The 55,156-nt window shown below is 72.0% G+C and carries 53 protein-coding genes (2 of these 53 only partly in view); 24 read left to right on the plus strand and 29 right to left on the minus strand.

Going from position 1 to position 55,156, the window contains the following annotated elements:
* Positions 1–128, plus strand: the 3' end of a protein-coding gene (locus ACIQ5Y_RS18825; protein ID WP_403881168.1) for an HAD-IIA family hydrolase. The gene continues 652 nt to the left of window position 1, outside the view; the window shows 128 of its 780 coding nt (coding positions 653–780); the start codon falls outside the window, past its left edge; its stop codon occupies positions 126–128.
* A 66-nt stretch (positions 129–194) separates the two neighbouring features.
* Here ACIQ5Y_RS18825 and ACIQ5Y_RS18830 read toward each other — a convergent pair whose 3' ends face one another.
* The 10 genes from ACIQ5Y_RS18830 to ACIQ5Y_RS18875 form a co-directional block, all read right to left on the minus strand.
* On the minus strand, positions 195–1,733 hold the full coding sequence (locus tag ACIQ5Y_RS18830) for an alkaline phosphatase family protein (protein WP_403881171.1): 1,539 nt from the start codon (positions 1,731–1,733) through the stop codon (positions 195–197).
* Between the two features lie 148 nt (positions 1,734–1,881).
* Positions 1,882–2,964, minus strand: a complete 1,083-nt coding sequence (locus tag ACIQ5Y_RS18835; protein WP_403881174.1) for a 2-aminoethylphosphonate ABC transporter substrate-binding protein — start codon at positions 2,962–2,964, stop codon at positions 1,882–1,884.
* Positions 2,965–3,077: 113 nt separating this feature from the next.
* Complete coding sequence (locus ACIQ5Y_RS18840) at positions 3,078–3,875, minus strand: ABC transporter permease (RefSeq protein WP_403881177.1); 798 nt, start codon at positions 3,873–3,875, stop codon at positions 3,078–3,080.
* Entirely contained in the window at positions 3,862–4,905 is a 1,044-nt protein-coding gene (locus tag ACIQ5Y_RS18845; protein ID WP_403881180.1) for a 2-aminoethylphosphonate ABC transporter permease subunit, read from the minus strand. Before ACIQ5Y_RS18845 ends, ACIQ5Y_RS18840 begins: the two co-directional genes overlap by 14 nt.
* Positions 4,898–5,947, minus strand: a complete 1,050-nt coding sequence (locus ACIQ5Y_RS18850; protein WP_403881183.1) for an ABC transporter ATP-binding protein — start codon at positions 5,945–5,947, stop codon at positions 4,898–4,900. Before ACIQ5Y_RS18850 ends, ACIQ5Y_RS18845 begins: the two co-directional genes overlap by 8 nt.
* Complete coding sequence (locus ACIQ5Y_RS18855; RefSeq protein ID WP_403881186.1) at positions 5,944–6,678, minus strand: phosphonatase-like hydrolase; 735 nt, start codon at positions 6,676–6,678, stop codon at positions 5,944–5,946. The genes ACIQ5Y_RS18850 and ACIQ5Y_RS18855 overlap by 4 nt, the downstream gene beginning before the upstream one ends.
* 5 nt (positions 6,679–6,683) lie before the next feature.
* A complete protein-coding gene (locus tag ACIQ5Y_RS18860; protein ID WP_403881189.1) occupies positions 6,684–7,805 on the minus strand; it encodes a TIGR03364 family FAD-dependent oxidoreductase in 1,122 nt (373 codons plus the stop codon).
* Between the two features lie 159 nt (positions 7,806–7,964).
* Positions 7,965–8,729: a GntR family transcriptional regulator gene (locus ACIQ5Y_RS18865; protein WP_403881192.1), complete on the minus strand. Its 765-nt coding sequence runs from the start codon at positions 8,727–8,729 to the stop codon at positions 7,965–7,967.
* A 182-nt stretch (positions 8,730–8,911) separates the two neighbouring features.
* Positions 8,912–9,715 carry a hypothetical protein gene (locus tag ACIQ5Y_RS18870; RefSeq protein WP_403881195.1) on the minus strand — a complete coding sequence of 268 codons (804 nt, stop codon included), beginning with the start codon at positions 9,713–9,715 and terminating at the stop codon, positions 8,912–8,914.
* A 549-nt stretch (positions 9,716–10,264) separates the two neighbouring features.
* The gene (locus ACIQ5Y_RS18875; protein ID WP_403881198.1) at positions 10,265–11,350 is read right to left on the minus strand and encodes an ROK family protein; all 1,086 of its coding nucleotides are present in this window, start codon (positions 11,348–11,350) and stop codon (positions 10,265–10,267) included.
* A gap of 55 nt (positions 11,351–11,405) precedes the next feature.
* On the opposite strand from ACIQ5Y_RS18875, the gene ACIQ5Y_RS18880 reads away from it, so the two are divergent.
* Positions 11,406–12,479, plus strand: coding sequence for a Gfo/Idh/MocA family oxidoreductase (locus ACIQ5Y_RS18880; RefSeq protein ID WP_403881201.1), 1,074 nt, complete (start codon positions 11,406–11,408; stop codon positions 12,477–12,479).
* A gap of 96 nt (positions 12,480–12,575) precedes the next feature.
* On the opposite strand, the gene ACIQ5Y_RS18885 is transcribed toward ACIQ5Y_RS18880, so the two are convergent.
* From ACIQ5Y_RS18885 to ACIQ5Y_RS18900, 4 genes are all read right to left on the minus strand, one after another.
* Positions 12,576–13,433: a fumarylacetoacetate hydrolase family protein gene (locus tag ACIQ5Y_RS18885; protein ID WP_403881203.1), complete on the minus strand. Its 858-nt coding sequence runs from the start codon at positions 13,431–13,433 to the stop codon at positions 12,576–12,578.
* A 122-nt stretch (positions 13,434–13,555) separates the two neighbouring features.
* Entirely contained in the window at positions 13,556–14,260 is a 705-nt protein-coding gene (locus tag ACIQ5Y_RS18890) for a YidC/Oxa1 family membrane protein insertase (RefSeq protein ID WP_403881206.1), read from the minus strand.
* 106 nt (positions 14,261–14,366) lie between these two features.
* Entirely contained in the window at positions 14,367–14,720 is a 354-nt protein-coding gene (locus ACIQ5Y_RS18895) for a DUF6412 domain-containing protein (protein WP_403881209.1), read from the minus strand.
* A gap of 100 nt (positions 14,721–14,820) precedes the next feature.
* On the minus strand, positions 14,821–15,603 hold the full coding sequence (locus ACIQ5Y_RS18900; protein ID WP_403881478.1) for a class E sortase: 783 nt from the start codon (positions 15,601–15,603) through the stop codon (positions 14,821–14,823).
* Positions 15,604–15,692: 89 nt separating this feature from the next.
* Here ACIQ5Y_RS18900 and ACIQ5Y_RS18905 point away from each other — a divergent pair, with 89 nt between their 5' ends.
* The 5 genes from ACIQ5Y_RS18905 to ACIQ5Y_RS18925 all read left to right on the plus strand — a co-directional run bounded on the left by ACIQ5Y_RS18905 (position 15,693) and on the right by ACIQ5Y_RS18925 (position 23,877).
* Positions 15,693–16,697 carry a tetratricopeptide repeat protein gene (locus ACIQ5Y_RS18905; RefSeq protein ID WP_403881211.1) on the plus strand — a complete coding sequence of 335 codons (1,005 nt, stop codon included), beginning with the start codon at positions 15,693–15,695 and terminating at the stop codon, positions 16,695–16,697.
* Positions 16,698–16,796: 99 nt separating this feature from the next.
* Positions 16,797–18,329 carry an ATP-binding protein gene (locus ACIQ5Y_RS18910; protein WP_403881214.1) on the plus strand — a complete coding sequence of 511 codons (1,533 nt, stop codon included), beginning with the start codon at positions 16,797–16,799 and terminating at the stop codon, positions 18,327–18,329.
* A complete protein-coding gene (locus ACIQ5Y_RS18915; protein WP_403881217.1) occupies positions 18,322–19,302 on the plus strand; it encodes a PD-(D/E)XK motif protein in 981 nt (326 codons plus the stop codon). Before ACIQ5Y_RS18910 ends, ACIQ5Y_RS18915 begins: the two co-directional genes overlap by 8 nt.
* A 17-nt stretch (positions 19,303–19,319) precedes the next feature.
* Entirely contained in the window at positions 19,320–22,277 is a 2,958-nt protein-coding gene (locus ACIQ5Y_RS18920; RefSeq protein ID WP_403881220.1) for a Z1 domain-containing protein, read from the plus strand.
* 322 nt (positions 22,278–22,599) lie between these two features.
* On the plus strand, positions 22,600–23,877 hold the full coding sequence (locus tag ACIQ5Y_RS18925; protein ID WP_403881223.1) for a DNA cytosine methyltransferase: 1,278 nt from the start codon (positions 22,600–22,602) through the stop codon (positions 23,875–23,877).
* Between the two features lie 22 nt (positions 23,878–23,899).
* Here ACIQ5Y_RS18925 and ACIQ5Y_RS18930 read toward each other — a convergent pair whose 3' ends face one another.
* From ACIQ5Y_RS18930 to ACIQ5Y_RS18955, 6 genes are all read right to left on the minus strand, one after another.
* Positions 23,900–24,850, minus strand: a complete 951-nt coding sequence (locus ACIQ5Y_RS18930; protein ID WP_403881226.1) for a DUF6339 family protein — start codon at positions 24,848–24,850, stop codon at positions 23,900–23,902.
* Positions 24,847–25,830: a hypothetical protein gene (locus tag ACIQ5Y_RS18935; protein ID WP_403881229.1), complete on the minus strand. Its 984-nt coding sequence runs from the start codon at positions 25,828–25,830 to the stop codon at positions 24,847–24,849. The genes ACIQ5Y_RS18930 and ACIQ5Y_RS18935 overlap by 4 nt, the downstream gene beginning before the upstream one ends.
* On the minus strand, positions 25,827–27,926 hold the full coding sequence (locus tag ACIQ5Y_RS18940; RefSeq protein ID WP_403881232.1) for a helix-turn-helix domain-containing protein: 2,100 nt from the start codon (positions 27,924–27,926) through the stop codon (positions 25,827–25,829). Before ACIQ5Y_RS18940 ends, ACIQ5Y_RS18935 begins: the two co-directional genes overlap by 4 nt.
* 81 nt (positions 27,927–28,007) lie before the next feature.
* Complete coding sequence (locus ACIQ5Y_RS18945) at positions 28,008–28,469, minus strand: very short patch repair endonuclease (protein ID WP_403881235.1); 462 nt, start codon at positions 28,467–28,469, stop codon at positions 28,008–28,010.
* Positions 28,470–28,503: 34 nt separating this feature from the next.
* On the minus strand, positions 28,504–29,493 hold the full coding sequence (locus ACIQ5Y_RS18950) for a hypothetical protein (protein WP_403881237.1): 990 nt from the start codon (positions 29,491–29,493) through the stop codon (positions 28,504–28,506).
* A gap of 35 nt (positions 29,494–29,528) precedes the next feature.
* The gene (locus ACIQ5Y_RS18955) at positions 29,529–30,065 is read right to left on the minus strand and encodes a GNAT family N-acetyltransferase (RefSeq protein WP_403881239.1); all 537 of its coding nucleotides are present in this window, start codon (positions 30,063–30,065) and stop codon (positions 29,529–29,531) included.
* Positions 30,066–30,254: 189 nt separating this feature from the next.
* On the opposite strand from ACIQ5Y_RS18955, the gene ACIQ5Y_RS18960 reads away from it, so the two are divergent.
* Both ACIQ5Y_RS18960 and ACIQ5Y_RS18965 read left to right on the plus strand, forming a co-directional pair.
* Entirely contained in the window at positions 30,255–30,434 is a 180-nt protein-coding gene (locus tag ACIQ5Y_RS18960) for a hypothetical protein (protein ID WP_403881242.1), read from the plus strand.
* A gap of 45 nt (positions 30,435–30,479) precedes the next feature.
* A complete protein-coding gene (locus tag ACIQ5Y_RS18965) occupies positions 30,480–30,779 on the plus strand; it encodes a hypothetical protein (RefSeq protein WP_403881245.1) in 300 nt (99 codons plus the stop codon).
* 18 nt (positions 30,780–30,797) lie between these two features.
* Here ACIQ5Y_RS18965 and ACIQ5Y_RS18970 read toward each other — a convergent pair whose 3' ends face one another.
* Together ACIQ5Y_RS18970 and ACIQ5Y_RS18975 are read right to left on the minus strand one after the other, a co-directional pair.
* Positions 30,798–32,165 carry a DUF445 domain-containing protein gene (locus ACIQ5Y_RS18970; RefSeq protein ID WP_403881247.1) on the minus strand — a complete coding sequence of 456 codons (1,368 nt, stop codon included), beginning with the start codon at positions 32,163–32,165 and terminating at the stop codon, positions 30,798–30,800.
* 741 nt (positions 32,166–32,906) lie between these two features.
* Positions 32,907–33,560 (minus strand): response regulator, encoded by a 654-nt coding sequence (locus tag ACIQ5Y_RS18975; protein ID WP_403881250.1) that lies wholly within the window; start codon positions 33,558–33,560, stop codon positions 32,907–32,909.
* A 218-nt stretch (positions 33,561–33,778) separates the two neighbouring features.
* Between ACIQ5Y_RS18975 and ACIQ5Y_RS18980 the strand changes: the two genes are divergently transcribed.
* From ACIQ5Y_RS18980 to ACIQ5Y_RS18995, 4 genes are all read left to right on the plus strand, one after another.
* Complete coding sequence (locus ACIQ5Y_RS18980; RefSeq protein ID WP_403881253.1) at positions 33,779–34,861, plus strand: transglycosylase family protein; 1,083 nt, start codon at positions 33,779–33,781, stop codon at positions 34,859–34,861.
* 88 nt (positions 34,862–34,949) lie between these two features.
* Positions 34,950–36,155 (plus strand): sensor histidine kinase, encoded by a 1,206-nt coding sequence (locus tag ACIQ5Y_RS18985; RefSeq protein ID WP_403881256.1) that lies wholly within the window; start codon positions 34,950–34,952, stop codon positions 36,153–36,155.
* Between the two features lie 124 nt (positions 36,156–36,279).
* Complete coding sequence (locus ACIQ5Y_RS18990) at positions 36,280–36,483, plus strand: cold-shock protein (protein ID WP_079425878.1); 204 nt, start codon at positions 36,280–36,282, stop codon at positions 36,481–36,483.
* A gap of 101 nt (positions 36,484–36,584) precedes the next feature.
* Entirely contained in the window at positions 36,585–38,267 is a 1,683-nt protein-coding gene (locus tag ACIQ5Y_RS18995) for a DEAD/DEAH box helicase (RefSeq protein WP_403881260.1), read from the plus strand.
* A 72-nt stretch (positions 38,268–38,339) separates the two neighbouring features.
* Here the strand turns inward: ACIQ5Y_RS18995 and ACIQ5Y_RS19000 are convergent, their stop codons facing one another.
* Genes ACIQ5Y_RS19000 through ACIQ5Y_RS19020 form a run of 5 tightly spaced genes read right to left on the minus strand, consistent with a single transcriptional unit; the run spans position 38,340 to position 42,715 of the window.
* Complete coding sequence (locus tag ACIQ5Y_RS19000; protein ID WP_403881262.1) at positions 38,340–39,275, minus strand: tyrosine-protein phosphatase; 936 nt, start codon at positions 39,273–39,275, stop codon at positions 38,340–38,342.
* A 30-nt stretch (positions 39,276–39,305) separates the two neighbouring features.
* Positions 39,306–40,379: an NAD(P)H-dependent flavin oxidoreductase gene (locus tag ACIQ5Y_RS19005; RefSeq protein ID WP_403881265.1), complete on the minus strand. Its 1,074-nt coding sequence runs from the start codon at positions 40,377–40,379 to the stop codon at positions 39,306–39,308.
* Positions 40,380–40,383: 4 nt separating this feature from the next.
* A complete protein-coding gene (locus tag ACIQ5Y_RS19010) occupies positions 40,384–41,115 on the minus strand; it encodes a CoA-transferase subunit beta (RefSeq protein WP_403881268.1) in 732 nt (243 codons plus the stop codon).
* Positions 41,112–41,963: a CoA transferase subunit A gene (locus ACIQ5Y_RS19015; RefSeq protein ID WP_403881271.1), complete on the minus strand. Its 852-nt coding sequence runs from the start codon at positions 41,961–41,963 to the stop codon at positions 41,112–41,114. The genes ACIQ5Y_RS19010 and ACIQ5Y_RS19015 overlap by 4 nt, the downstream gene beginning before the upstream one ends.
* Entirely contained in the window at positions 41,960–42,715 is a 756-nt protein-coding gene (locus tag ACIQ5Y_RS19020) for an enoyl-CoA hydratase family protein (protein WP_403881274.1), read from the minus strand. Before ACIQ5Y_RS19020 ends, ACIQ5Y_RS19015 begins: the two co-directional genes overlap by 4 nt.
* Before the next feature lie 56 nt (positions 42,716–42,771).
* Here ACIQ5Y_RS19020 and ACIQ5Y_RS19025 point away from each other — a divergent pair, with 56 nt between their 5' ends.
* Complete coding sequence (locus ACIQ5Y_RS19025; protein ID WP_403881277.1) at positions 42,772–43,536, plus strand: SDR family oxidoreductase; 765 nt, start codon at positions 42,772–42,774, stop codon at positions 43,534–43,536.
* 1 nt (position 43,537) lies between these two features.
* The gene (locus tag ACIQ5Y_RS19030) at positions 43,538–44,455 is read left to right on the plus strand and encodes an SDR family oxidoreductase (protein ID WP_403881279.1); all 918 of its coding nucleotides are present in this window, start codon (positions 43,538–43,540) and stop codon (positions 44,453–44,455) included.
* Positions 44,456–45,100: 645 nt separating this feature from the next.
* Here the strand turns inward: ACIQ5Y_RS19030 and ACIQ5Y_RS19035 are convergent.
* A complete protein-coding gene (locus tag ACIQ5Y_RS19035) occupies positions 45,101–45,577 on the minus strand; it encodes a MarR family winged helix-turn-helix transcriptional regulator (RefSeq protein ID WP_403881282.1) in 477 nt (158 codons plus the stop codon).
* Between the two features lie 108 nt (positions 45,578–45,685).
* On the opposite strand from ACIQ5Y_RS19035, the gene ACIQ5Y_RS19040 reads away from it, so the two are divergent.
* The 7 genes from ACIQ5Y_RS19040 (at position 45,686) to ACIQ5Y_RS19070 (ending at position 52,582) form a co-directional block, all read left to right on the plus strand.
* A complete protein-coding gene (locus tag ACIQ5Y_RS19040) occupies positions 45,686–47,116 on the plus strand; it encodes an MFS transporter (RefSeq protein WP_403881285.1) in 1,431 nt (476 codons plus the stop codon).
* 155 nt (positions 47,117–47,271) lie between these two features.
* Positions 47,272–48,057, plus strand: a complete 786-nt coding sequence (locus ACIQ5Y_RS19045; RefSeq protein ID WP_403881288.1) for a 2-keto-4-pentenoate hydratase — start codon at positions 47,272–47,274, stop codon at positions 48,055–48,057.
* 15 nt (positions 48,058–48,072) lie between these two features.
* Positions 48,073–48,972 carry an acetaldehyde dehydrogenase (acetylating) gene (locus ACIQ5Y_RS19050; RefSeq protein WP_403881291.1) on the plus strand — a complete coding sequence of 300 codons (900 nt, stop codon included), beginning with the start codon at positions 48,073–48,075 and terminating at the stop codon, positions 48,970–48,972.
* Positions 48,969–50,000: a 4-hydroxy-2-oxovalerate aldolase gene (gene dmpG, locus ACIQ5Y_RS19055; RefSeq protein ID WP_403881294.1), complete on the plus strand. Its 1,032-nt coding sequence runs from the start codon at positions 48,969–48,971 to the stop codon at positions 49,998–50,000. The genes ACIQ5Y_RS19050 and dmpG overlap by 4 nt, the downstream gene beginning before the upstream one ends.
* 191 nt (positions 50,001–50,191) lie before the next feature.
* Entirely contained in the window at positions 50,192–51,331 is a 1,140-nt protein-coding gene (locus ACIQ5Y_RS19060) for a Rieske 2Fe-2S domain-containing protein (RefSeq protein ID WP_403881297.1), read from the plus strand.
* Positions 51,331–51,561, plus strand: coding sequence for a hypothetical protein (locus ACIQ5Y_RS19065; protein ID WP_403881300.1), 231 nt, complete (start codon positions 51,331–51,333; stop codon positions 51,559–51,561). The genes ACIQ5Y_RS19060 and ACIQ5Y_RS19065 overlap by 1 nt, the downstream gene beginning before the upstream one ends.
* The gene (locus ACIQ5Y_RS19070; protein WP_403881303.1) at positions 51,554–52,582 is read left to right on the plus strand and encodes a 2Fe-2S iron-sulfur cluster-binding protein; all 1,029 of its coding nucleotides are present in this window, start codon (positions 51,554–51,556) and stop codon (positions 52,580–52,582) included. The genes ACIQ5Y_RS19065 and ACIQ5Y_RS19070 overlap by 8 nt, the downstream gene beginning before the upstream one ends.
* 97 nt (positions 52,583–52,679) lie before the next feature.
* Here the strand turns inward: ACIQ5Y_RS19070 and ACIQ5Y_RS19075 are convergent, their stop codons facing one another.
* Positions 52,680–53,549, minus strand: a complete 870-nt coding sequence (locus ACIQ5Y_RS19075) for an IclR family transcriptional regulator (RefSeq protein WP_403881305.1) — start codon at positions 53,547–53,549, stop codon at positions 52,680–52,682.
* 276 nt (positions 53,550–53,825) lie between these two features.
* Between ACIQ5Y_RS19075 and hsaA the strand changes: the two genes are divergently transcribed.
* Both hsaA and hsaD read left to right on the plus strand, forming a co-directional pair.
* On the plus strand, positions 53,826–54,995 hold the full coding sequence (hsaA, locus tag ACIQ5Y_RS19080) for a 3-hydroxy-9,10-secoandrosta-1,3,5(10)-triene-9,17-dione monooxygenase oxygenase subunit (protein WP_403881308.1): 1,170 nt from the start codon (positions 53,826–53,828) through the stop codon (positions 54,993–54,995).
* Positions 54,995–55,156, plus strand: partial view of a 4,5:9,10-diseco-3-hydroxy-5,9,17-trioxoandrosta-1(10),2-diene-4-oate hydrolase gene (hsaD, locus tag ACIQ5Y_RS19085; RefSeq protein ID WP_403881311.1) — the start only. It continues 687 nt past the right edge of the window; the window shows 162 of its 849 coding nt (coding positions 1–162); its start codon is at positions 54,995–54,997; its stop codon lies off the right edge, out of view. Before hsaA ends, hsaD begins: the two co-directional genes overlap by 1 nt.

The following is a 55,156-nucleotide window of genomic DNA, read 5'->3' on the forward strand; positions in this document are numbered from 1 at the left end:
GACTGGAAGCAGGGATGGAGACGTTCCTCGTCCTCACCGGGCTGACCGCCCCGGAGGACATCGACAAGTTCCCGTACCGCCCGACGCACGTGAAGGACTCCATCGCGAACCTGGTCGATCTGATCTGACCACGCGGTCCCCGCAGTCCGGGCCGTGGACGACGATGGCGTCCACGGCCCGGACAGGCAGGTCGGCTAGCCCAGGCGGACGTTGTCGACGGTCCAGTACCAGTTGTTGCTGCCCGCGTAGCGGAAGCGGACCTGGACGTCGGTGGCGCCCGCCGGGATCTGGAGCGCGATCGACTCCGACTTGGCGACGGCGTCGGCGGTGTAGCTCTTGACGACCGTCGGCGTACCGCCGTTGTACGAGACGAGGACCTGGGCGGTCTGCCCGGCCTCGTGGCGGTAGTGCGTCTGGAAGGTCAGGTTGCGCGTGGTGCCGCCGGTGACCGCCCACTTGGGGGTGATCAGGGTGGAGTCGTAGCTTCCGGTGTGGCTCTTGTCGTCCCACTCGTCGGAGTCGGCGACCGCGAAGACGTCACGGGAGCGGACGTTCAGCTCGCGCCACTGGTCGCGCTGGGCCTGGCTCCAGAACTCGTCGGTCGCGAAGGCCCAGCCGGCCCACTCGGTGACACCGCCCGTGCCCATCTTGGAGTTGTCGACGGCCCAGCCCGCCGGCGGAGTGTGCGTGAAGCCCTTGGTGCCCGCCGGGATGCCCGTCTCGTCCACGCGCGCCTGGAGGTTGGGGCGCAGGGTGTCGAAGGGGTCGTCGTCCGGGGAGTCCAGCGGGACGCCGTCCAGCCCGGTGGTGGGGACGCCGACCTGCTGGAGCGCGGTCGCCGCCACGTCCACGAGCCTGACGTCGTCGCGGACCGAACCGGCCGGGATGCCCGCGCCCTTGGCGATGACGAAGGTGCCGCGCTCCTGGATGGAGGAGCCGCCGTGGCCGCCGGCGTCGGTGTGGCCGTGGTCGGTGGTGACCAGGATCTTCCAGTTCTCCTGGCCGTAGGTGGGGCGGTTCTGGACGGCGGTGAGGACCTGGCCGATCAGCGTGTCGACGCGGGCGATGGTGTCGAGGTACTGCTGGCTGGCGGCGCCGTAGGCGTGTCCGGCGTGGTCGATCTCGCCGAAGTAGACGAAGGCGGCGTCCGGGTTCTGGCCCTGCAGTTCGGCGGCGGCGGCCGCGGCGATCTTCGGGTCCTCGCTGCCGTAACCGTCGCGGTCGCCCTTGAGGTTCAGGCGCTTGTCGACCTTGGCGGAGAAGATCGGGCCGTTCTGGTCGGTGGAGGTGATGGGCTCCCAGTCGGCGGCCGCGTACGTGTTGAGCGCCGGCTTGGCGTTCTCGATGCGGGTCAGGAAGTCCGGGTAGGCCGTGTAGTTCTTGCCGGTGAAGGAGTTGTCCTTCACTCCGTGCTTGTCGGGCCATACGCCGGTGGCGATGGTGGACCAGCCGGGGCCCGAGGAGGTGGCGGCCATCGGGTTCGCGTACAGGGTGCTCTTGGCGGTCATGCCCTGGGCCATCAGGCCCTTCAGGTTCGGGGCGTTGGCGGCCTTGACTCGGTCGAGGACCGTGCCGTCGATGCCGATGACGAGGACCTTGTCGGTGCTGCCGGCCGCGCCGGCGGTGGTGGCGTTGACGGTGTGCACGCCGAGGGCGGTGGCGAGCAGGGCCGTGGCGGTGGCGGCCACGGCGAGGCTGCGGGTGCGGGTGCGTCCGGGCAGGACAGTGGACACGTACTCCTCCTGGGAGCAAGTGAGCGGCGGAAGGTGCGGGACCTTGCGGGGGACGTGCGTACGGGCCCGGACCGAAGGGTGCGGCTTCGGTCCAGACCCGTTATGCAAGCGTCACTCTCCCGGTCGTGGGTGACCGGGAAGTGACCGGTTAGCTTCCGGTCGCCGACTTCCACGCGTCGACGTAGGCGGAGAGGTTCTTGTCGATGTCGGCCCAGTCCGGCTCGAAGACCTCGACGCCCGTCATGATCTTGGTGAGTTCGATGGCGTTCGCGTCGGTCGGCTTGACGTCGGTGCGCGCGGGGAAGCCGCCGCCGACCTCGCTGACCAGCTTCTGGGCGTCCTCGCTGAGGAGGAAGTCGAGGAGCTTCTTGCCGTTCTCGGTGTGCGGGGCCTTGTCGACCAGGCCGGCCGCGTAGGGCAGGGCGAAGGTGGTCGGCTTGCCGCCGTCCTTCGCGGGGAACCAGATGCCCAGGTTCGGCATGGACCTGGACTGCGCGTAGTTCATCTGGACGTCGCCGTTGGCGACGAGCAGCTCGCCCTTGTCTGTCTTCGGCGCGAGCTTGCTGGTGGAGGAGGACGGGCCGACGTTGTTGGCCTGGAGCTTCTTCAGGTACTCGTTCGCCGGCTCCTTGCCGCCGAAGTCGTGCATCGCCTTGATGAGCACGGCGGTGCCGTCGCCCGCGACACCGGGGGTGGAGTACTGGAGCTTGCCCTTGTACTTGGCGTCGAGCAGCTCCTCCCAGGTCTTGGGGGCCTGGGGCAGCTCCTTCTTGTTGTAGATGAACCCGAAGTAGTTGTTGACGACCGAGGTCCACTTGCCGTCGGCGGCCTTGTCCCCGCCGTTGACCTTGTCGGAGCCCTGGGGCTTGTAGGACTGCAGCAGGCCCTTGCCGTCGGCCTGCTGGATGAAGGGCGGCAGGGTGACGATGACGTCGGCCTGGGTGTTGGTCTTCTCGCGGGCGGCGCGCGCCACGAGCTCGCCGGAGCCGCCCTCGACGAGCTTGACCTCGATGCCGGTCTTCTTGGTGAAGTCGGCGAAGACCTTGTCGTACCAGCCGTCGCCCTTCTCGCTCTTGAGGCCGTCGGCGCTGTAGACGGTGACGACCTTCTCGCCGCCGCCCTTGCCGGAGTCGGCGGTGGTGGAGGCGCCGCCGCAGGCGGTGAGGGAGACGGCGAGGGCGAGGCCGGCGGTGACGGCGGAGGCGGTACGGAGCAGGAGCTTGCTGGGCATGGAACTTCCTCACGGGGAAAGGGAGTCAGCGGGGAATCAGCAGGGGACTGAGCGGGGGGTGGCGAGCAGGGTGGTGGGGCGGGGATCGCGCACCGGTCGGCGGCGGTGACCGGTCAGCGGTACGAGGCCTTGGTGCGGATCCGGGAGACCGCCAGCAGGACGATCAGCGTGGCGGCCATGAGGACCACGGCGACGGCGGAGCCGCTGTAGAGCGATCCGCGGTCGGTGGCCGTGAAGATCCGGACCGGAAGGGGCATCCAGTCCGGCGGGTAGAGCATCATCGTGGCGCTCAGCTCGCCCATGGACAGGGCGAAGCAGAGCCCCGCGGCCGCCGTGAGCGACGGCAGCAGGAGCGGGAGTTTGACCCGCCACAGCACGTACGAGGGGCGGGCGCCCAGGGAGGCCGCCGCCTGCTCGTAGGCCGGGTCGAGACGAACGATGGCGGCCGAAACCGACTGGTGGGCGAACGCCGTGACAAGAATGGTGTGCGCCAGGATGACGATGGAGGCGGTCCCGTTGAGCAGCACGGGGGGCCGGCTGAAGGCCACGAGTACGGCGAGGCCGACGACCACGGACGGCACGGCGACGGGCAGCATGAACAGCGCGTCCAGGGCGCGCTTCCCGCGCTTCTTCAGCGCGGCGCCCGCCAGCGCGGCCCAGGTGCCGACGGTGAGCGCGAGCAGACTCGCGACCACGGCGGTGACCAGGCTGGTGGTCAGGGCCTGGAGGGATTCGCCCTGTACGGCGGAGGCGTAGTTCGCGGTGGTCGCGCCGGAGGGGAAGGCCCCGGACCAGCGGGTGGCGAAGGAGGCCGCGACCACGACGAGCAGGGGCAGGGCGAAGAGCGGCAGGAAGAGGAGACCGAACAGGCCCCAGGCGGCCCAGCGGCCGGTCTTGCTATGCACCAGCACGCTTGCTCACCACCCGGTAGAGGCCGAACAGGCCGACGGAGATCGCGATGTTGACGACGGCGACCACGCAGGCGGCCGAGTAGTCGGATTCGAGGATGGCCTTGCCGTAGATCAGCATCGGGAGGGTCGTGACGTCCTTGGCCCCGGTGAACAGGACGATCCCGAACTCGTTGAGGCACATGACCAGGACGAGGCTGCCGCCGGCGGCGAGGGCCGGGAGGGCCTCGGGGAGGATCACCTTCCGGACGATCCGGGCGGGGCGGGCGCCGAGGCTCGACGCGACCTCCAGCTGGGCGGTGTCCAGCTGGGAGAAGGCGGCGAGCAGCGGGCGCATCACGAAGGGCGTGAAGTAGGTGATCTCCGCGAGGAGGACGCCCCAGGGGGTGGAGAGGAAGTGGAACGGCCCTTCGGCGGCGCCGGTGAGGTCGGTCCAGACCCCGTTCGCCATGCCGACGGTGCCGTAGATGAAGAGCAGCGCGAGGGTGATGAGGAAGGAGGGGAAGGAGAGGAAGACGTCGATGAACTTCGCGACGCCGCGGGCTCCGGGGAAGGGCACGAACGCGATGATCAGCGCGAGAGTGAACCCGAGGAGGAGACAGCCGACGGTGGCGCCGACGGCGAGCCAGACAGTGGTTCCGAGCGCCTCGCGGAAGGAGGCGGAGGCGAAGACGGAACCGTACGCGTCGAAGGCCCCGCCCCCGCTCGAAGGGGTGAACGACTGCTGGACCACCAGTCCGAGCGGGTACAGGAACACCAGCGCGAGCGCGACGACGGGCGGCACGGCCCATACGCCGCGCGGCAGTCGGCGTGTCCCCTGCGGGCGGCCCTCCCTTGCGGGGCTTCCCCCACCCCGCCCCTTCCCGAAACCGTGGGCTCCGCCCCCAGACCCGCGGTCCTCGAACGCCGGACGGGCTGGAGAATCCGGCCCCGCCGGCGATTGAGGCGCGGGGTCCGGGGCGGAGACCCGTGCCTCCCCCGAGGGGGCCTGGGCCGGGACGGCGGCCGCCGCGCGGCGGGTCGACTCAGCCATCGGTCACCCCTGCGGCGAGCAGCACCGCATCGCGCGGTTCGAAGTGGAGCGTGACCCGGTCCCCCAACGCCGGGGTCTCCCGCAGTTCGGGGAGGTCCGCCTTCACGCGGTGGCCGTCGACGTCCACGTACAGGCGGTGCGTGGAGCCCCGCCACTGGACCTCGGCGATCGTGCCGCTCAGCGCGTTCGGGCCGTCGCCGAGTCCGAGCAGGTGCGGCCGTACGCACAGGGTGGCCGTGGAGCCCGGCAGGGCGCGGCCGGCGTCGAGGGCCAGGGAGCGCCCGGCGAACACCGCGCCGCCCTCCGCGACCGTGACCGGCAGCAGGTTCGCGTTGCCGACGAACGACGCCGTGAACTCGGTGCGCGGGGACCGGTACAGCTCCTGCGGGGTCCCGCAGTCCTGGAGCCGGGCCTTGTCCATGACGGCGATCCGGTCGGCCAGGGTGAGCGCCTCCACCTGGTCGTGCGTGACGTACAGGATGGACACCTCCGGCAACTCGCGGTGCAGCCGGGCCAGTTCCGTGAGCATTCCGGAGCGCAGCTGCGCGTCGAGGGCCGACAGGGGCTCGTCCAGGAGGAGGACCCCGGGGCGGATGGCCAGCGCCCGCGCGATGGCCACGCGCTGCTGCTGCCCGCCGGACAGTTCGCGGGGGTAGCGCTTGGCGTAGGCCGCCATGCCCGTGAGCTCCAGGGCCTCGGCCACCCGCCCGGGGATCTCCGCCTTGGGCGCCTTCTGCGCCTTCAGGCCGAAGGCGACGTTGTCCTCGACGCGCATGTGCGGGAAGAGCGCGTACTGCTGGACGACCATGCCGATGCCCCGCTTGTGCGGCGGGAGCGCGGTGACGTCCTGGCCACCGATGAGCACGCGGCCCGCGACGGGCCGGACGAATCCGGCGACCGCGCGCAGCGCCGTGGTCTTGCCCGAGCCGGAGGGGCCGAGCAGGGCCATGACCTCGCCGGGTTCGACGGTGAGGTCGAGTGAGTCCAGGACGGTGTTGCCGCCGTACGCGACGCTGACCCCGTCGAAACGTATGCCGCTCACGCCGACTCCGTCACGGACGCGGCGGGTGCCATGGGCGCCATGGATGCAAGGAGTCCCGGGAGTTCTGCGATGGAGCCGAGCACGTGGGTCGCGCCGTGTCCGGCCAGGGCCTCGCGCTCGTGGGCGCCGGTGAGGACGCCGGCGACGGTGCCCGCGCCGGCGCGGGTGCCGCTGAGCATGTCGTAGGCGGTGTCGCCCGCGGTCACGATCTCGCGTACGTCGTCCACGGCGCCGGTCCGCAGGAAGGCGGCGAGCACCATGTCCGGGTACGGGCGACCGCGGCCGCCCGCGTCCGCCGGGCACAGGGTGAGGTCGGCGAGGCCCTGCCAGCCGAGCGCGTCGATGATGGCGTCCTGGGTGACGCGGGCGAAGCCGGTGGTCAGGACCACGGTGCGGCCCTCGGCGCGGAGCTGCTCGATCGCGGCGCGGGCGCCGGGGATCTCGGAGATCAGGCCGGCGTCGACGAGTTCCCCGTACGCCTGCTCGAAGGCGGAGTTGGCGCGCTGCGCGAGTTCCTCCGTACCGAAGAGGTGGCGGAAGACGGAGATCTTCGACTCGCCCATGGTGTCGCGGACGTACTGGAGCTTGCCGGCGTGGTCGGCGCTGCCCGGCTCGACTCCGAGGTGGCCGGCGGCCCGCTCGAAGGCGCGCTCGACGAGGCCGCCGTCGGCGACGGTGGTGCCGGCCATGTCGAGGACGACGAGCCTGCTGCTGTTGTGTTCGGTGGTCATGCGGCTCACCAGCCCAGTTCGTTCGCGGTGGTCTCGGCTATGGCGGGCGAGCAGGTCATGCCGCGGCCGCCGGGCCCGGTCACCAGCCAGACGCCGTCGGCCACCTGTTGGCGGTGGACGACGCGGGTGGTGTCGGTGCACTGCGCGTACACGCCCGCCCAGCGGCGCCGGATCTTCGGCAGCGGGCGGCCCAGGAAGGATTCGACGACCCCGACGAGGTGCTCGTACGGGTCTTCGAGGGTGTCGAAGGCGAAGGGGTGCTCGTACTCGTGGGTGTCGCCGATGGTCAGCCCGCCGTCGAGGCGCTGGACCATGAGCAGCTGCATCTTGTGCGCCGCGGCGACCGGCGCCTGGCGCTGCTCGGCGTTGAGCAGGTCGAGGGCCTCGCTCTGGTACGCGGGGTAGTAGCGGAAGCTGTCGGCGTCCGCGACGGAGGTGGTCAGCGGCTCGCCGAGCGGGGCGGTCTGCATCATCTGGAGCCGGACGCGGCGCACGGGCAGCTCGGGGGCCAGTTCGCGGACCAGGCCGGACAGCCAGGCTCCGGTGGCGAGGACGACCACGTCGCCGCGGTGGACGTCACCGTGGTCGTCGCGGACGGCGCCCGTGCCGACGACCTCGCGGACCTCGCGCCCGGGGAGGAAGGTGTAGCGGCCGGTGGCCGTCAGGGCCGCCCGCAGGTGCGGCTGAGCGGTGCGCGGCTCGACGGCCGCGTCCCGCTCGCACCACAGGGCGGCGTCGAACGCGCCGCGCAGGGCCGGGTTGATCCGCCGGGCCTCCTCGGCGCCGACCAGCTTGTAGCCGCGGGCGGCGGCGTCGGGGCGGGCCAGGGCCGCCTCGGCGACGGCGTACTCGCGCTCGCCGCGGACGGGGGTGAGGGAGCCGATGGCACGGAAGCCCAGGCCGGGCACCTCCGCGCCGATGCTCTCCCAGAGTTCACGGGCCCGCAGGGCGGTGTCGAGCTCCTCGCCCCCGGCCCGGCCACTGACCCAGATTTGGCCGAAATTGCGCAGGGACGCGCCGCGGGCCTCGGCCTCTCGCTCGATCTGGACGACCTCGTGGCCGCGTTGGACTGCTTGCCAGGCGTGCATGGTGCCGACCACGCCGCCTCCGACGACTATGACTCTCACGCCGACCAAAGTGGCCGCGCCCCGTGACGGAGGGGGATCCGAAGGGCAACGCGTCGGTGAACAGCCCCCCAAGCTTGGCCTAGACCCGTTACCTTCTCGTGATCGAACTGCGCCCGGGCTACGCCCCTCATCACCCCCTATGCACCGTTTTCCAGCCCACTACTCGGGGCGCAGGCGGGTCGTGAAGCTGAACCGGTCGCCACGGTAGAGCGAACGGACCCGCTCCAGCGGCCGGCCGTCCGTATCCCGCGAGAAACGGTGGATGAGCAGCATCGGGAGCGCGGGCGGGGTGCCGATCAGCAGGGCCTCGCGGGGGGTCGCGAGGACCGTCTCCAGCTTCTCGTCGGCGTCGCCGAAGGAGATCCCGAGGCTGTCGCGCAGATACCCGTAGAAGGAGGAGTCGGGCTGGAAATCGCTGTCCAGGCGGGGTGCGCGGGCCACCCGGATGTACGTGCTCTCCAGGCCGACGCGCTCGTCGTCCGCGAGCAGCACTCGCTCCAGGTGCCAGACGGGCTCACCGGCTTCGGCGCCGATGCCGGGGGTGAGGTCGGGCGGGCAGGGGAACCGCTCCAGGCCGATGAGGTGACGCCCCGGGCGCCGGCCCTGTCGCCGTACGCCCTCGGTGTAACTCGCCAGCGACAGCGGTTGCTCCAGCTTCGGCCCGGCGACGACGGTCCCGCGGCCGGAGCGGCGCAGCCGGCCCTCCAGCAGCAGCTCGCGCAGGGCCTGTCGGACGGTCTCGCGGGACACCTCGTAGCGCTCGGCGAGATCACGCTCGGTGGGCAGCAGGCCGCCCTCGCCGAGCTCGTCGAGCAGTCCGGCGATCCGGGCCTTGACGGCGTAGTACTTGGGGATGCGGCCGTGCTCGGGGATACCGGAGCGCACGGGTGAGCCGGGGCGGTGCGGCGGGTTCTGTTCTTCCACGGTGGGACTCTATGCGGGACGGATGTCCCGGCTGCGGGTACGGGGGTTCGGCGGGGGACGGGGTTCAGGGGGCGCGGTTCAGGGGGCGCGGTTCAGACGGGCGCGGTTCAGGGGACGCGGTTCAGACGGGCGCGGGACAGGGCGCGGTTCAAGGCGCGGGTTCGGCTCGTGGCTCGTGAGGTTCAGCGGGTCGGGTTGCGCAGTCGGCGGGCCCCGAGGACGAGCCCGCCGCCGGCGACGAGGGCGACGGCACCGCCCGCCCCGTAGACCCCGTACGCCGGGCCGCGATGGCCGGTGCCGGTGTGCGCGAGGGAGCCCGCCGCGCCGAGGTCACCGTCGTCGCCACCGTCGCCTCCGTCGCCGCCTCCGTCGCCGTCCGGGCCCTCGACGGAGAACCGGTAGCCGCCCGCCTCCCCGACCCAGTCGCCGTCGTCGCCCTTCCGCTGGACGAGGGCGGCGTCGGCGACGACCTCACCGGTGGGGGCGTCCGGGGCGAAGGCGAGGGAGACCTTGACGGTCAGGGTCCCGCCCGGGCCGACGGTGAACCCGGAGAACGCGTCGCCGCCGTCGAACACGGCGATGATCTCGTCGCGGTCGGTCCGCTCCAGGCTGACCGGGAAGGGGCCGCCGGGCGCGTCGAAGTCCATGCGCATGTGCGCGGGGCGCAGGGCGCGGGTCTTGTCCGTGAAGACGACGACGGGGTGGATGGCCGTGCACTGGGAGTTCGTGGTGTTCGTCAGGTCCAGGTACCAGCTCTGCGCCCCGCCACCGGTCCGGTACACGGCCGGCCCGCCGCGGATCCGCGCCCCGATGGGGAACGCGGCGCTCTTCCCGTCGCCGCAGGTGGCAAGCGCACGCGAGGGGAGCGCGGGCGCGGGACGGGGACCGCCGCCGGTGCCGATGTCCGCGCCGGCGGTGGGTGCGGTGGCGACCATGGCGGCGCAGAGAACGGCGGTGAGGGCCAGGGCTTTGCGCAGTCGCCGCATGGAAGACCTTCGCTGCTCGCCGGACGGGACAATGGTCGGACCAGCAGACAATCACCCCGACCCAGGCCGCACCCTGCCATGCGGGCCCACCCTCCCGCCGCAGCCGCGCCTGCCCCGCCCCGCTTTACCCCCAAACGGCCCACGGCTCGCCCGACGCCCGGGGACCAGGGCCCCGGCCCTTCCAGCCCGTCCGGCGTTTGAGGCGCGGGGTCCGGGGCGGAGCCCCCGGGTCTTTTCAGCCCGTCCGGCGTTTGAGGCGCGGGGTCCGGGGCGGAGCCCCGGGGAACGGTGGAAGGGCGGGTAGGGGACGGCTCCGCGCAGCGGCACCCCCGGGGGCGGCCCGCACGCGAGGGGCCGTCGGGGCCGGGCGCGCGCCGGGGCACCTCCTCGGGCGTCGAACGTGCAGAGGCAGCGGACATGCACAACCCGGTTGCGTTCGACGCCCTGCGGGGGCGCCCCACCGCACACCCGACCCCGCCGGCGCGGCGGTGCGGGGCGCGAGGTACGGGGTACGGGTACGCCCAGGGCCGGGCCGGAGCCCCGGCAGGGTCACCCCGCCCGCCCGAAGAACGGCGCCAGCACCAGCTCCGCCGCCCCCTCCGCCACCCCCGCCACGGCCACCCCCACCACCGGCGGGGCCGGGTTCAGCGCCCGCGCCGCAAGCACCCCGCGGACTCCGGCCACGAACACCTCCGGGGCCGCCTCGACCACCCGCCCGCCCAGCAGCACCCGGTCCACGTCCAGCAGCGCCACCAGGTTCGCCGCGCCCTCCCCCAGGATCCGCGCGGCCTCGACCAGGTCCCCGCGGGCCACCGCGTCCAGGCACAGCACCTCCGCGCACCCGCGCCCCCCGCACCGGCACGGCGGACCGTCCAGCTGGAGCACCTGGTGCCCGAACTCCCCCGCCGCCGACCTGCCCCCGCGATAGACCCCGCCGCCCAGCCACAGCCCCGCGCCGAGCCCGCTCCCGAGGTGCAGGTACGCGGCCCCGCCTCCCGCCCCGGCCGGCACGGCCCCGGCGGCGCCCGCGTTGGTGTCCTTGTCCACCCGCACCGGCGCCCCGGCCCCCAGACGCTCCTGAAGGGCCTCCCGCAGCGGGTACCCCTCCCACTCGGGGAACCCCGTCACCCGCCCCATCACCCCGCGCACGGAATCCAGCGGCCCCGGCGCGGCCACCCCCACCCCCAGCGGCGCGGGCCCCGCCGGTCCACGGACCCGCGCGCAGGCCCGTACGACTTCCTCCACCACCGCGTCCGGTCCGGCCCCGAAGTCCAGCGGGGCGCGGCTCTCGGCGAGGAGCCCGCCCGCGAGGTCCACCCGTACCGCCCGCAGCTCGTCGCGGTCGATCTGCACTCCGACCGCGCACCGCGCCTCCCGCGCCAGGCGGAGCAGGGTCCGCGGCTTGCCGCCGGTGGACGCCGCGCGGCCGGCCTCCACGACGAGTCCGTCCGCCGCCAGCCGCGCCGTGATCTTGCTGACGGCCTGCGGGGTGAGCCCCGTACGCGCGGCGAGCTCGGCCCGGTCGAGCCCCTCGCGGCCGGCGCCGCGCAGCAGATCCAGCAGCAGGGCCTCGTTGTGCCCGCGCACCCCCGGCAGGTTCACCCCGCCACGCCCGTCCCCGCTACCCCTGTTCACCCGGCCATTCTCCACCCTCCTTGCACTTCGGCAACACTGTTGCCAAAGTGGTCCCATGAGCACCGCACCCCTCCGCGTCGGCGTCATCGGCTACGGACTCGCCGGTTCCGTCTTCCACGCCCCACTCGTGGCCGCCACCGACGGGCTCGTCCTCGACACGGTCGTCACCTCCGACCCGGCGCGGCAGGCCCAGGCCCGCGCCGAGTTCCCCGGCGTCCGCATCGCCGCCTCCGCCGAGGACCTGTTCGACGAGGGGCCGGACCTCGACCTCATCGTGATCGCCTCCCCCAACAAGACCCACGTCCCGCTGGCGACCGCCGCCCTCACCGCCGGTATCCCCGTCGTCGTGGACAAGCCTCTCGCCGCCACCGCGTCCGAGGCCCGTGAACTCGCCACCCTCGCCGACGGCAGCGGAACCTTCCTCTCCGTCTTCCAGAACCGCCGCTGGGACAACGACTTCCTCACCCTGCGCCGCCTCCTCGCCGACGGCGAGCTCGGCGAGATCCAGCGCTTCGAGTCCCGCTTCGAGCGCTGGCGCCCGCAGCTGAAGGGCGGCTGGCGCGAGTCCGGCGCCCCGGAGGAGATCGGCGGCCTGCTGTACGACCTCGGCAGCCACGTCGTCGACCAGGCCCTGGTGCTCTTCGGCCCGGCCGTACGGGTCTACGCGGAGACCGACGTGCGCCGCCCGGGCGCCGAGGCCGACGACGACACCTTCATCGCGCTCACCCACGCGAACGGCATCCGCTCCCACCTCTACGTCAGCGCGACCGCCGCCCAGCTGGGCCCCCGCTTCCGCGTCCTCGGCTCGCGGGCCGGCTACGTCAAGTACGGCCTCGACCCCCAGGAGGGCGCCCTGCGCGAGGGCCTGCGCCCGACGCCGGGCACCCCGTGGGGCGAGGAGCCCGAGCACCTCTGGGGGCTGGTGGGGTCCGGCGAATCCCCCCTGACCGGCGGCGGCATCCCGGTCCGCACGGTGCCGGGCGACTACCCGGCGTACTACGCGGCCGTGGCCGCCGCCCTGCGCGAGGGCGGCCCCGCGCCGGTCACGGCGTACGAGGCCGCACACTGCCTCGACGTCCTGGAGGCGGCCCGCAGGTCCTCCCGCGACGGCGTGACCGTCGAGCTGTAGGACGATCGAGCCGTAGGACGCGGGCGAGTACGCGAAGGGGCGGACCGCCACCGGCAGCCCGCCCCTCACCGCACCACGCGCCGACGCGCTCGCGCGCTACGCCCCCTTGAACTCCTGGCGCTGACGGCCGAGGCCCTCGATCTCCAGCTCCACGACGTCACCGGCCCGCAGGTACGGCTTCGGCTCGGGCTGGCCCATGGCCACGCCACCCGGCGTACCGGTGACGATGACGTCGCCCGGGTACAGGGTCATGAACTGGCTCAGGTACCGGACGACCTCGCCGACCGGGAAGATCTGGTCCGAGGTGTTCCCGTCCTGCTTGAGCTCGCCGTTGACCCACAGCTTGACGCCGAGCACCTGCGGGTCCGGGATCTCGTCGGCCGTGACCAGCCACGGGCCGAGCGGGGTGAAGGTCTCGCAGTTCTTGCCCTTGTCCCAGGTGCCGCCGCGCTCGATCTGGAACTCGCGCTCCGATACGTCGTTGACCAGCACGTAGCCGCCGACGTGGGCGAGGCCCTCCTCGGCGGAGGACAGGTAGCGGGCGGTGCCGCCGATGACGACGCCCAGCTCGGCTTCCCAGTCGGTCTTCACGCTACCGCGCGGGATGAGCACGGTGTCGTCGGGGCCGACGACGGTGTCCGGGGCCTTCAGGAAGAGGATCGGCTCGGCCGGCGGCTCCGCGCCGATCTCGGCCGCGTGCCCGAAGTAGTTCAGCCCGATGCCCACGACCTTGCCGATGCGCCCGACGGCGGCACCGATCCGCAGGCCTTCGGCGTCCAGCACCGGAAGCTCCCCGGAGGCCGCCGCTTCCCGCACGCGGGACAGCACGGCGTCGTCGGCGAGCAGGGCGCCGTCCACATCCGTGATCAGGCCGGACAGGTCACGCAGGGTCCCGTCCTGGTCGAGCAGCGCGGGGCGCTCCGACCCGACGGGTCCGACACGCAGCAGCTTCATGGGCATTCTCCCGTGGTCGTGGGTGGTCGGCCCATGGGCATGCCACGGGCCGGCCGATGGGTTGCGGCCATCGGAGGATTGGTCGATCCTCCAAGAAACCCACCCAATCCGCAAGACCCTGTTCACAGACTGGAACGCCTTCCTCCGCGCTCCCCTCCGCGCTCCCCTCCGCGCACCGCTCCGGGTGCCGTTCCGGGCACCGCTCCGCCGGCCCCTCCGCGTGACTGGAGCCAGGCCCGCTCCGCCACCGACCAGGCCGTCGTGGTCAGCAGGTACAGCCCGGCCGCCAGTGGCACCACGGCAGCCGTGATCAGCGTCCCGAACGACAGCAGCGGCAGTACGCCGCCCAGCTTGCGCATCGCCGCCTGCTGCTCGGCAGTGAGCGCGGGCCCCGCCCCGGACGCGGGCGGAACCGGCGCGGGCGCGGCGGCGGCGGCCCGCCTCCCCCGCACCGCACTCCAGGCCGCGACCACACCGATGGCGGCGAAGAGCCCGAGGAACACCAGCCCCTGCGCCCCGAGGAGCCCGCCGTCCCCCAGCGCATCGCTCCACCGGGCCCCGAGCGGCACCCCGAGCAACCTCTCCCCGAGCAGCTCCTCGCCCGACGTGAACGCCTGGTACATCAGGAAGAACACCGGCAGTTGCAGCAGCACCGGCAGGCATCCCGCCATCGGGGTCGCACCCCGGAAGGCGGCCCGGCTCAGCGGGTGCAGGGCGAGCCGCACGAGCACGGTGAACAGCACGATCGCGGCAGCGGTCGCGGACTCGGCCAGCGCCGGCTCAAGGAGCCGGCCCAGCTCGGCAACAACATGGACGAAAACGGACACGTGGGCCCTCCGAGGGGTCTCGTCGAACGTCGAAAGCGATGCATTCCGGCGTGACGACCCACGAGGGGCGACAACAGAGCTCAGTCAGCAGGAGAGGATGGCGCCCCTACGCGGCCGTCAGGACGAGACGGCCCGGCGCCCTGGGCCGCGACCGGCCCGACGCATCCGGATCGCGCTGCGGCAGGAACGCCGTGCGCTGCTCACGGTCACGGATCTTCGTCCGTATTCGATGCGGCGCCACCGGCAGCACGAGCCGCCCGGCGGCAGCCAGCGCCTGGGCGCCCACCGCGAGAGTGGCCGCGAGGGCGACCACCACACCCGCGAGCCCGCTCTCCCCGGCGAAGAGCCCGAACGCAGCCCCGAGCAGCACCAGCGGAAGCAGCAGGGCCAGCGCCCTCGAAGTCCGGGAGAACAGGAGGAAGGAAAGCGAGCGCGCATCACCGCGTCGTCGCCGAGCCATCCGAATCGCCCCCTCCCGCACCCCGTGCACGAACTTCCTTACGAAGCCCGGCACTCACGATCGATACTAACGGGCCCCACCGACAATCGGCCCGGCCCGCCTACCGCTTCAGGGTCCCCCACACCACCAGCCGGTACTTGGAGGTGTACTCGGGCGTGCACGTGGTGAGCGTGATGTACGCGCCGGGCTCGCTGTACCCGTACCCCGGCCTCACGATGCTCCGCGGGACCGGCGCGATCACCCCGGTGTCCCGCTCGGTCGTCTCCCCCAGCACCTGCCCCACCACGTACGTGTACCGCCGCCCCCGCACATCGACGATCAGCTCGTCGCCCGCCTTCAGCCGGTTGATGTAGCGGAAGGGCTCCCCGTGCGTGTTGCGGTGCCCGGCCAGCGCGAAGTTCCCCCGCTCCCCCGGCTGCGCGCTCCCGGGGTACTGCCCGACGTACCCCTTGTCGAGCACGGCCCGCTTGTCGACCCCCTGCGCGACGGGCACGGCGAGCCCGAGCCGCGGAACGCGCAGGACGGCGTACGCCCGGTCCTGCGCCGGCGACGGCCGGACGGCGGAGGCCCGCCCGGACGGTGTCGGACCACCGGCGGCCGTCCCCTCGCCCGAACCGGAAGGCTCACCCGAACCGGAAGGGTCACCGGACGAAGAAGCCCCCTCATCACCCGGAACGAACGGCACGGGCGGGGAATCCCCCCACTCCCCCTCCAGCGCCTGGACCTGCTCCTGCGCGGCGGCCACGGCCTGCCGATTGGTCCACCACACCTGGTGCACCACCAGCAACGCCACCAGCACACCCACCGTGGTGATCGCCTCGGCCCCCACCCACAGAACCCGCGCGAGCCCGGACCGGCTCACCCGCCGGCCGCCCCCCTGCACCACCACGGGCACACGATCCACACGATCTCGCACGTGCGGCACCTTAAGTCTTCCCCCGCCAACTGACCAGCAGCAGTACGGTGTCAACCATGCGCCCTGACACGCCTGCCGAGCACATCGCCGAAGCCGAGCGCCTCATCCGCACGGCGACCCGCTACCCCGAGGATCAGGAGCCCCTGCTCCTCCAGGCCGCGGCCCACCTCGAACTGGGCGACGCCCGGGACCGCGCCAGCGCGCTGTACGACCAACTCCTCGCCGGCTCGCCCGCCAACCCCCACCTGATCAAGGCCCTCCAGGCCGCGAACCTCTGGGAGTACGGCCACGAGCCGGAGGCCCGCGCCCTCATCTCGGGCATCCGCGCGGCCGCCCCCAAGGACCCGGCGCCCTGGGAGGTCATCGCCGAATCCCTGGAGACGCACGACGAGTTGCAGGCCTCGCACGACTGCTTCACCGAGGCCGCGGCCCTCCTCATCACCGAGGAGGAGCCCCTCACCCCCGCCACCACGGCGCTCCTGACGGGCCGCCACCGGGTCCGCCGCCTCCTCGGACTCCAGCACGACGACTGGGACATGGTCGCGGACACCCGCCACATCGGCCCGATCCCCCTCGACGAACTCCACGACCCGAAGCGCATCTGGGCCCTGGGCTCCGACGACCCGGCCGAACTCCGCGCCGAGATCGCCCGCCTGCGCGCCGAGCTGGGTGACCGCCGTGCCGCCCTGTCCCGCCCCTTCCCGGTGGCGATCCTGCACTGGCCGGCCCGCGAACTGGCGGAGCTCCTCACCTCGTACCCCACCCTGGCCACGGAGTACGCCTCACACGAGGCCCATCTGCGCGAGATCGAGTCCTCCCTGCGGGCCCTGGCCGCCTCGGGCACCACGAACCTCGGCATCGTCACGGCCAGCGTCCCCTCCTACGAAGCCTTCGCGGCCTCGGAGAAGACCTCCCCGGCCTCCCCTTCCCTCCTGGCCGAATACGCCACCACGCTGGCAGCCCGCGGCAAGGCCACCCCCTGGCCCCCGGCCCCGAACGCCCCTTGCTGGTGCGCCTCGGGCAAGCCGTACAACGAGTGCCACGCCGCAACGCGCCCTTGATTCCGCGGTCGTCGATTCCGGCCCCGTCCCCCCAGACCTGCCGAAGGCGAAAGGAGCGGATTAGGCTCGTCCTCGATTCGACGATCCCCGAGGCAGGTAATGACCGACGACTGGCAGTTCGAAGTTCCCACCACGGGCAGCAAGCACCTCCCTCCGGACGCCCGGTACATGGAGGCGCTCAGCAGCCAGGGATACGGGTTCGAGGTGGCCATCGCCGATCTCGTCGACAATTCCATCGACGCCGGGGCCCGGGACGTCGTCATCCACTTTCTGCGTGACGAGGACAGGCTCGTGAGCCTCCTCGTCATCGACGACGGGAAGGGGATGTCCGAAGAGGAACTCGATGTCGCCATGACCGTCGGTGGCCGACGCGACTACGCCTCCGACGCCCTCGGAATGTTCGGCACCGGTCTGAAGTCCGCATCGCTGAGCCACGCGTCCGGGGTGACGGTCGTGAGCAAGACGCGCAGGACCAGGGCCGTGGGGCGCCGTTGGCTCATGGAACGGGCCGTACACGGATACCAGTGCGACATCGTGGCCGCCGACTACGCGCAGAGTCTGATCGACCGGTACGCCCAGCGCCCGATCACCTGGCAGGGCACCGTCATCCGCTGGGACGGGGTGAAGAACTTCCCCCGCAACGGCGGCGGCGGGCAGACCGACCGCTACCTGCATCGGACGATCAATCAACTCGGCCTCCAGCTCGGCCTCTACCTGCACAGGTTCCTCGCCAAGGACGACTTCAACATCACGATCGCGGTCGAGGACGTGAACACAGGAACCGAGTACATGAACTTCGGGGTCGAGCCCCTCGACCCGTTCGGATACCCGGTCCCGGGCCACGCCGACTACCCTCGGCGCTTCACCGCGGATCTCGCCTCCGCCGTCCCCGTGTCCCTCGACGCCCACATCTGGCCGGCGAAGTCGACCCTGGACGGATACAAGGCCGTCGGCTCCGTCCTGGAGCGCCAGGGTTTCTATTTCTACCGGCACGATCGTCTCGTGCAGGCGGGCGGGTGGAACAACTTCCGCCAGCCGGATCAGCACCTCTCGCTCTCCCGTGTCGCCGTCGACCTTCCGCCGCAGGCGAATGACGTGTTCCGGCTGACCGTGAAGAAGGAGGGGGTGGAGGTGTCCCCCGAATTCATCGCCGCCCTGGAAGAAGCGCGGGACGCCGAGGGGCGGCTCTTCGTCGACTACGTCGCGGATTCCGAGTCGGTCCATCGCGAGGCCCGCAAGCGGGCGGGAACCACGCGAAAGGCCGTCATCGGTCCGGGCAAGGGTTTCGATCCCGCCGTACGGGAGGCGATCGAGGAGGAACTGCCCCTGCTGCCGGGCGAGGAACCCATCGCCATCCGCTGGCAGGCGTTGGACAACGGCCTGTTCTTCGAAGTGGACAGGGAAGAACGGACCATCGCCCTGAACCACCACTACCGGTCGGCGATTCTCGGCGGAAGGCGTGGCGGCCTCAATGACGCCCCCACCCTGAAGTCCCTCGTGTACCTGCTGCTCCACCAGGTATTCGAGAAGGAGTACAGCGGGAGCCGCGAAAAGGACAACCTTCAATTGTGGCAGTCGATCCTGGTCGCCGCCGCACGCACCGAACTGGAACGCATGGGCGACGATGACTGACGCCGCCGGGTGCCCGGAGCTCGCCTGGTCGACCGTCGAGCACTATCTCGGGGAACGGCAGGCGGCCGGCTACCGGCTCTCCGCACCGTCCGCGGAACGCGCGGTCTGGTACGAGATCGGCGACGGCGGGCAGGAGATCTCGCTCCAGGTGGAACTCGACCGTCGGCAACAGCCCCCGCGTTCACCGCTGCCGGCGGTGACCATCGACGAAGTGCGGCGCGACGGAACGCGGATGGCGCGCATCCACACCACCCACGTGGCCTTGATGCGCGATTTCCACGATCTGCTCATCGCCGTCGCGGACCGGATCGTCACCGGCGGACGCGATCTCGACCAGGCCTTCGAGGAGACGGTCCAGGCCTGGGGCCGGCTGCTCGACCGGCCGCGCGGCCTTGGTGCGGAGCGTCGCACAGGGCTGCACGGAGAGCTCGCGGTGCTGCGCGCCGTGGCCCGCTCCCACGGGTGGGCGCAGGCGATCGAGGCGTGGACGGGTCCCAGGGCCGAGCAGCACGATTTCGGGCTGCCCGAGTCCGATCTCGAGGTGAAGACCACCGCCTCCGACAGGCGTCGACACACCGTTCACGGGATCCATCAGCTCACGGAGACCTCCGGGCGACCCCTCTGGTTCGCCTCTCTTCAACTGACGCGTGGTGGCCTCGGCGGCCGGTCCCTCGGCGAGTCGGTGGCCTCGGTGGTCCGTGATGCCCGCGCGGCGCACCACATCGCTTCCGTTCGTCTGGAAAGCGCTCTCGCGGCCGCTGGTTGGAGTGAGAACGATCCGGACGACGAACGCTGGACCCTGCGCACGGCACCGTTGCTGGTTCCGGCCGACCGACTGCCGCGGCTGACGGAGTCGATGATTCCCCTCTCCGTCCGAGAGCACGTCTCGTCGATCGACTACCGCATGGACGTGTCCCACCTGAGCTCGGCGCCCGGCTCGCCGGTCGACCTCACCGACTTCCGTCTTCCGTGACCGACGAGGACCCTCAATTGACAAGCATCGAAACCATCCGGCTCGAACTGCACAGTGCGGTGCTGTCCGATCTCGACGGCAGCAGGCCGAAGAGCCTGGCCCGTGCCCTGGCGTACCAGGCCGAGGACATGTCCCCGGAAGCCGCGGCATGCGCCGACGAGGCGGACTTCCAAGCGGCGCTCAAGGGGTCCCGCTCGACGCATCAGCTGGTCGAGCTGTGGCGCAAGCAGCTCACGCGATGGGACTACGCCGACCGACCGGCCTGGACCGACACCCTGCCGCGTACGGATGGGCGCAGGGCCGACATCCATCGCCTGCTGAAACTCGAAGGGGTCACGAGCGCACTGCTCGACGGGCTGGTTCCCGTGTCGAAGGCGGCGGTCTCCGTGGTGATCAGCCCGGAGCACAAGCCCTGGTACTCGCCCCGGTCCCAGGTCGGTCGACCCCACTACTGGCCGGCCTATCGCGGACTGCTCACCGCCAAGGGGTGGCCGGCCGATGCCGTGGCCGCGCTGGACGTGGCGACCGACCAGGTGATCGAGCGGCTGGCCGACCCGACCGATTCGGCGGTGTACCAGTCCAAGGGTCTCGTCGTGGGCTACGTGCAGTCGGGCAAGACCGCGAACTTCACCGGGGTCATGGCCAAGGCCGTGGACGCGGGCTATCGACTGGTGATCGTGCTCGGGGGCACGCTCAACATGCTGCGGGCCCAGACCCAGCGGCGTCTCGACATGGAGTTGGTCGGCAAGGAGAACATCCTGCGGGGAGCCGACGAGCTGGAATCGGACTACGCCGACGACCCTGCCTGGACGGCCGGAAGGTTCGTGAGCCACGGCAGCCTGCCGTCCGCGCTCGGGGCGTTCGACATCGTGCGCATGACCACGCGCGACGACGACTACAAGAGCCTGTTGCAGGGCATCACCGCCTTGGAGTTCGAGAAGCGGGAACCGGCCCTTCCGCTGTACGACCGGGAGAACCTGCACCGCTCGTCGGCACGGCTGATGGTGGTCAAGAAGAACAAGACGGTGCTCGCCAAGCTCGTCAAGGACCTGGGCAAGATCAAGACGCCGCTGGCCGAGATCCCCGTCCTCATCATCGACGACGAGTCCGACGAGGCCTCGGTCAACACCTCGAAGCCGGACGTCCAGCGCAGCGCGATCAACGAGCAGATCTCGAAGTTGCTGAACATGCTGCCGCGTGCGCAGTACGTGGGCTACACGGCGACGCCGTTCGCGAACGTCTTCGTGGACCCGAGCGACACCGAGGACATCTTCCCCAAGGACTTCCTCATCTCCCTGCCCCGCCCCGAGGGGTACATGGGGGCTCGCGACTTCCACGATCTGGACATCGAGGTGGAGGAGCACGAGCTCACCGTCGCCAACTCCAACGAGAAGGCTCACGTCCGCGACATCGTCGACGACGCGGAGGACGACACCTGCCTCCAGCAGGCCATGGACATGTTCGTGCTGACGGCCGCCATGAAGTTGTACCGGGAGGAAGCGGGCGGGCTCGGGGACGGATACTTCGAGCACCACACGATGCTCATCCACGAGTCGGTGCGCACCGGAGTCCACCGTGACCTGCACGATCGGGTCCTGAACCTGTGGCACAACGCGGGATACACCGGCCCCCGCGGGCACGAGCGACTGCGCAAGCTGTTCGAGACGGATGTCGCCCCGGTCTCGGAGGTCCGCGCGAACGGGCAGGCGGTGCCCGCTTCCTACGACGAGCTGATGCGTCACGTCGGCCCGGCGAGCGTGCGCATCGGTGGTGACGGTCAACCGATCATCGTCGTGAACGGGGACAAGGATCTGGAGACGGGCGAAGCCGACTTCGACAAGCGTCCGATCTGGAAGATCCTCATCGGAGGCCAGAAGCTGGCCCGCGGCTTCACGGTCGAGGGTCTGACCGTGTCATTCTTCCGTCGCCGGGCCGGAAACGCCTCCACCCTCATGCAGATGGGACGCTGGTTCGGATTCCGCAAGGGGTACCGCGATCTGGTGCGCCTCTACCTCGGGCGCAAGGAGACCATGGGGCGGACCGAGGTGGATCTGTACGACGCCTTCCAGGCGATCTGCCTCGACGAGGAGGCGTTCCGTTCGGAGCTGCACCGCTATTCCGTGATGGTGGACGGCCGCCCGCAGATCACTCCCGCCCAGGTCCCTCCGCTGGTCTCCCAGCACCTGCCGTGGCTGAAGCCGACCAGCCCCAACAAGATGTACAACGCCCGGCTGGAACTCGTACGGTCCGCCGGACGATGGGAGGAACCCACCGCCTATCCGCAGAAGGGGGCGGACCTCCGGCGCAACACGGAGTTGTGGCTTCCGCACCTCGAATCCCTCGGTTCGCAGGCGACGACGTTTGCGTACCGCTTCCCGGACAACGGCGTCGTCCACCGTTTCCCCGCCCTGAGCGGCGTCTTCCCCGCCGCCACGATCCTGGAGACGCTCCGCGATCTGCGCTGGGAGGTCGCCGATCACTTCCTTCCGCACCTTCGGTACCTCTCGGAGATCACCGCGGCGGGCAAGGTGGACGACTGGGTCGTACTGGCTCCGCAGCACGCCTCGGGCGGGGAGGCCAAGACCGTCGCCCTCGGCTCGGCCGGCCGGTCGTACTCGTGGTTCTCCCGTGACCGCCGCGCGGAACGAGGGCCCCTCTTCGGAGCGATCAGCGACAAGAAGCACCGCGCGGTCGCCTACCGGATCGCGGGCGCGCTCCAGTCCTCGGGGGACGGTGCCACGGAGCGTCTCGTCACCGAACGCCGCGGCGCGATCGTCCTGTACCCGGTCATCGAGACGGCTCACCAGCACTCCATCGACACGAACCGACGCATCGATCCGGACAAGATCGTCATGGCGTTCACCTTCGTGGCACCCGAGTCGGCCGGCAGTGCGAACGGACAGGTCGTCCAATTCACGACCGTCTCCTCCAAGGCCGATGCGATCATCGACGTCTCGGAGATCGACAGGGGTTGATCTCCCGGTGGCACGGCGGCGAGGCGGGCAGCCCGTCTCGCCGCCTCACGGGGAATTCGGGGGCGGCATGGACACGGGAAAGACGGAACGGCTCCGCTCCCCGGACATCTGCTCGGGCGCCGGCGGGCCGGCCCTGGGCCTCGAACAGTCCGGCTTCGATCCCGTCCTCCTGCTCGACAACCGCGATGTACCGACAGGTGGGGCATGCCTCACCGCCTCCTGTCGGATGTGCGCCGGGCACCGCCATCGCGGCCGCGCTGCGGGCCTGAGGAACCGGGAGAGACGCAATGGGCCTGCGGCTCGGTGACTACACTTGACCCCCATGACCAGAAAGCAGCCCCAGCCGTCTCAACCTGGGCAGATCCGCGTCATGGACCTGTTCGCCGGGGCTGGGGGCTTTTCCTCGGGATTCAATCGTTACTTCCCCGAGGGGACGGCGAGTCCGTTCACTTCGGTCGCCGCCGTCGAGTTCGACCGGGCCGCGGCCGCCACCTACGCGGCCAATTTCGGCGGCGCTCACGTCTTCGCCGGTGACATCGCGGGGTTCGATCCCACGCCCTTCAAGGGTCAGGTGGACGTGATCATGGGCGGCCCGCCCTGCCAGGGCTTCTCCGGTCTCGGCAAGGAGGACCCGACCGACCCCCGCAACGAGCTCTGGCAGGAGTACGTCCGCGTGGTGGCCAAGGTCCACCCCAAGATCTTCGTCATCGAGAACGTCGACCGCTTCCTGAAGTCCCCCCAGTACGCGGAGCTGCTTTCGGCCTCGGCGACCCCGGGGCACCCGCTCCACGACTACACGGTCGTGCCCGCCGTGATGAACTCGGCCGACTACGGGGTCCCGCAGGCGCGGCGCCGCGTCATCGTCATCTGCACCCACAAGGACTTCACCGAGCCGTTGCGGCACCCCGCACCGACGCACCACAAGAACGGATACGAATCCGACGGGACGCAGGACGCCCTCTCCGCCGCCATGCCCGGCGGTCAGGCCCTGCCCCGCTGGGTTCCGGTTTCGAAGGTCTTCGACGTCTCCGCGAAGCGCCCGATCCTGGAGCGCATGCCCGATCCGCGCGGCGAGGGAGATCCGGCCGGCGCCGTCCCCGGGCACTACCTCACGACGGATCTGCATTTCGGTCGAAACCCGGAGGATCTTTCCCGCGCGAGGTACATGGCGATCCCCGAGAACGGAAACCGGAACAATCTCCGCGGGGTCAGCTATCGCCTCGACCGGACGGGCCGCATTCGCCTCTCCACCGAAAAGGACTACGGCCGACTGCGGGGGCAGGAGTTCTACCTCTCCACCGAGAGCTGGGACAAACACAATTCCGGATCCGGCGACGTCATGGGCCGCATGCGGAAGAACTCGCCCTCGGTGACGATCCGCACGGAGTTCTACAAGCCCGAAAAGGGTCGCTACCTGCACCCGACGGAGAACCGGCCGATCACCCACTACGAGGCCGCGCTCATCCAGGGCTTCCCCGAGACCTTCAAGTGGTACGGAACCAAGATCGAGATCGCCCGTCAGATCGGGAACGCCGTGCCCGTCGGCCTCGGCAGGACCCTGGCGCAGGCCATCCACACCTTCCTGGCCCCGCACAGCTGACCCACACCGTCGGGCCGCCCCGTCAGAGGCGGTCCGACGCCTTGGTCAGGACCACTCCGTCCGCCGGCCGAGGCGCGGGGACGTCCTTCCTCCTCGCCGCACGGTCCCGCAGCGGCGCCTCCGCCAACAACTGCTCGAAGACCGGGACCAGCGCCTCGACCGAGGCACGGCTCACGCCGCCGTCCCCGGGACCTTCCGGCAGCCGATCCCAGGGAACCCCCGCCGCGTCCTCCGCCTCGTCGATCCAATCCTGGAGCGCATCGGTGTCGGCCGGCCGGTCCGGTGCCAGTACGTCGTACACCAGGGTGCTGCCGGCCGCGTTCACCGCCGCGGAGAGCGCGTTGACCTGATCCCCGGGCCGGGACACGCCCGCCGCGAGTTGCCGTTCGAGTACGCGAAGGATCGCCTGAGCGGTCGGACGGTGGTCGATGACGTCCAGGCGCATCGTGGTCTGCAACACGTCCTGTACCCGGCAGGCGAGCTCGATCGGGCGGTAGTCGGCCCCGTCGCGGAACAACTCGGCGGCCCACCAGAGTCGGGCGAAGGCCTGCGTGTAGTGCGGCCCGCAGAAACGCGCGGCCGTCGCCGCGCCGGGACCCGCGTCCGTGTCCGCCCCCCGATGCCGCCAGGCCACGTAGTCGGGAGCGACGACCATCGCGATGAAGTTCCACAGCCGGCCGTCGGCGGCCTCGGCCCGCGTCATGCGCAGCGTCGCGTGCAGTCGAGGGGCGAACCATCCGTCCGCGGCGGTGCGGTGGTCCTCGAAACGTCGCATCGCCTCGTCGACCAGGACACGCACCGGCTCGGTCCGCCACCGGTGCGCAGCACCCAGCTGTCCGGCCGCTCTGCGCAGCGCGACCTGAGGCGGTCGCTCCTGGCCGGTCCGCACGGCCCGACCGAGGTACTTGGCCACCGAGGCGTCCGCCAACAGGCCGAGCTCCGCGGGCAGGTCCCTGCCGTCGACTCGATTCACCTCGTACCACCGGCCCCTTCGAGGTTCTGCACGGAACGCACCGCATTGGTCAGGTTCCTCGTCGCGCGGCTGCGCCTGCCGGCCGCGAACTGCACGCCGGTCTGGATCTCCGCCCATCCGTAGCCCTTGGTCCGCCGTTCGGCGATCTCGTGGAGCGCGTCGGTCGGTTGGCGGCCCGGCAGCACGTCCGGGAGCATCGACCGCAGCACCGACTCCCGCCATCCCTTCGGGAGTACCGGTGTTCCGTCCTCGTCCGCGTCCAGGTCGCTGATGGCCGTGTGGAACATGGCGGTCCAGGCGTCCTGGGCGATCTGAGTGGCCGCCAGGTCCCGCAGCATCCGCCGCGCCGGGCTGCCACCCGACCCGCCGAGCGCTTCGATCAACCCCTCGACGGCGCCGGTGTTGAGGTACACGGTCGGAACGTCACCCGTGGTCTCGACGATCCAGGCGGATTCCTTGTAGGGCCGAAGCCACTCGTGCTCGCCCTCCTTGAAATCCACCTCGACGATTTCGATCTCGCGTTGCCTGGCGGGTGTCGCGGCCTTCAGGTCTACGTACCAGTCCTGGGTGGCGCAACCCAGCAGCCGACCGGCCACGCCTTCCACCGTCCCGACCACCAACACGCTCAATGTGGCCCGCCGCAGATGGGCCGCGCCGTCCAGCTCGATGGTCCCCCGCATCGTCCCGTCGGCCGCCCGCGACAGCACCGCGGTCGTACGGGCGTTGGTCGCCTTCTCCGCGAGCACGGCGAGGAACACCACATCGGTCCACGGGCCCGACCGGAGCTCCGCCTCGGGGAAGCTCACGGAGAGCCGAAGCCGGGCCCGATCCCACGCGCCGCGCCCGCTCTGATGCAGGGCCACCGCCCGATCCACGGCGGAAATCATCGCGTAGGGAAGCTCCCGGTTGTCCACCGTGACCGACACGACCTGCAGCTCCACGTCCCCGAAGAGCGTCGGATAGGGAAAGACCGCCGTCACGCCGAACCTCCGCGAGCCTTCTGGACCTCCACGACCAGTCGGGCGTACCCGCTGCGCACCGGGTGCGTGGCCGGATCCGTGACGCCGCGGAAGACCGCCCTGCGCACTCCCGGCTCGACGACGAGGTCGCCCTCCTCCACCCGGCAGTCCTCCTCGGCCGCGAGGGCCGCCCATTCCACCACCGGACGGCCTCCCGAGCGCACGTCGAACTTCGCCACGGGCGTCAACCGCCACGGGTCCTCGGCGAGGGGGAGCCCGACCTCCACGGCCACGCTCCAGGCACCGGACTCCTCCACCCTCGCCGTCACCGCGCGGATCGAGGGGAAACCCTGCGTCCTGCGCGCCGAGCCGGTGGTCGCGTCCCAGGCGAGCAGTTCGCGCAGCGCCGCCGGACCGCCCGCCTTCTTCGTCTCGCGCCTGCCCACCAGAGCCCGTACGGCCTTGTCGACATCGCTGCGGAACTCCTTCAGGCGGCTGACGGCTCCGCGCTCGTAGAGCGACGTGAGTTCCTCCGTACGGTCCCAACGGTCGTGCTCGGGCGGCTCCGAGGCGCGCAGGAACCGCTCGGCCAATGCCACGTCCTCGCCCTCCCGCTCCGTCGCGTAACCGGCCAGCAGCACGGCCTGGAAGGGCATCGTCCCCAGGGGCAGTTCGCGCGGCCTGTGCTCCGTGATGGTCATGCGGTTGCCGCGCATGCAGACCACCCGGCTGTGCCGCTCGTCCGCGTCGGCCGCCGGCGTGAGCAGGAGGACCGCCGGATGCTCCCGGCCTTTGTCCCTCGCCCTTCCCTTGCCCTTCAACGGGGTCACGATCAGCGGCACTTCAACCCGTGCCACCTGGTCCTGCGCCGTCAGGCTGTCGACCGTACGGCCGTCGAGGTGGGCTTGGAGCGCGCGGCTCAAGGCGGGGTGCCGGCCGTACGGATCGACCCGCTCCTCGGGCACGACCACCTGCCCGTCACGAAACGCGGACACGCGCGCCTCCAGCAAGGGCCCGGCCACGACGCCTCCGATCATCGCCGCCCAAAAGCCGTCGGCCAGCGATCGGACCACCTTGTCGTGCAGGTCGCGCAGTTCTTCGGCGTCGCCCGAGGCGTCGTGGGCGCCCACCACCAGGAACGACGTGCCGGGTTCTCCCGATCGCCGCTCGATGTGCAGGCTTCGCGTCGTCTCCTCGTCGGCCCACCACGAGCGGGACACGCCCTCGTGCGCCGGGTCGGTGTCCGGCTCGCCGAACCAGGCCGGACCCGCGAACGCTTCCCCGTCGACCTGCCGCCACGGCAGGTCGAGACGTCCGATGAGGCGCCGTTCGGTCCTGCCCTCGTGCGGCTCGGAGAGCGTGGAGTTGATGAGTACGAGGCCGAATCGGCTGGCCGCCCACAGCGTCGCCTTGCCCAGGCCGTAGGAGCCCCCCGCACGGCCGGCGGACTGCTTGTGGCTGTCGAGCTGGCGCCTGACGACAGCGGCGAATCGACCGTCCTGGTACTCCGGCCCGGTGAGCCCATTGGCGTTGAAGTCGTCCACGCGCAGCAGGAGCAGCGAGTTCTTCGACTCCAGTTCGTCCAATGCCGCCCGCAGGCTCCTCGACACCTTCTGCTCCGCCGAGGCCGCCCGGTCGTAGTGCGGGCGCAGTTCGTCCCATCGGAGCGCTTTCAGGAACGAGGAGAGGTGCTCGCCCGTCAATTCGTGGAGGGTGTAGTGCACTCGAACCGGAGCGTTGGTGTCGAGCCGCTCGTCGAGCGCGTTCTGGGTGGCTTCCCTGGCCAGCACGGCCACGTCCGCGTCGAATGCGAAGGCGGCGGCGTTGCCGTACTCGCGCCCGCCGTCGGCATGGGCCGTGCGATGGTGCCACCGCAACGGCCGGTGCGCTGCCCTGTCGCGCGTTCGATCGTCGACCGGGCCCGGGGCCGGGTGGGTGCCGAACACCTCGGCCAGTGACCGTTTGGTCTCGTCGCGAGGCTCCGCGCTCCCGTTCACCCAGGCGGCAACGGCCGCACGGTTCAACCCCAGTCGGGTTGCCAGGTCGGATTGCGACATGTCCGTCCGGTCCAACTGCCGCGCGAGCCAGAGGCCGAAGTCCTCGCCTCGGTGCTCCATGCATCGCCCCCCTGCCGTTCGGCTCCCCACGACGTACTTCGTGATCACCTTAACAGGGCTTATTTGACACGGAGAGTGACGTCAAATATCCGAGACGGCCCCCTGCCGCGGGGCCTCGCGCCGCGAACCGGGCCGGCGACCGTCGACGACGGCGAGTACGCGCACCGCCGCCTCGTCCGCCCGCTCGTGCTCCCAGACGCGCACGGCCAGCCATCCCGCCTCGGCCAGCCGGGCGTCCGTGTCCACGTCCCGACGCCGATTGCCCTCGATCTTGTCCCGCCAGAACTCGGCGTTGTTCTTCGGCCACGTGGCGTGCACGGGGCAGCCGTGCCAGAAACAACCGTCCACGAACACTGCCACGCGGGCGGGCCCGAACACGATGTCGGCCTCACGCCGTACGCCCTTCACCGGCTTCCGGTGGATCCGGTACCGGGCGCCCTTGGCGTGCAGCGCCTTGCGCAAGGCCACCTCGACGCCGGTGTCGCGGCTCTTCTGGCGGCTCATTCGAGTGCGCACGGTGGCCGTCGTTGCCAGTTTCTCCACCCCACCATTGTGAACCGACGGCACACCGCCCCGCTCACAAGGGCAGCGCGAGCTGGTGGTGGCCGCGGACGACGGCCGTCGGTGGGATGGGGCGGGTGGCGGCGAGGGCGAGGAAGGTGCGGAGGGCCGCGAGGACTTCCGCAGGGGTGTCCCGGATCATGGACGGGGTGGCGCTGGCCACCAGGATGCCGTGCGCCTCCAGGCGCAGGCGCCGGCGGAGCGTGGCGTGCCAGGCGTCGCGCGTGTAGTGGTACTCCGCCGAGTCGATCTCCAGGGCCACGCCCTCGTCGGGCCAGTAGGCGTCCGGGCTGGCCAGGAAAGTGCCGTCCGGGGTGTGGAGGCGGGCGTTCCACAGGGGCGTCGGGAGGTCCGTCGCCGTGAGGGTGTCGCGGGCCCGGGCCTCGGCGATCGAGCGGACTCCGGCGAGGAGTTCCGCCGCGGCGGCTCGGACCGCGGGGCGGGTGAGGAGGCGGGCGGCCCGGAGCTCGGCGTGCAGGTCGTGGGGGTGGCACCAGCCGGCCTGGACCACGTGGGCGAGGACCGAGCGGATCCGGTCGGGGTGGTCGGCGCGGGAGGCGAAGTCGGTCGCCGCGCGGACGGGGCGGGTGCTGGGGATGCCCGAGACCGTGATGGTGCCGGGCCAGCGGGAGGTGGCGAGCGGGCGGACCCAGGCGGTGGCGCCGAGTTTGCGCGGGGCGCGGATCAGCACGTCGGCCGGGTCGTGCGGGGCCTCGCGGATGCCGAGCAGGGCGAGGGCGGCGCCCCCGGTGAGGGCGGCCGTGTCGCCGGTCAGCGGGTCCGAGGCGGGCTCCGCGGCGTACAGGACGGTGGAGAGGGCTCGCTGGCGCGGGTCCGGGGGGCCGGTCTGGAGGAGGTAGACCCGGGGCAGTAAGCGCTGCCAAGGGCCTCCCGGGCGGGTGCGGGAGGTGATCGTGCCCTCCGGGATGCCGGCTCCGACCAGTTGGTGCCGGGTGGCCAGGCCGAGCTGCCTGCGTGCCACCCTGGGCTGCTGCGCGGTGATCATGGCGCCGGTATGCCCGGTTGCGGAAGGGCGTACCCCTAGCGGTCCGGGTGGTCCGGGGACAGGAAGACGATCACCCCGGTCTCCGTGCCGGGGAGGGCCGCCACCTCGTGCCAGCCCAGGCGGCGGTACGTCGCCACGGTGTCGGTGGCGAGGCGGGAGGTCAGCAGCCAGGCCTTCCCGTCCGGGGCGTCGGCCGTGATCTCGGTGAGCAGGGCCCGGCCGGTGCCCCGTCCGCGCGCGTGGGGGCGTACGGCGAGTTCGTCGATCTCCAGCGCGCCGGTCAGGAGCTCCCGTACGCGGTCCCGGCCGAGTTGGGCCGCGACCTGCGGGTACGCCCGGTCCCGGGGGAAGGCCGCAGGCGTGACCCAGCCCGTGGCGAAGCCGTCGATGCCGGCCTCCGACTGGGCGAGGGCCGTACGGAATCCATGGCGTCGGGTGTCCGCCTGGAGACGGGCGGCGAACTGGCGAATGGTTTCTTCATCCTCGTTCCACGGCGGGGCGGAAAAGACGTCGGCGTAGGTGTCGACCAGTTCGTCCGCGAGGTCGAGGACGGCGGCTCCGTAGCAGATCACGATGTCCTGGCTCCTGATGTCGAGCGGTCGGGGCGAGCGCGACTGGCGGGGAATCTCCCGTTTGGGTGGGGAGAGCGAATTTATGCCGTCCGGGTTCCGAAGGCGCACATCGCACGGATCCGGCGAGTGTGCGACAAATCCCCTCCCGGCCCTCCGTGTCGGGGACCCCCGCGCCGGAGTTGAGAGGCCATGGAAAGACTGATTCGGGCGGCCGGCCGGTGCGCGCTCGCCTTTCTCCTCGTCCTGGGCATCGTGGCGCTTCTGCCGCGCTCGGTGCGGGACGTGGTGCCGAATGCCGTCATCGGAGGGGCCGTGCTGCTGCTCGTCGGAGTATCGGGCGGCCGCCGGATGACCCGGCGGTCGCGTTAGCCTCACAGGAAAGCCCGTACGACAAGAAGATCAAAGGAGTTCGACATGGCACGGGTACCGAGTTCCGCGGTGGCGGCGGCCGGGCTGGTCGGCGGATACGCCGTCGCCCGGTGGACCAAGAAGCGGCCCCTGGGCGGCGTCGTCCTCGGCGCCGCCGGGGTCATGGCCGGCCGGGAATGGCACCGAAGGGGCGGCGCCCCCGTGGCGGCAGGACTCGGGGCGCTCTACGTGGCAGGCTTCGCGGGCTCGCACCCGCTCGCGAAGAAGGTCGGCGCCTGGCCCGCCGTCTTCGCGGCCGCCGGGGTCGTCGCCGCCACCACCTGGGCCGTCGCCGACCGCGGCTGAGACCCGCGGCGGCGGACCCTAGGCCCCCAGGGCGCGGGACAGCGTGTAGATCAGCAGGCCCGCCAGGGCGCCGACCACCGTTCCGTTGATGCGGATGAACTGCAGGTCGCGGCCGATGTGGGCCTCGATCTTGCGGGAGGTGTGCTCGGCGTCCCAGGCCGCGACCGTGTCCGTGATCAGCGAGGTGATCTCGGTCCGGTAGGTGGTGACCACGTAGACGACCGCGCCCTCGATCCAGCCCTCCACCTTCGACTGGAGGCGGCCGTCGGTGGCCAGGCGAGCACCGAGGGAGAGGAGGGAGGAGCGGACGCGCAAGCGCAGCTCGCTGCGCTCGTCCTCCGCCGCCGAGATGATCATCGTGCGGATGGCGGTCCAGGCGGAGGTGATGACGTCCTGGACCTCGTCGCGGGCGAGCAGCTCGGACTTCAGCCGCTCGACGCGGGCGCGGGTCTCCGTGTCCGACTGGAGATCGGCCGCGAAGTCCGTCAGGAAGCGGTCCACCGCGCCACGCGCCGGGTGCTGCGGCATGTCCCGCATCTCCGTGACGAAACGGAGCAGCTCCTTGTAGACGCGCTCGCCCACCTTGCGGTCCACGAAACGCGGGGTCCAGCCGGGGGCGCCGCCCTGGACGGCGTCCGTGATCGACCCCTCGTGCGTGACGAGCCAGTCGTGGGCCTTGGCGCAGATCAGGTCGACGGCGCGCCGGTGGCCGCCCTGCGCGACGACCTTCTCGAGGGTCTTGCCGATGCCCGGGGCGATCTCGGCGGTCTCGGCGCGGCGGGTGATGGCCTCGCCGACGATGGCCTGGACGTCGGAGTCGCGCAGCACGGTCAGCGCTCCGCGCAGGGCGGTGGCGAGCTCCGCGGTGACGCGGTCCGCGTGGGCGGGCTCGGCCAGCCAGGCACCGAGGCGACCGCCGATGCCCAGGGCGTGGAGGCGGGCCCTGACCACGTCGGAGGAGAGGAAGTTCTCGCCGACGAACTCCCCGAGGGAAACGCCGAGCTGGTCCTTCTTGGTCGGGATGATCGCGGTGTGCGGGATGGGCAGGCCGAGCGGATGCCGGAAGAGGGCGGTGACGGCGAACCAGTCCGCGAGCGCGCCGACCATGCCGGCCTCGGCGGCGGCCGCGACGTAGCCGGCCCAGGCGCCGGCGCCCCAGGCGTGCGTGGCGACTTTGGCCAGTACGTAGACCAGCGCGACCAGGGCGAGGAGGCCGGTCGCGGTGGCCTTCATCCGGCGGACACCGCGGCGGCGCTCCTCGTCGGCGGCGGAGAACACGAACCCGGGAGCGGTCGCCGACGCCGCCGGTCTGGGCGGGGCGAGCGTGCCGGCGCCGTTCCCGGTGTCGCCGGTGCCGTCGCCTCCGGCTGTGGTGCGGTTCGTCACGTGCTCCTGCCTTCCCCCTGGGGCGCCGGTTTTGTCTGCATAGCATCCGACTCCCGGGAGGCCCAGGGAGTTCCCGCCACGCCCTTTCGCTCCCGCGAGGGGTGCTGCCCGCTGTCCGGTGCGGGTCAACGATTCGGGGCTCCGCCCCGGACCCCGCTCCTCAATCGCCGGAGGGGCTGGGTTTTGCTGGTCGGGGCCTCGGTCGTGCGGGTCCTGCGCGGTGTCCCGGCGGGGCGTCTCCTCGTCCTCGCGCCTGCGGGCACCGTGAAAGTGCTGAGGCTGGTTGCGCGCTCGTCCTGCGGGGACGCCCCACCGTGCCCCCGCTCCGCCAGTCCGGCCAAGACCCCGCCCGGCCGGGGCGGGAGCGTGCTGTTGGGGTGGGGGTCCGCAGGAGGGTCCCCGCAGGACGAGCGCGCAACCACCCCGCCCCATCTCGCGGTGCCCGCAGGCGCGAGGACGAGGAGACACTCCGGAGGGCCCCCGCCCCAACCCGGCCGGTCCCGCCCAAGGACACCACCCAGCCCCGCCGGCGTTTGAGGCGCGGGGGCACGGGGGCAGCGCCCCCGGCAGCGGCGCCGCACCCGGCAAAACCACGCCACCCCGCCGGAGGCGCGAGGCGCGGGGGCGGAGCCCCCGGAACGGTGCCGCGCCCGGCAAGACCACGCCACCCCGCGGGAGGCGCGCGGCGCGGGGCGGAGCCCCCGGCACGGCGCCGCACCAGACAGCGGAACCCCGGCGGAGCTACGCCGCACGGACCAGGCCCGCCTCGTGGGCGAGGATCGCCGCCTGGGTGCGGTTCGAGAGGTCCAGCTGCGTCAGGATGCGGGAGACGTACGTCTTCACGCTCGCCGGAGAGAGATGCAGGGCTTCGGCTATCTGCTGGTTCGTGCGGCCCTCGCCGACCAGCGCCAGGACGCCCCGTTCCCCGGGCGATAGGGACTCCAGCCGTTCCGAGTGGGCGGGCGCTTCGGGGCGGTCGGCCGCGCGGTCCAGCAGCACCCGCATCACCGCCGGGGCCAGCACGCTGCCGCCCGCCGCCACCGTGCGGATGCCCGCGAACAGCTCCTCGGGGCGCTGATCCTTCAGCAGGAACCCCGCCGCCCCCGCCCGCAGCGCGTCCAGCACCAGGTCGTCCGCCGTGTACCCGGTGAGGACCAGCACCCGCGGCGGCTCCGGCAGCCGCAGCAGCCGGAGCGTGGCCTCCATGCCGTCGACCTTCGGCATGACCAGGTCCATCAGCACCACGTCCGGCCGGTGCTCCCGCGCCAGCGGCACCGCCTCCGCGCCGTCCTGCGCCTGCGCGACCACCTCGATGTCCGGCGCGCTCGCCAGCAGGGTGACCAACCCGGTCCGTATGAGGCTCTGGTCGTCGACCACCATCATCCGGATCGTCATGCCGCCCGCCTCCCTGAGTACCCGTCTTATGGCGGACATTACCGGCTTATAGGGACTAAAGGCCTCGCAAAGCTCCCCGTTCAGTCCCCATTTGCCGTCCCCCTTGTCCTCTTTCGGCGACTTCGCGGCACCCCTCCCCTCCCGGACGGTGGATACCGAGGCCGAGAGCGCCACGGCGCACACGGCCTCGGTCATGTCCCCGAAGTCAGGAACTCCGCATGTCTTTCCCGTCTGGTCGTCACGCCCGCCGCAGCCGCACCCGTGCCCTCGCCGGCCTCGTCGTGGCCGGTATCGCCGCCCCCGCCGCGGTCGCCCTCGTGGCACAGCCCGCAGCCGCCGCGTCGGCGGGCACCTGGGACGAGGTCGCCCAGTGCGAGTCCACCGGCAACTGGAGCATCAACACCGGCAACGGCTACTACGGCGGCCTCCAGTTCTCCTCCAGTACCTGGGCGGAGTTCGGCGGCAGGCAGTACGCGCCGCAGGCCGACCAGGCCACCAAGGCGCAGCAGATCGCCGTCGCCGAGAAGGTCCTCGCGGTGCAGGGCCCCGGTGCCTGGCCCAGCTGCGGCAAGGCCGCCGGGCTCCAGCGCGGCGGGCCGGCCCCCGAGGCCCCGAGCGCTCCGGCCGGGCAGAGCGCCCCGGCCGAGCGGAGCACCGCCACCGGCGGCGGCACCTACACCGTGGTCGGCGGTGACACCCTCGGCCGGATCGGCTCCCGGCTCGGGGTCGACTGGCAGAAGCTGTACTCCGACAACCGCTCCGTCATCGGCGGCGACCCGGACGTGATCATGCCGGGCCAGCGCCTCTCGTACGGCAGCGGCTCCGCTTCCGGCGGTGCGAGCAAGCCGGCCGCGCCGAAGTCCACCGCCCCGCGGTCCTCCACGGCCGAGAGCAATGGCAGCGGCGCCAAGCCGGTCTCCGGCGGGTCCGTCAGCGCCCGCTACGGCCAGCCCGGCAGCTGGGCCGCGGGCCACCACACCGGCATCGACTTCGCCGTCCCCACCGGCACGCCGGTCAGGGCGGCCGCCGCCGGCACCGTCGTCTCCGCCGGTTGGCAGGGCGCGTACGGCAACGCCGTCGTCATCAAGCACGACGACGGCCGCTACTCCCTCTCCGCCCACCTCTCCCGGGCCGGCGCTTCCGAGGGCGAGCGCGTCTCCGCCGGTGAGCAGATCGGTACGTCCGGCAACACCGGCAACTCCACCGGGCCGCACCTCCACTTCGAGGTCCGCTCCAGCAACAGCTACGGCGCCGACATCAACCCCGTGTCCTGGCTCGCCCGGCACGGCGTCTCCCTGTAAGCGCGTCACCTCGTCCCCCCGGGATGCCCGTTCGACGGAACTTGGGCAATCTGGGGGGACGTTTGCGTACAAGAGGGGGGATATCCGCATGCGGTTCGTGCCCGGGCAGGTCGGACGGTTCCTGGAGCGCCTGCCGCGCCTGCTTACCGGTGAAGGGCCCGGCGCGCCCGATCCGGGCCGGGCCCGCCGCGTCGACATCTGCCTGATCGTCCTCTGCGGGCTGCTCAGCACGCTCAACCTCCAGGACATCCACCGCATCGGGCTCGTCCAGGACTACGCCACCAGCCTGGCCGTCGGCTGGTCCACCGCCGCCTCCCTGTACTGGCGCAGGTCCCATCCCTGGATCCCGGCCGTCATGGCCTCCGCGGCCACCCTCGTCTCCGACGACCGCGGGCCCCTGATCTTCGCCGCGTACGCGCTGGCCGCGTACGGCGGCGCCCACCGGCTGGTCGGGGGGCTGCTCATGTGCGTCTTCTACGTCGTCACGCGCGACCTGTTCCTGCCCGCCGGGTACGCGGGGCGCGACCCCGCCTCCTTCGTCCTCGGCGCCATCCTCGTGCCGGGCCTGTACGGGGAGACCGTGCGCCGCAACCGGTACGTCATGGCGGCCCTGCGGGAGCGGGCCCGCCAGGCGCACGCCGCCGTGGACCAGGCCGCCGACCTGGCCGTCGTACAGGAACGCACCCGTTTGGCCCAGCGCACCCACGACGGTCTGGGCCACCGGCTCACCGCCCTCACCCTGCAGGCCGCGGCCCTGCGCCTGGACGCCGGGGCGGACCCCCGCGTACGGGAGGGTGCGGCGGCCGTGGAGGAATCGGCGCGGGCCGCGATGGCCGAGGTCAGGGAGGTGCTGGACATGCTGACCGACCCGGCCGGGGCGCGCGCGTACACCGCACCCGTCGACGTGGGCCGCTTCCTGGCGGCCCTGGCCCGGAACATGCGCGCCACCGGAATGGAGATCGGCCACCAGGTGCAGCCGGGCCTCGGGGACTTCCCCGCGGCCGACGGGCGGCTGCTGCTGCGGATAGCCCGCGAGGGGCTCACGAACGCCGCCAAGTACGCGCCCGGCTCGGCGGTGCGGATGAACCTCTCCGCGCAGGGCGGGAACGTCCGCCTGGAGGTGGTGAACACCGCCCCCGAGGGCGAGCGGATCGTGCTCGACTCGGGCGGGATGGGTCTGCCGGGGCTGCGGGCCGCCCTCGCCGAGGTCGGTGGCACACTGAGTGCCGGAACGGCCACGGATGGAGGTCACACCCTCGCGGCGACGCTGCCGGATCGGCGTGTGCTAGCTTAGAGGCGTTGCAGTTGTGGTACCCATGAACTTTATGTGCGCCTGACGGGAATGTCCTCAGGCGCTTTTATTGTTTTTCGCCGGAATCTCCGGATGGGGCCCTTGCCGCCTACTCAGGAGATTCAAAATGGCACTTGGCACCGTGAAGTGGTTCAACTCGGAAAAGGGCTTCGGCTTCATCGAGCAGGACGGCGGCGGTCCGGACGTCTTCGCCCACTACTCGAACATCGCCACCTCTGGCTTCCGTGAGCTCACCGAGGGCCAGCGCGTGTCCTTCGACGTGACCCAGGGCCAGAAGGGCCCCCAGGCGGAGAACATCATCCCCGCCTAATTTCTTCAGCTGGCCGGGGTCCGCACCGTGAGGTGCGGACCCCGGCTTGTCTGCTGTCTCGACCTTTGTTTCACCTGCCGGTTTCAGGAGGGCTTTCTCGCATGACCAGCTCCAGCTCCGCACGACCCAGCCGCCGCCCCACCCGGGGTCGAGGTGCGGCCCAGGGACGTCCGAAGGCTGGCGCGGGACGCCAGAAGTCCGCCCCCGCCCCCCGGCCCCAGGAATTCACCATGCCCGAGCCGATCGCGCCGGCGCTGCCGCCGGTCGCCGCGTTCGAGGACATGGGCATGCCCGAGGCGCTGCTGAAGACCCTCGCCGCCCAGGGCGTCACCGAGCCGTTCCCGATCCAGGCCGCGACGCTGCCGAACTCGCTGGCCGGCCGTGACCTGCTCGGCCGCGGCCGCACCGGCTCCGGCAAGACGCTGGCCTTCGGCCTGGCGCTGCTGGCCCGGACCGCGGGTCGCCGCGCGCAGCCCAAGGCGCCGCTCGCGATGGTCCTCGTACCGACCCGCGAGCTCGCGCAGCAGGTGACCGACTCCCTGGCCCCCTACGCCACGGCCGTCAACCTGCGCATCGCGACCGTCGTCGGCGGCATGTCGATCAACCGGCAGTCCGGCGCCCTGCGCCGCGGCGCCGAGGTGCTCGTCGCCACCCCCGGCCGCCTCAAGGACCTCATCGACCGCGGTGACGCCGACCTCTCGCAGGTTTCGATCACCGTCCTCGACGAGGCCGACCAGATGACCGACATGGGCTTCATGCCGCAGGTCACGGCGCTGCTCAAGCAGGTCGAGGAGGGCGGCCAGACCATGCTGTTCTCGGCGACCCTCGACAAGAACATCGACAAGCTCGTCAAGATGTTCCTCGACGACCCGGTCGCCTTCTCCGTCGACCCGTCCGCCGGCGCGGTCAGCACGATGGAGCACCACGTCCTGTACGTCATGGACGAGACCGACAAGAAGGCCGTGGCCACGCGCATAGCCGCCCGCGACGGCCGGGTGATCATGTTCGTGGACACCAAGCGAGGCGTCGACCGCATGGTCAAGAAGCTCCTCGCGGAGGGCGTACGCGCCTCCGGCCTGCACGGCGGGCGCTCGCAGCCGCAGCGCAACCGCACGCTCGACTGGTTCAAGACGGGCGAGGTCACCGCGCTGATCGCCACCAACGTGGCCGCCCGCGGCATCCACATCGACGACCTCGACCTCGTCGTGAACGTGGACCCGCCCACCGACCACAAGGACTACCTGCACCGAGGCGGCCGTACCGCCCGGGCCGGCGAGTCCGGCAGCGTGGTCACCCTGGTGCTGCCCGACCAGAAGAGGGACATGACCCGCCTGATGTCGGACGCCGGGATCTCCCCGCGCACCGCGCAGATCAAGTCCTCCGACGAGGAACTCGCCCGGCTGACCGGCGCCAAGGAGCCCTCGGGCGTCCCCGTGGTGCTGGAGGTGCCGCAGCAGCCCGCCGCGCCGAAGCCGCGCAACGGTTCCGGTTCCGGATCCGGTTCGCGCCGTCGCTCGGGCGGGCCGCGCACCGGCTCCGCCACGGGCTCGGCTCCGGCGGCCGGCGGCCGCGGCCGCCGCTCCGGCGGCGGTGGCTCCGGGCAGGCCCCGGCGGCCTCCGGTTCGGGCCAGGCCCGCCGTGGACAGGGCGGCGCCGGCGGCGCTGCCACCGGCTCCGGTGAACGCGGCCGCCGCTCCGGCGGTGCCACCTCGGGCGGAGCCGCCGCGGCGTCCGCGCGCAGCCGGGTCGGCTCCGGCGGGCAGGGCCGCCGCCGGGCGGTCTGACCCCCGTAAGCCACTACGCCGGGCAGTGCTTTTCCCACTGCCCGGCGTAGTGCTCTCGTGGCCCGCTGCGCGTCAGCGGACCATCTTGTTCTGGAGCTTCGCCAGCGTCCGCAGGTCCAGGCCGAGGCCGTCCGTCAGATAGCCGTAGAAGCTGCCGTAATCGGCCTCCATCTGCGCCGTCGCCGCGTCCAGGTAGTCCTGGCGGACCTCCTGGAGCGGGATCAGCAGGTCCGGGTTCTGCATCCGGCCGGACTGCTTGAGGCCCGCCCGCACCTGGGCGTCGTACGTGGCGCGGAAGGTGTTCGACGCCAGGTAGTCGCGCTCCGCGGTGCCCTCCGGGACGGCCAGCGCGCGCAGCAGGACGTAACTCATCCAGCCGGTCCGGTCCTTGCCGGAGGTGCAGTGGTAGAGCAGCGGTCCCTGCTTGCCGTCGGCTATCTCCCGCACGGTCTGAGCGAACTGCGCCCGGTTCTCGGGGTTCGTCACGAAGTTGCGGTAGACGTCGCGCATGTAGGCCTCGGCGCGGCCGCCGCCGAGCATCTGCTCCTGCTTGACGGGGTCGCCGCTGGCGATCGCGCCCATGAGGGTGCCGAAGAGGCCGAGGTCGTTGACCGGGCGCGAGGTGGGGGCGAGTCCGGCGGGCAGCTTGTCGGCGCCGTCGTACTGGAGCTCCATGGGGACGCGGAAATCGACGGCCTTCGTGAGGCCCAGACCGGAGACGGTGGTGACGTCCGCGGCGGTCAGCTTGCTCAGCGCGTCGGAGCGGTAGACCAGGCCCTGGCGGACCTGACCGCCGGTCCAGGTGCGGTACCCGCCCAGGTCACGGAAGTTGACCGCGCCCTGGAGGGGGATCTGACGGATCGGTTCTGCTTGCTGGTGGTGGTGGTGGTGCCGGGCACTGACCCCGGCTCCGGGCGCCGTCGCCGCGTACGCGGAGGCGGGCAGGGTCCCGATGACGAGTGCGGCGGCGGCCGCCGCGGTCGCCAGGCGGATTCGGGCACGGCTCATATGTGCGACTCCTGTGACGGAGAAGGGGGATCACCCTGGTGGTGGCAGGGTGCGGAGCGAGTGCAGTTCTTCGAGTGCCTGTCGTGCTTCGGCCATGACGCGGGAGACGAGCTCCGCACAGGACGGGAGATCGTCGATCACCCCCGCGACCTGGCCCGATGCCATGACTCCGAGGTCCGTACGGCCCTCGACCATGGACGCCTTGAGGAGCATCGGGGTGTTCGCGGCGAGCAGGACCTGGCTCCAGGACAGGTCCTTGCCGTGTTTCATCGCCAAGCCGTCGCGCACCATCTGCGACCAGCTCAGACCGGACAGCTTCTTGAAGCCGGCCGCGTGCCGGACGGCCCGGGCCAGCGCCCGGGTGCGGCCCGCCCGCTCCAGGGAGTCGACCAGCGCGGTCCGCAGCATCCGGTGCGGCAGGCCGTCGACCGCCGTGGTGACGGTGACGTCCTTGACCGAGGCCTTCAGGTACTCGGCCTTCACCGCGTCCGGGACGGTCGAGTCGGAGGTGAGGAGGAACCGGGTGCCCATCGCGATGCCCGCCGCCCCGAAGGCCAGCGCCGCGACCAGGCCGCGGCCGTCACGGAAGCCGCCCGCCGCGACCACCGGGATGTCCACGGCGGACACCACCTGCGGGAGCAGCACCGTCGTGGCCACGTCCCCGGTGTGACCGCCACCCTCCCCGCCCTGCACGATCACCGCGTCGGCGCCCCACGCCGCCACCTTCTCGGCGTGCCGGCGGGCACCGATCGACGGGATGACGACGACGCCCGCGTCCTTCAGCCGCGCGATCAGCTCCTTGGAGGGCGCGAGGGCGAACGAGGCGACCCGTACGCCCTCGTCGATGATCAGCTGCGCCCGCTCGGCCGCGTCACCGGCGTCCGCCCGCAGGTTGACACCGAACGGAGTCCCCTCCGGGACCCGGGACTTGACCTCGTGGACCGCGGACCGCAGCTGCTCGATGGTCATCGTCGCCGAGGCCAGGATGCCCAGGGCCCCCGCGTTCGCCGCACCCGACACCAGGCGGGGGCCGGCAACCCAGCCCATGCCCGTCTGCACGATCGGGTGCTCGACGCCGACGAGTTTGGTGAATGCCGTCTCCATGACCTCAGACCCGCACTTCCCGGTCCCGCAGGCCCTTGGGGTCGATCACCTCGCGGATCAGCCGCAGCTCCTGCGCGGTCGGTTCCCGGGTGAAGGGGACCTCGTCCGCGACGGCCAGTTCGAAGCCGGTGGCATCCCGCACCTGGTCGACGGTGACCCCCGGGTGCACGGAGGCCAGGCGCATCGAGTGGCCGGGGCCGGTGAAGTCGAAGACGCCGAGGTCGCTGACCACGCGGGGCAGACGGTGGTAGCGGGTCGCGGAGGGGCCGGCCGCCTCGGCGCGGTCGTAGCCGACGCCGCTGACCATGTCGACGCGTTCGACGAACACCCGGGTGGAGTGCTTGGGGACCCAGTAGCTCACCGGGTTGTTGAGGGTGTTGACCGGCGCTCCGCGCACCCCGAGGAGCTGGCGGGCCGGCCGCGCCCAGTCGCCGATGCAGGAGATGTTCTGGTTGCCGAAGCGGTCGATCTGGCTGGCGCCCATCATCACGTGCCGCTTGCCGCCGGTGACCATGGTCAGGTGGCGCCGGTACGGGAGCCAGCCCTCGGCCGTGCCGTCGAGTCCGACGAGCATGGCCTCACCGTCGGTCAGCAGCAGGTCGGGGGAGAAGGTCCGCTTCGCGAGCCGGGCGCCGAAGGAGGGGATCAGGCCCATCGGGCTGGCGAGGACCTCGCCGTTGTCGCGCCAGGCCTCGGCGCAGGCGATCACGCAGTACTCCGAACGACTGATGGTCATTTCTGCTCCTCGTGCCAGGTTCGGACGGCGGACTGGTAGTCGTGCTCGCCCGCCCCGGAGAGGAAGCGCGCCGAGAACTCGGGCCAGGGGGTGGTCGCGTACAGCTTCTGGAAGGCCTCGTCGCGGCCGTAGTCGGGGGCGCAGGAGGTGAAGTGCGCGCCGTTCGGCGTCTCCACGACCCCGGTGACGGAGTGGCGGCTGACGAGGAGGGACTGCGGGGGGCCGGACTTGGCGAGTTCGGCGCTCTCCACGATCTGCTCGCAGGAGACGTACGCGGCGTCCGCGGCCTCGCAGAACAGGTCGTCGAAGTACGGGTCCGGGCCCAGGTACTGGGCGTTGCCGAGGCGGTCGGCGCGGTTGAGGTGGACCAGGGCGGCGTCCATCCGCAGGGCGGGGACGGCGACCAGCTCCTCGCCGTCGGCGTAGGGGGAGGTGACGGTGCGCAGCTCCGGGTTGACCCGCATCACGTCGGAGCCGAGGCCGGCCCGGACGGGGAGGAAGGGCAGCCGGTTGGCGGCGGCGTGCAGGCCCCACATGAACATGGCCTCGTCGAGTTCGGTGAGGGTGAAGGCGGCGCGCTCGCGGGCGGCCCGGTAGTGGGGCTCCAGAGGAATGGAGTCGAGGGTGACGAAGGGGGCGACGAGCTTTCGGATCCGGCCGGCGGCGGCCAGCAGGCCGACGTCGGGGCCCCCGTACGAGATCACGGTGAGATCGGTGATCTGGGAGCGGAGCAGTGCCCGCACCAGGGCCATGGGCTTGCGCCGGGACCCCCAGCCGCCGATGCCGATGGTCATCCCGCTGCGGAGCTGCCCGACGACCTCGTCCGGGCTCATGGTCTTGTCGGTCATGCGCTGTGTCCCTCTTCCTTCCCGAAGGTGTCCCGCACCCGGTCGGCCACCCCGCTGAGGTTGGCCTCGAAGGTGAAGCCCTGCTCGAAGCGGTAGCTGCGGCGCACGTCCACCGGGTCGATCCCGTTGATGGCGGCCTTGGCCAGCCGGATGAGGTAGCCGTCCTTCTTCGCGATCTCGGCGGCCAGTTCCAGGGCGGCCGCGCGCAGTTCGTCCCGGGGGACCACCTTCCAGACCGAGCCGTGCGCGTGCAGTTCGGCGGCGGTCGCGGTGCGCGAGGTGTAGTAGAGCGCGCGCATCAGGTGCTGCGGCACGAGCCGGGCCAGGTGCGTGGCGGCGCCGAGCGCGCCCCGGTCCAGTTCGGGCAGGCCGAAGGTGGCGTCGTCGCTCGCCACGATCGCGTCCGCGTTGCCGACGAGGCCGATGCCGCCGCCCAGGCAGAACCCGTTCACGGCCGCGACGACCGGCACCTCGCACTCGTACACGGCGGCGAAGGCCTCGTAACAGCCCCGGTTGGCGCCGATGAGGGCGGCGTGGCCGGTGTCGCGCTGCATCTCCTTGATGTCGACGCCGGCGTTGAAGCCGCGGCCTTCGGCGGCCAGGACCACGCACCGGATCTCGGGGTCGCGGCCGGCGGCGCGCAGGGCGTCGGCGAGGTCGTACCAGCCCTGCACCGGCAGTGCGTTGACGGGCGGGAAGTCGACTGTGACGAGTGCGATGCCCTTGTCCGGGCTTGAGGTGGAGACACCCATGAGCGGATCAGCTACCTTTCCACCAAACATTTGTTAGGTGAGGAAGGTAGCAGCCTATGGAGCTCGACGGGAGGGTTGTCGTCGTCACCGGGGGAACCAGGGGCGTCGGCGCCGGAATCACCCGGTCGTTCCTCGCGGCCGGCGCCGAAGTCGTCGTCTGCGCCCGCAGGCCTCCGGAGGAACCGGTCTCGGCGGGTGGCCGGCAGGCGTCGTTCGTACCGCTGGACCTGCGCGATCCGGCGGCCGTGGAGGAGTTCTTCGGCACGGTGGTGGACCGCCACGGGCGGCTCGACTGCCTGGTCAACAACGCGGGCGGGACCCCGTACCGACTGCTGGGGGAGGGCGGGGCCGAGCGCCACGCGCGGGTCGTCGAGCTCAACCTGATCGCCCCGATGACGGCCTCGCTGGCCGCCCATCCGTGGCTGCGTCGGACCCGGGGCTCGGTCGTGATGATCGGCAGCGTCAGCGGGACCAGACCCTCACCGGGCACGGCGGCGTACGGCGCGGCCAAGGCCGGCCTGGAGAACCTCGCCCGCTCCATGGCCGTGGAGTGGGCGCCCGAGGTACGGGTGAACTCGCTGGTCCTGGGCATGGTGCGGACCGAGCTGTCCCACCTGCACTACGGGGACGAGGCCGGGATCGCGGCGGTCGGCGCGACCGTACCGCTGGGGCGGCTGGCGGAACCCTCCGACGTGGGGGAGGCCGCGGTGTTCCTGGCCTCGGAGCGGGCCGGATACGTGAGCGGGGCGAGCCTGCTGGTGCACGGGGGCGGGGAGCGCCCCGCGTTCTTGGATGCGGCAACTGTGAACAAGGAGAGCTGACATGGGACTTGGACTCGCTGACGGCCGTGTGGTCATCGTGACGGGCGCGGGGCGGGGGCTGGGCCGGGCCCACGCGCTGGCCTTCGCGGCGGAGGGCGCGAAGGTCGTCGTCAACGACCTCGGGGTCGGGCTGGACGGGCTGCCCGGGCCGGACTCCCCGGCGGCGCGGGTGGTCGAGGAGATCCGCGCACTGGGCGGCGAGGCGGTGGCGCACGGCGGGGACATCGCGACCTCGGAAGGCGCGGCCTCGCTGGTGGCGGCGGCCGTCGACACCTTCGGGCGGCTCGACACCCTGGTCAACAACGCCGGGTTCCTGCGGGACCGGATGCTGGTCAACCTGGACGAGGACGACTGGGACGCGGTCATGCGGGTGCACCTGAAGGGGCACTTCCTGCCGCTGCGGTCGGCGGCGGCGTGGTGGCGGGCGGAGGCGAAGGCCGGCCGCCGGCCGGCGGCGCGGGTGGTCAACACCTCCTCGGGGGCCGGGCTGCTGGGCTCGGTGGGACAGGGCAACTACAGCGCGGCGAAGGCGGGGATCCTGGGCCTGACGATGGTCGCGGCGGCGGAGATGGGCCGGTACGGGGTCCAGGTCAACGCGATCGCCCCGGCGGCGCGGACCCGGATGACGGAACGGACCTTCGCGGAAACCATGGCCGCGCCGGCCTCCGGCTCCTTCGACGCGATGGCTCCGGAGAACGTGTCCCCGCTGGTGGTGTGGCTCGGCGCGGACGCCTCCGCGGGGGTGACGGGCCGGGTCTTCGAGGCGGAGGGCGGCCGCATCACGGTGATGGAGGGCTGGCGTCCCGGCCCCACGGCGGACCGCGGAGCCAGGTGGACCCCGGCGGAGGCGGGCGAGGCCGCGGTCAAGCTCCTCGCGGAGTCCTTGCCGCCGATGCCGGTGTACGGCGCGGCGGGGTAGTTCCACCGCTCGCCGCCGGCGCGGTCGGCGGTACCGGGTGCGGGTCCGTTGCCGGGGCTCTGCCCCCGCGTCCCCGCGCCTCTCGCCTCCGGCGGGGCTGGAGGTTGGCTGGTGCCCGCTGTCCGGTGCGGGTCCGTTGCCGGGGCTCCGCCCCGGACCCCGCTCCTCAATCGCCGGAGGGGCTGGAGTTTGCCGGGCCGGGGCCCCGCCCCTTGCGGGTGCTGCGCGGTGTCCCGGCGGGGCGTCTCCTCGTCCTCGCGCCTGCGGGCACCGCTTCGACACGCCGGGCTGGTTGCGCGCTCGTCCTGCGGGGACGCCCCACCGTGCCCCCGCTCCGACAGTCCGGCCAAGACCCTGCCCGGCCGGGGCGGGAGCGTGCTGTTGGGGTGGGGGTCCGCAGGAGGGTCCCCGCAGGACGAGCGCGCAACCACGCCGAGCTGTCTTGCGGTGGCCGCAGGCGCGAGGACGAGGAGACACTCCGGAGGGCCGCCGCCCCAACCCGGCCGGTCCCGCTCCAGGACACCATCCAGCCCCGCCGGCGTTTGAGGCGCGGGGGCGCGGGGGCGGAGCCCCCGGAACGGCGCCGCGCCCGGCAAGACCACGCCACCCCGCCGGAGGCGCGCGGCGCCGCACCGGCCCCCGGGCTTAGCTCGGCACGGACAGGCGGGCCGCCGCGCGGCGCTGGCGGGTGTTCGAGCCGTGCAGGAAGCGGATCACCGTTTCCAGTTCCTCCGTCGTGAACTCCGCGCACAGTTCGGCGACTTCCCGCGCCCAGTCCTCGTACACCGGCTCCAGCTCGCGGAGCTTCTCCGGCCGCACCTCCACCACAACCCGCCGGCCGTCCGTCGGGTGTTCGGCCCTGCGTACGTACCCCTTGCGCTCCAGCCGGTCGACCAGGCCCGTGACCGAGGCCGGGGCGAGGCCCGAGTGCTGGGCGAGTTCCTTCGCGGTGAGGGGGCCGTGCCGCAGGAGGAGGTCGATGGTCTTGGTCTCCGTCGCACTCAAGCCGCGCCGCTCGGCCACTGCCGAGTGGAACATCACCGTCACCGCGCTGGTTTCCCGGCCTGTGCGGTTGAGGTCCTCCAGGACCTTCGCGCGTCGCGCGTCCATCTCGTCGCCCATGGGGTCAGGGTACCAATCATTTCGTTCGGTCTAACGAAAGACTTGCGGGCATGGTCGTTCTCGTGCAACTCTTTCGTTCGTCCGAACGAAAGAGTTTTGGAGGCCGCCATGACCCCATATCCCCGCCGCTGGGCCGCAGCCGTCGTCATGATGGTCGCCGCGCTCATGGACCTGCTCGACGTCACCATCGTCAACGTCGCCATTCCGTCGATAGGCCGCGACCTGGGGGCCTCCCAGAGCGCGCTCCAATGGCTCGTCTCCGCCTACCTCCTCGGCTTCGCCGCCACGCTGATCGTCTCCGGCCACCTCGGCGACCGGTACGGGCGCAAGGCGCTCTTCCTCGCCGGGACCGCCGGCTTCGGGCTCGCCAGTCTCGGCTGCGGCATCGCCCAGAGCCCCGGACAGTTGATCGCCGCCCGCGCGGTCCAGGGCGTCACGGCAGCCCTCCTCATGCCCCAGGTGCTCGGCTCCTTCCGGACCCTCTTCCAGGGCAAGGAACGCGGCGCCGTGTTCGGGATGTACGGAGGCGTCGCCGGCTTCGCCTCCGCCGTCGGACTGCTGCTCGGCGGGGTGCTCACCGACGCCGACCTGTTCGGCTGGGGCTGGCGCTCCGTGTTCCTCGTCAACGTGCCCGTCGCCGCGGTCACTCTGGTCGCCGGTGTGGTCCTGGTGCCCGCCACCCGGGAGCGCGGCGCCGGGCGGCCCGATCTGCTCGGCAGCCTCGTGCTCGCCGCCGGCCTCGTGGCGATCGTGCTGCCGCTCGTCCAGGGCGAGGCCAACGGCTGGCCGTTGTGGGGCTGGCTCTGCCTGGGCGGCGGGGTGCTCGCAGTCGCAGGCCTCGGAGTTCTCGAAGCACGTCGGAGCGGTGAGGCGACCGTGCCGCTGCTGCCCGCCCGGGCGTTCCGGCTCCCGGCCTTCTCGGTCGGCCTCGCCGTCCAACTCCTGTTCGCCGTCGGCATGCAGGGCTTCTTCCTCGTCTTCGCGATCTGGCTGCAGGGCGGCCAGGGCTACACCCCGATGCAGGCCGGGCTGGTCACCGTCGCCTTCTCCGTCGGCGGCTTCCTCACCGCCCCCGTCGCCGACGCCCTCGCCGGGCGCTTCGGCCGCCTCGTCCTCGCCGCGGGTGCGCTGATGATGGCGGGCGGCTTCGCCTGGGTCTGGTACGCCGTCGCCCACTCCAGCGCCGCGCACACCGGCGCCTGGCCGCTCACGCCCGGTCTGCTCGTCGCCGGTGCCGGCCTCGGCTTCCTCGTCGTACCGCTGGTCAACGTGGTGCTCTCCGCCGTCCCCGCCGACATCGCCGGCGGCGCCTCCGGGATCTTCTCCACCGCCCAGCAGTTCGGCGGTGCGCTGGGAGCGGCGGTCATCGGCTCCGTCTTCTTCGGCGTGCTGCGGGACGGTGGCCCCACCGACGCGCTCGGCACCGCCATGCCCTGGGTGAGCGCCGGATTCCTGCTCAGCGCGGTGCTGTGCCTGGCCCTGCCCCGCACCTCGGTGTCCCGCGAACCGCTGCCCGAGGCGGAGCCCGTGGCCGCGTAGGAACGACGTACGAAGGGGTGCGGGCCGGGACGGCGACGTCCCGGCCCGCACCCGTTCGTCCTGCTTCCCGCTCAGCGGGAACACGGCCTCCCGCCCGCGCCCGCCCCCCGCCTACCGTCTGCCGCACCACACACCACCGCAGCCGGGAGGACCCCATGCTCAACGACCGGCACCGGCGCGAAGCCGCCGAGGTGCTGCGCGCGGCGGAGCGGCGGCGGGCCCCCGTACGGCCGCTGATCGAGCTGTACGAAGGCATCGACGCGCAGGACGCCTACGAGATCCAGCTCCTCAACATCCGCCACCGCGTGGAGAGCGACGGCGCCCGCGTCACCGGGCACAAGGTCGGCCTCTCGTCGCCCGTCATGCAGGCCATGATGGGCGTCGACGAGCCCGACTACGGCCACCTCCTCGACGCCATGGAGCTGCGCGAGGACACCCCCGTGCCCATCGCCGCCTACTGCGCGCCGCGGATCGAGGTCGAGGTCGGTTTCGTCCTCGGCGCCGACCTGCCCGGCGAGGGCTGCACCGAGGCCGACGTCCTGGCCGCCACCGAACGCGTCGTACCCGCGCTGGAGCTGATCGACAGCCGCATCGCCGACTGGCGGATCTCCATCGCGGACACCATCGCCGACAACGCCTCCTCCGCCGGATACGTCATCGGGGACGGGCGCGACCCGCGCGAGCTCGACCTGAAGGCCGTCGAGGCCCGCCTCACCAGCCACGGCGAGACCCTCGCCACCGGCCGCTCCGACGCCGTACTGGGCGACCCCGCCACCGCCGTCGCCTGGCTGGCCCGCACCGTCGCCCGCTTCGGCGTCCCCCTGCGCAAGGGCCACCTCGTCCTGCCCGGTTCCTGCACCCGCGCCGTGGACGTGACCGCCGGACGGACCTACACCGCCGACTTCACCGGGCTCGGCTCGGTGTCCCTCTCCTTCTCCTGAGCTCCTGAGGTGACCGTGACCAAGACGAAAGCGACCGCCGCCATCGTCGGCTCCGGCAACATCGGAACCGACCTGCTGTACAAACTCCAGCGCTCCCCGTACATCGAGCCCCGCTGGATGATCGGCGTCGACCCGGACAGTGAAGGCCTGGCCCGCGCCCGGCGCGCCGGACTCGACGCCTCCCACGAGGGCGTCGACTGGCTGCTGGGCCAGGGCGAGCTCCCCGACCTCGTCTTCGAGGCCACCTCCGCGTACGTGCACCGCGCCAACGCCCCCCGCTACGCCGAACTCGGCATCAAGGCGATCGACCTGACCCCGGCCGCCATCGGGCCGGCCGTGGTGCCGCCCGCGAACCTCACCGCGCACCTCGGCGCGGACAACGTCAACATGATCACCTGCGGCGGCCAGGCCACCATCCCCATGGTGTACGCCGTCTCGCGCGTGGTGCCCGTCGCCTACGCGGAGATCGTCGCCTCCGTCGCCTCGGTCTCGGCCGGCCCCGGCACCCGCGCCAACATCGACGAGTTCACCCGCACCACCGCCCGCGGCATCGAGGAGATCGGCGGCGCCGCACGCGGCAAGGCCATCATCATCCTCAACCCCGCCGAGCCTCCCGTGATGATGCGCGACACCGTCTTCTGCGCGATTCCGCCCGACGCCGACCACGCGGCCATCGCCGCCTCCGTCAAGCAGATCGCCGCGGAGGTGGCCACGTACGTACCCGGCTACCGGCTGCGCACCGAGCCGCAGTTCGACGAAGCCTCCGCGATGAACGGCGGGATGGCCCGCGTCGCGATCTTCCTGGAGGTGGAGGGCGCGGGCGACTACCTGCCGCCGTACGCCGGGAACCTCGACATCATGACCGCCGCCGCCACCAAGGTCGGCGAGGAGTTCGCGAAGGGGATCGTCGCGTGAACAACCGGAAGACCTACTCCGACACCCTCGACATCAGGGTCACCGACTCCTCCCTGCGCGACGGTTCGCATGCCAAGCGGCACCAGTTCACGAGCGAGGACGCACGGTCGATCGTCACCGCCCTCGACGGCGCGGGCGTCCCCGTCATCGAGGTCACCCACGGGGACGGACTGGGAGGGTCGTCGTTCAACTACGGCTTCTCCAAGACCCCCGAGCAGGAACTGATCAGGATCGCGGCCGACACGGCACGGAACGCGAGGATCGCCTTCCTGATGCTGCCGGGGCTGGGCGTGAAGGACGACATCCGGGCCGCGCACGGCAACGGCGGGTCGATCTGCCGGATCGCCACCCACTGCACCGAGGCCGACATCTCCGTCCAGCACTTCGGCCTCGCCCGCGACATGGGCCTGGAAACCGTCGGCTTCCTGATGATGGCCCACTCCACCACCCCCGAGAACCTCGCCCGCCAGGCCCGGATCATGGCCGACGCCGGCTGCCAGTGCGTGTACGTCGTCGACTCCGCCGGAGCCATGGTCATGGACGAGGTCACCGACCGCGTGGCCGCCCTCGTCGCCGAACTCGGCGACGACGCGCAGGTCGGCTTCCACGGCCACGAGAACCTCGGCCTCGGCGTCGGCAACTCCGTCGCCGCCGTGCGCGCCGGGGCGCTGCAGATCGACGGCTCCACCCGCCGGCTCGGCGCGGGCGCCGGCAACACGCCGGTCGAGGCCTTCGCCGCCGTCTGCCAGAAGATGGGCATCCGCACCGGCATCGACGTACTGAAGATCATCGACGCGGCGGAGGACGTGGTCCGGCCCGTCATGGACGACGAATGCCAACTCGACCGGATGGCCCTGCTCATGGGGCACGCCGGCGTGTACTCCAGCTTCCTCAAGCACGCCTACCGGCAGGCCGAACGCTACGGCGTCTCCGGCGCCGAGATCCTGCTGCGCGCCGGTGAACGCCGTCTGGTGGGCGGCCAGGAGGACCAGCTGATCGACATCGCCGTCGAACTCGCCGAACGCTGACGCGACCCCCGCCCCGCGACCCCGGCTACGTCGGCGTTCGAGCCGCACCCCGGGCCGGGCGGTATCCCAGCCTCGCCGGCGTTCGAGGCGCGGGGTCTGGGGCGGAGCCCCAGGAGACGGCGCCCAGCCGACCACGCACCGCACCCCCCGACCCGGAACCCACCGCTTACCCCGATGAAGTGGAGAGCCCCATGACCTCAACAGAAGACGCCCCCCGTGTCATCGAGGCGGCCGCCGTGCCGACCCGGTTCGCCCGCGGCTGGCACTGCCTCGGACTCGCCGCCTCCTTCAAGGACGGCGCCCCCCACGAGGTCGAGGCTTTCGGCACCAAGCTCGTCGTCTTCCAGAGCCAGGACACCGGCGAACTGCACGTCCTGAACGCCCACTGTCCCCACATGGGCGGCAACCTCGCCCACGGCACCGTCAAGGGCGACACCCTCGCCTGCCCCTTCCACGACTGGCGCTGGTCCGGCAACGGCCGCTGCGCCGCCATCCCGTACGCCCGCCGCGTCCCGGCCCGCGCCCGGACCCGCGCCTGGACCACCCTGGAGCGCAACGCCCAGCTCTACGTCTGGAACGACCCGGAGGGCAACCCGCCGCCCGAGGGAGTCACCATCCCCGAGATCGAGGGCGTCGACAGCCCCGAATGGAGCGACTGGAGCTGGAACTTCCTGCGCGTGGAGAACTCCAACTGCCGGGAGATCGTCGACAACGTCGTCGACATGGCGCATTTCTACTACGTGCACTACGCCTTCCCGCACTACTTCAAGAACGTCTTCGACGGGCACGTGGCCACCCAGTACATGGAGTCCACCCCGCGCGGCGACGTCGACCTCGGCACCCTCTCGACCGGCGGGGGCCTGCGCTCCGACGCCTCCTACCACGGCCCCTCGTACATGATCGACAAGCTGTGGAGCGACGTCGGCGGAGGAGTCGAGCTGGAGTCGGTCCTGATCAACTGCCATTACCCGATCGACGAGAACAGCTTCATGCTCATGTACGGGGCGATCGTCAAGAAGCTCCCCGGCATGACCGACGAGCAGGCCGCCGACGCCGCCCGCCTCACCTCCGAGGGCCTCGCGGTCGGCTTCGAGCAGGACGTCGAGATCTGGAAGAACAAGACCCGCATCGACAACCCCCTCCTGACGGAGGAGGACGGGCCGGTCTACCAGCTGCGCCGCTGGTACGAGCAGTTCTACGTGGACGCCGCCGACGTCAAGGACGAGATGGTGCGCCGCTTCGAGTTCGAGATCGACACCACCCGCGCGACCGCAGCCTGGAAGGCCGAGGTCGCCGAGAACCTGGCCCGCCGCGCCGCCGGGGCCGTCTGATGCGCCCCGTCGCGTGCGGGGAGTGCGGCACCGCCGTGCTGTGCGAGAAGTTCAGCCCCGCGCACACCCAGGTCCAGTGGACCGACGAGGCCGCCGCCACCTGCCCCCACATCGCGGCCCGGGTGGCCGCCGGGGAACTCAGCGCCCGCGTCCGCTCCTGTACGGCGCTGCGCGCGAGCATCGAGGCGGCCGTCCTCGAAGGCCGGCTGGAGGTGCCCGCCGATGTCTGAGCACGCAGCCCCGACGGCCGGGGGCCCGGTGCGGGTGCGGGTGCGCGAGCGGGTGCAGGAGACCGCGGACGCGGTGTCCCTCGTACTGGACTGCGACCTGCCCTACGCCCCCGGCCAGTTCCTCACCCTGCGGATACCCGGCGGCGCGGCCCGCTGCTACTCGCTGGCCAGCTCCCCGCACACCGGCGAGCCGATGCGGATCACCGCCAAGCGGGTTCCCGGCGGGCTCGGCTCCGGCTGGATCTGCCAGGAGGTCGCCGCCGGGGACGAACTGGAGGTCCTGCCGCCCGCAGGCACCTTCACCCCCGGCCCCGGCGGCCTGGACCGGGACCTGCTGCTGCTCGCGGGCGGCAGCGGGATCACCCCGGTGCTCTCCCTCGCCAAGTCGGCGCTCGCCGCCGGCCGGGCCCGGATCGCCCTGGTGTACGCCAACCGGGACCCCGAGTCGGTGATCTTCCGCGACGAGCTGTGGGGGCTGGCCGAGGCGCACCCCGGGAGGCTGACCGTCATCCACTGGCTGGAGAGCCTCCAGGGACTGCCGACCGCCGTCCGGCTCGGCCCGCTCGTGGCCCCGTACGCCGGCCGCGAGGCCTACCTGTGCGGACCCGGCCCGCTGATGGACGCCGCCGAGAGGGCGCTGCGCGCCGCCGGTGCGCTCCCGCGCGCGATACACCGGGAGCGGTACTTCTCGCTGAGCGGCGACGTCTTCGGCCCGCGCCCGCGGACCCCCGAACCGGGGGAGGGCGCCGCCACCGCCGAGGTGGAGCTCGACGGCGTCGTGCACACCGTGCCGTGGGAGGCGCAAGTCCCGCTGCTCGACGCCCTGCTCGCCGCGGGCGTCCCGGCGCCCTACTCGTGCCGGGAAGGGGCGTGCAGTGCCTGCTGCTGCCGGGTCCTGGAGGGGAAGGTCACGATGGCCCGCAACGAGGTCCTGGACGAGGAGGACCTGGCCGAGGGTTACGTCCTGGCCTGCCAGGCCCTGCCGGAGGGCGACCGGGTCCGGGTCACCTACGAGGGCTGAGCGGAGGTGCGCGGGGGCCGGAAAAGGAACGGGCCCGGCCCCCTGGCGAGGGGTCGGGTCCGGGTCCTTCGTTCGTGCGATGGGATATGACTACCCGCTACATCCACTCGCTGAACCGCAGCCAGCCCATCATGTTGTCCATCGCCTGCGCCGAAACGGCCGGCGCCGGCTCGGGCAGAGGCGCCGCGGCCGCCCGCCCCGCCCGCCCGGGCCCGTACAGCTCCCGCCACACCGCCCGCGCGCAGGCGCTCACCGCCGGTGCCAGCCGGGCCAGCTCGCGCTCCCCGCGCCCGGTGGAGATCGAGACCGCGGCCACCGCGCGCCCCGCGCCCCGCAGCGGCACGGCCACGCAGGAGATGCCCCGGAAGCTCTCCTCCCGGTCGTACGCCACCCCGCGCTCGCGGGTCGCGGCCAGCTCGGCGCGCAGCGCGAGGGGCCGGATCAGGGTCCGGGGCGTACGTGGCCGCAGCCCGTGCCCGAGGACGTGCTCCAGCTCCGCCGGGTCGCTGAAGGCGAGGATCGCCTTGCCGGCGGCGGTGCAGTACGCGGGCATCCGGCCGCCGACCCGGGAGGGCACGGCCGTGGCCTCCGAGCCGCCGATCCGCTCCAGGCAGACCACCTCGGCCCCGTCCAGCACCGACAGGTGCACCAGCTGCCCGGTCTGCTCGTGCAGTGCGTGCAGCAGCGGGAGGGCGGCCCGGCGCAGCCGGTTGTGGTGGGAGGCGAGCGCGCCGAGCTCCAGCATGCGCATGCCCATCCGGTAGTCGCGGCCCTCGCGGTCCAGCCAGCGCAGCCGCACCAGCTGGTCGAGGATCCGGTGGGCGGAGGAGCGTGGGAGCCCGGAGCGGCGGACGACCTCGGTGAGCGACAGCCGCGGCTGCGGACCCTCGAAGGCGCCCAGCACCCTCGCGGCCTTCTCCAGCAGCGACAGCGGTGCGAGCTCGGTCTCCATGACCTGGTCGAGCACGAGAAACCCCCTGCGTGAGGCGTTGGGCCGACCCTGCCACGGGCCCCCCGGCGGAGGGAAGCACCCGGAGCGATGTATTTCATTCAGTAATACTTCTAGTAGCCAGATCGGTACCGGCGCCGGGCGCGGGAGGCGGCTTCCCACTCACCGGGAACCGCCCGTTCCACGCCCCCGACCCCCGGGCGTACGTTCACCGCAACTCGAAGCCGTCGACGCTGTCGACCCCCGTCGACCCGAGAAGTCGACCCGAGAAGTCGACCTTGAGAAAGGGACACCATGAGCGACGAAGACGTCCTCGACGCAGTCCGCGCCCTCGCCCCGGCCCTGCGCGAACGCGCCGCCGAAGCGGAGGCCCAGCGCAAGGTCCCCGAGGCGAGCATCAAGGAGCTCGCCGACACCGGCTTCTTCCGCCTCCTCCAGCCCAGGGCCCACGGAGGCCGCGCCGCGAACCCCACCGTCTTCTACGACGCGGTCAAGGAGATCGCCAAGGCCTGCGGCTCCACCGGCTGGGTCGCCTCCGTCGTCGGCGTTCACCCCTGGCACGTCGCCCTCTACGACCCCCGCGCCCAGGAAGAGGTCTGGGGCACCGACCCCGACACCCGCATCTGCTCCTCCTACGCCCCCACCGGCAAGGTCACCCCCGTCGACGGAGGCTTCACCGTCAGCGGCCGCTGGCACTTCTCCTCCGGCTGCGACCACGCCGACTGGGCCCTCCTCGGCGGGCTCGTCACCGACGCCGACGGCCGGCCCGTGGACATGCGCACCTTCCTCGTCCCGCGCTCCCAGTACCGCGTCGACGAGGTCTGGGACACGGTCGGCCTGCGCGGCTCCGGCTCCAACGACATCACCCTGGACCAGGTGTTCGTCCCCGAACACCGCGCGCTGAGCTTCGGCCCCGTCACCGCGCTGAAGGTCCCCGGCCACGCGGCCAACCCCGAGCCCCTCTACCGGCTCCCCTACGCCTCCGTCTTCACCACCACCATCTCCACCCCGATCGTCGGCATCGCCGAAGGCGCCTACGAGGCGTACGTCGCCGCCACCCGCGAGCGGTTCCGCATCTCCTACGGCCAGCAGGTCGCCGAGGACCCCTTCGCGCAGGTCCGCATCGCCCGCGCCGCGAGCGACATCGACGCCTCCTGGCTCCAGCTGCGGCGCAACATCGCCGAGCTGTACGCCCTCGCCGAGCGCGGCGAGGAACTTCCGATGCCGCTGCGCACCCGGGCCCGCCGCGACCAGGTCCTCGCCACCGAACGCTGCGTCGCCGCCGTCGACCTCCTCATGGAGAACGCGGGCGGCAGCGCCATGCGCACCGGCCCGAACCCGGTCCAGCGGGCCTGGCGCGACGTCCACACCGGGCGCGGCCACGCCGCCAACGACCCCGAGCGGGCCCTCGTCCTGTTCGGCCAGGGCGCCCTCGGCCTCGACATCCAGGACACCATGCTGTGATGATCACTTACGAGAACACCTCGCGCACCGCCAAGGCCGCCGGCCTGACCCTCCACTACCACGAGGCGGGTCCGGCGGACGGACCGGTCGTGATCCTCCTGCACGGCGGCGGCCCCGGCGCCTCCGCCTGGTCCAACTTCGGCCGCAACCTGCCCCACTTC

The organism is Streptomyces sp. NPDC096339, from assembly GCF_044762985.1.
In the GTDB taxonomy this organism is placed as follows: domain Bacteria; phylum Actinomycetota; class Actinomycetes; order Streptomycetales; family Streptomycetaceae; genus Streptomyces.

What these genes read in the sequence shown, in the direction of transcription:
- ACIQ5Y_RS19020 (WP_403881274.1), bottom strand. Translation starts at nt 42,715, where the DNA reads ATGGGTGTCTCCACCTCAAGCCCGGACAAGGGCATCGCACTCGTCACA.
- ACIQ5Y_RS19005 (WP_403881265.1), bottom strand. Translation starts at nt 40,379, where the DNA reads ATGGAGACGGCATTCACCAAACTCGTCGGCGTCGAGCACCCGATCGTG.
- ACIQ5Y_RS18925 (WP_403881223.1), top strand. Translation starts at nt 22,600, where the DNA reads ATGACCAGAAAGCAGCCCCAGCCGTCTCAACCTGGGCAGATCCGCGTC.
- ACIQ5Y_RS19015 (WP_403881271.1), bottom strand. Translation starts at nt 41,963, where the DNA reads ATGACCGACAAGACCATGAGCCCGGACGAGGTCGTCGGGCAGCTCCGC.
- ACIQ5Y_RS18870 (WP_403881195.1), bottom strand. Translation starts at nt 9,715, where the DNA reads ATGCGGCGACTGCGCAAAGCCCTGGCCCTCACCGCCGTTCTCTGCGCC.
- ACIQ5Y_RS19010 (WP_403881268.1), bottom strand. Translation starts at nt 41,115, where the DNA reads ATGACCATCAGTCGTTCGGAGTACTGCGTGATCGCCTGCGCCGAGGCC.
- ACIQ5Y_RS18960 (WP_403881242.1), top strand. Translation starts at nt 30,255, where the DNA reads ATGGAAAGACTGATTCGGGCGGCCGGCCGGTGCGCGCTCGCCTTTCTC.
- ACIQ5Y_RS19070 (WP_403881303.1), top strand. Translation starts at nt 51,554, where the DNA reads ATGTCTGAGCACGCAGCCCCGACGGCCGGGGGCCCGGTGCGGGTGCGG.
- ACIQ5Y_RS19045 (WP_403881288.1), top strand. Translation starts at nt 47,272, where the DNA reads ATGCTCAACGACCGGCACCGGCGCGAAGCCGCCGAGGTGCTGCGCGCG.
- ACIQ5Y_RS18995 (WP_403881260.1), top strand. Translation starts at nt 36,585, where the DNA reads ATGACCAGCTCCAGCTCCGCACGACCCAGCCGCCGCCCCACCCGGGGT.
- hsaA (WP_403881308.1), top strand. Translation starts at nt 53,826, where the DNA reads ATGAGCGACGAAGACGTCCTCGACGCAGTCCGCGCCCTCGCCCCGGCC.
- ACIQ5Y_RS18845 (WP_403881180.1), bottom strand. Translation starts at nt 4,905, where the DNA reads ATGGCTGAGTCGACCCGCCGCGCGGCGGCCGCCGTCCCGGCCCAGGCC.
- ACIQ5Y_RS19035 (WP_403881282.1), bottom strand. Translation starts at nt 45,577, where the DNA reads ATGGGCGACGAGATGGACGCGCGACGCGCGAAGGTCCTGGAGGACCTC.
- ACIQ5Y_RS19000 (WP_403881262.1), bottom strand. Translation starts at nt 39,275, where the DNA reads ATGAGCCGTGCCCGAATCCGCCTGGCGACCGCGGCGGCCGCCGCCGCA.
- ACIQ5Y_RS18950 (WP_403881237.1), bottom strand. Translation starts at nt 29,493, where the DNA reads ATGATCACCGCGCAGCAGCCCAGGGTGGCACGCAGGCAGCTCGGCCTG.
- ACIQ5Y_RS18990 (WP_079425878.1), top strand. Translation starts at nt 36,280, where the DNA reads ATGGCACTTGGCACCGTGAAGTGGTTCAACTCGGAAAAGGGCTTCGGC.
- ACIQ5Y_RS18880 (WP_403881201.1), top strand. Translation starts at nt 11,406, where the DNA reads ATGAGCACCGCACCCCTCCGCGTCGGCGTCATCGGCTACGGACTCGCC.
- ACIQ5Y_RS18975 (WP_403881250.1), bottom strand. Translation starts at nt 33,560, where the DNA reads ATGACGATCCGGATGATGGTGGTCGACGACCAGAGCCTCATACGGACC.
- ACIQ5Y_RS18905 (WP_403881211.1), top strand. Translation starts at nt 15,693, where the DNA reads ATGCGCCCTGACACGCCTGCCGAGCACATCGCCGAAGCCGAGCGCCTC.
- ACIQ5Y_RS19030 (WP_403881279.1), top strand. Translation starts at nt 43,538, where the DNA reads ATGGGACTTGGACTCGCTGACGGCCGTGTGGTCATCGTGACGGGCGCG.
- ACIQ5Y_RS18940 (WP_403881232.1), bottom strand. Translation starts at nt 27,926, where the DNA reads ATGGAGCACCGAGGCGAGGACTTCGGCCTCTGGCTCGCGCGGCAGTTG.
- ACIQ5Y_RS19060 (WP_403881297.1), top strand. Translation starts at nt 50,192, where the DNA reads ATGACCTCAACAGAAGACGCCCCCCGTGTCATCGAGGCGGCCGCCGTG.
- ACIQ5Y_RS18965 (WP_403881245.1), top strand. Translation starts at nt 30,480, where the DNA reads ATGGCACGGGTACCGAGTTCCGCGGTGGCGGCGGCCGGGCTGGTCGGC.
- ACIQ5Y_RS19025 (WP_403881277.1), top strand. Translation starts at nt 42,772, where the DNA reads ATGGAGCTCGACGGGAGGGTTGTCGTCGTCACCGGGGGAACCAGGGGC.
- ACIQ5Y_RS18910 (WP_403881214.1), top strand. Translation starts at nt 16,797, where the DNA reads ATGACCGACGACTGGCAGTTCGAAGTTCCCACCACGGGCAGCAAGCAC.
- ACIQ5Y_RS18835 (WP_403881174.1), bottom strand. Translation starts at nt 2,964, where the DNA reads ATGCCCAGCAAGCTCCTGCTCCGTACCGCCTCCGCCGTCACCGCCGGC.
- ACIQ5Y_RS19065 (WP_403881300.1), top strand. Translation starts at nt 51,331, where the DNA reads ATGCGCCCCGTCGCGTGCGGGGAGTGCGGCACCGCCGTGCTGTGCGAG.
- ACIQ5Y_RS19040 (WP_403881285.1), top strand. Translation starts at nt 45,686, where the DNA reads ATGACCCCATATCCCCGCCGCTGGGCCGCAGCCGTCGTCATGATGGTC.
- ACIQ5Y_RS18855 (WP_403881186.1), bottom strand. Translation starts at nt 6,678, where the DNA reads ATGACCACCGAACACAACAGCAGCAGGCTCGTCGTCCTCGACATGGCC.
- ACIQ5Y_RS18895 (WP_403881209.1), bottom strand. Translation starts at nt 14,720, where the DNA reads ATGGCTCGGCGACGACGCGGTGATGCGCGCTCGCTTTCCTTCCTCCTG.
- ACIQ5Y_RS18885 (WP_403881203.1), bottom strand. Translation starts at nt 13,433, where the DNA reads ATGAAGCTGCTGCGTGTCGGACCCGTCGGGTCGGAGCGCCCCGCGCTG.
- ACIQ5Y_RS18985 (WP_403881256.1), top strand. Translation starts at nt 34,950, where the DNA reads ATGCGGTTCGTGCCCGGGCAGGTCGGACGGTTCCTGGAGCGCCTGCCG.
- ACIQ5Y_RS18980 (WP_403881253.1), top strand. Translation starts at nt 33,779, where the DNA reads ATGTCTTTCCCGTCTGGTCGTCACGCCCGCCGCAGCCGCACCCGTGCC.
- ACIQ5Y_RS18915 (WP_403881217.1), top strand. Translation starts at nt 18,322, where the DNA reads ATGACTGACGCCGCCGGGTGCCCGGAGCTCGCCTGGTCGACCGTCGAG.